This is a genomic window from Micromonospora sp. DT233 (assembly GCF_049841815.1).
Taxonomy (GTDB): domain Bacteria; phylum Actinomycetota; class Actinomycetes; order Mycobacteriales; family Micromonosporaceae; genus Micromonospora.
Genome location: NZ_JBNCLB010000022.1, coordinates 1 through 51,062 on the forward strand (window position 1 = coordinate 1; position 51,062 = coordinate 51,062).

Genomic DNA, 51,062 nt, shown 5'->3' on the forward strand with positions numbered 1-51,062 from the left:
CGGTGGCTGCTCCATGACCACGGACAAAACCACACCGCCACAGCAGGTCAGAACGGATCTCCTGCTGGAGTATTAGGCCAGGGCCACCTGCCAGCAGCAGCGGGTAGATCGATTTTGTCCGCGCTCGACTTGGCCGGATCCGTAATAGCTAGGCGACGTAATCGAGGTTGGCGAGTAGGACTATATGCACGGGAACAGTGGTCTGAATCTACGTGTCGATGACCATGCCCGAATGCAGGGCGATGGGTCGCTGAACGGGGTAGATCTGGCGCTACGGGCAGACATTACGCCACTCGCCCCATGGCCCCGACCGGCACTCCTTCGGATCCGGGCCCTACGCCCTACGCCATCGTCGAGGTCGTCGTGAGCACGACCTACCGGGGCAGCGTGGCATTGGAAGAGGTCGACCGCGCCCAGGCGGAACTTGAACGCCACCTGGCGGTCCGGCCGACCGGCGAGTGCGTGACGTGCGGTGAGGTCGAGCCGTGTTCGGGCCGTCAAGGGGCTGGCTCCACATTTACGAAGTACGGTCTTCTGCCGCACCGTCGACCAGGTGCCTCGGGGGTACGCGCGCCGCTCCAGCTCTGGAGGGTACTGCACCGGCCTCGTGGTTCGCGTCGGCCGCAGACAGCAGTGACGGCGAGCCGACCGGGACGGGTTACGTGCCCGTAGCACGCAGAGGCGTCGCCGTTGAGGCAGGTAGAACCTGATGACCACCGAGCTGACGTCAGAACGGCGGACCTTGATCCTTCGAGGCTGTCTGGTTCCGAGAGGGTATTGGTATGAACGGCGTACCGGGCGCTCAGATGAGGGCTCCACGCAGTCCAAACGACTTGTTGCGGCCTTCACGGCTGACCATGCGCTCGCCGGCGGGGTCTGGTCGAGTGGTGTCGCGCCAGAAGGTCGCCGAGGCGGTCACCGCGTGGATCTGGGCGCACATGGAGATCCTGCCTGTCAGGTCAGTCGGCTCCGACACCGCGCCCCCCGAGAACTGCGGCGGGCGGTCGCGCTTCTACGTGCTTTGCGGCGAACAAAGCGAATGATGGTGATGGATGCCATCTCGGAACCCGTCACTCCTGAACAGATTCGCGACCTGCAGAAAGCGCTGGGACGGCAGTTGGCCCAACGCCGCAATGCGGCCGGCATGACCCAGGTCACCCTTGCCAGGCGGACGGCCTACTCCCGCAGTTCGGTCGCGAACGTGGAGATCGGACGGAGCACGATCCCCCGTGGCTTTTGGGAGCGCGCCGACCGCGAACTCCGCGCGGGAGGAACGTTGGTGGACGCGTTCGACTCGCTCCATGGACTGATCACCACCCTCCGGACGCAGAAAGCGCGGGCAGCCGAACACGAGCGACTGCTTCGGCACCAGGCAGCCATGCCGTCGAGTCCACCCAACAGCCTCGCGGTCGAGCCTCCGGGCTGCGAATGCACGATCACGATCGCCCGATGGAGAGAGCAGGAGGTCCTTGCGTTGAGGGAGGCACTGCGGCTCAGCCTCGGGGCTTTCGCCGAACGGCTTCGCGTCCCTCCCTCGATCGTCGCCGCATGGGAGGACCGCAGACAGCCCGCACCGCCGAGTCTGGCGATGCAGGCAGCTCTCGACGACCTGCTCAAGCTCGCCGACCAAGACGCGCGGACTCGCTTCGCACGGATCCTTCGGATGCCGCCGATGAAGTCCAGTGCTCCTGGTGGCGCGCCCGAGGTTGGTCGTCGTGCGACGGTGACTCCGCTTCACGGGGCGAAGAACGCACGCCGTTTGGTGCAGGGACAGTGACGGGCAGGCCAGTAATAGCCGGCGGGTCTACCCCATGCAAGGTCAGGCGGATCGGCGGCTGAGCTAAGCCGCCCTTGGTTTTTGTCGCTGATCAAGTGGTGACTTGAACCCATGCTCATCTTTGACTACGTGCATGGGGGCGGGGGGAGCTCACCTGTTGGCACCGCGTCTACACCGGCACCGGAGAAAGGATCAGACGATGACCCCGCTGCTGCGCGACTACCACGGACACCCTTACGACCTGACAAACCCGGACGAGGCGGGACGCCGCTTCGACGAGTAGATCACGGCGATCATGCCCCACGGCGAATGCGGGCAGTCCCTCACCATCGGCACTGCCGAACGGGCCGTCCTGCGCATCGACATCGACGTGGACGCCGACCGGGCCGCGCTGCGGTGGCTACCCGACGGCAGCTACGCCACGGAGCTCGCCCCCGACACCTCGATCGCCGTGTACGAGTCACCCGACACCGGCCTGTGCGACATCCCGGCCGACCTGGCCCGCGTGAACACCGCAACCGCCCGCCATGCGGTCATCGAGTACGTCGCCTCAGGCCAACGACCCACCAGCGTGACCTGGGTCCACGAAGAGCCACCCACCCCGTAGAGCATGATCCCTGCACTGCGGACGCCTGTTGGCCTCCGCTGCGGCACCACCGGGCAGGAACCAGCGGCAGGCGGCGAAGCCTTCCCGGCGGCACCTCGCGACTTCACCCAACTGCGCCTCGGGCAGACACCGAGCGGCCAACGAGATTCGGGTAACCTGTGGCTCAGCGGGCCGTTAGCTCAATGGCAGAGCTGAGGACTTTTAATCCTCCGGATTGCCGTATAGCTAGCGGCCAAGGTGCCGTGTAGCTGGGAAAACTCTAGCGATCGTAGCCCATTGTAGACTCTGGATGCTCCTTGGGTGCTCGGCTGTCTTGGCCGCCGAGAGAAGTTGTCGACCAGCCGGCTCAGGCTCCGAGCCCCACCGTGACTTCGGGAGCAGCAACCAGCGAAACGTCGCCTTCCAGCTAGGCCTGGTCATACTGCTCCCAAAACGATGCCCGAAGCTGGTGTCGCACGGCTTCACTCAAATCGACTTCACCGAGGCGCTCAGAAAGGTCGGTCAGTAAAGCTTTGTCGATATCGCGTGGAATCGACGGTTTCCCGGCAGTGAGTTCCGCCAAGGCCTCCGGCGTGGCGGAACTGCGGAAAGTCGTCAGGACGTTGGTGACGACCGAGCCGATCTGTTCGGCAAGGTCAGAAGGATCCTCGTGATTCGTCGCGCTCGTCCTGCTGTCCAGGGCCCCGCTAGACGCGGGCGACAGGCGGGGTGCTCGTGAGCCTTCCTGAGCGGTGAAGCCCGCCGACGGGGCCATGGCACGCGGGTCCCCGCCCAGCGACACCGCCATCGGTGACGGCACCACCAAGGGTGTCTCCACCTTCGTCACGGCATGGTCGATGACGTCCGGAAACATGATTTTGAGCCCGTCGGCCGCGCGGATCAGATGCCGGCTGATGCCATGGGGCCGGTTCTGCCCGTTGGGGACGGCAAGCAGGACGACCTGCACCCCGTGCACCTGGGCCTCCTCCACGGCCTCGGTAAGATCATCGTCTCCCGAAACGAGGACGAAGACGTCCGCAACTGCGTTGCGTGCGTGCATCACCAGGTCGAGCCCAATGCGCAGGTCGACACCTTTCTGCTGGCCGTCCACGCCGAACCGGCCGAGCCGCAGCTTGACGTTGGGCAGTTCACCGATGAACTGCTGCGAGGCGTCGGGTACACCCTCTCTCGCAGAGTCGTACCAGTGCACGCGCAACATCGGCAGCTCCGACAGCGCCTCGGCCTGCTGAATTAGCGCGTCGATCAGTGACTCGTAGTCGACCCGAATCCCGTTCCGCAGCGACGTCCCCGTCACCCGGACCGCTGCGGCGCTGAGCAGGTAACCGACGTCCACATACAGGGAGCATTTAGGCCTCACGATCCACAGGATGTCACCCCCTGCCGCAACTATCGAGGCAGCGGCTCTCTCGGTGAACAGTCCCGGCCGCAGTTGCGCTTCCACGATCGACGCAGGGTTTCGTCGGGCTGTCGGCCCGTCGTGGCGGATTTGCTGGTTGCGATCGCGGCTGGGTCTGGTTTGAGGGGGTGTGGCGGGGTTGATCGCGGTGGCGGCCAGGGTGGGGAGGCCGCCGATGATGGCGTTGTGGGACCAGAGCGCCCACAGCACCGGGCGTGCCCCTTCGCAACCTCGCGCTCGATGTGGGTGGCGAACAGTCCGGCATGCTTGCTGCGGACCTTCCTCGAGGCGACCGGCGGCGGCTGAGGAGTGCCCATGCCACACATACTGCTGCCCACGTCTTGATATCCGCCGTTACCGGGCGGTGCCGAGACGTACGCCTGCGCGGCACAGCGCCGACCTCGGGCTGGGTGGCACCGAGGTCACCGGCGAGCCCATCACCGACCCGAACCAATAGGCGCAGACCTCACCGCCCTGACCCAAGCGGTAGCCACCACCGGCAGCCACGAACAAACTCGCACACTGGCCCCTGCCGGTATAGCTACGGCACCTTCACGAGGAGGCTGGGCATCGGACGCTCCTTGTTCCCGGCCCGAAGTTTGTGCTGCGGGTTCCTTGCTCGTCGGATCCTGCGTCAGGGCCGCGCGCCACTCCCACAGCCTTGTCGTGAGACCGGTTGAACGAATCAGCACCGCGATGCCGCCGCCGGCCGTCGCCCCCCCGATGCCGATGACTCCCGCGCTGCCCAGGATGCGGCTGTTGGTCAGATTCGCAATGCCGCCGCCGACGGTCGCCACCCCGACAGCAATGATCATGGCACTGTTCAAAAGGCGAGTGTCGGCTAAGAGCGAGATGCCGGTGCCGGTGCCGGTGCCGGTAATTATCGTCCCGACGACGGTGGTCATGGCGCTGTCCAAGAGCCGGTTGTCGGTGGCCGCCTCCGCCATACCCAAGCCGGTCGCGCGCATGTAGTGCAGGACTGACACCGGCTGGATGTGCTCACCCGGAACCTCCGGCAGACCCTGCCCGCCTGCGGTGAGCAGCTCATATCCCGTCCGCAGGCACCATCCCGGGGTGGATCATCCGCTGGGACTCGAAGGTGGGCGGTGTGCCCGGCGGGAGTTCCGCAGGCCGTCGGCCCATTCCTTCAGCCGCTCAGCAGCGGTCGGGTCCTTGTCGTCAAGCACTTTCACGTGCCGCCCGAAGGTCAACTCGCCACGGAGTGACCATCGTCGCGGTGTACGGGTCCGGCGGACAAGCCGAATACTGCCCGCGCCACGTCTATCGCTCTTTGCCTTCAACGGTCGCACGAGGAATCTGGGGTTGGTCGCTGTTGGCGGTGGGGAGGGTGGGCGCGCGGCGGGTTCGGCGTCGTCGCAGGGCTTCGCGCATCGTGGAGATGCAGGCGCCTCGGGCGGCATCGATCTGATCTCGGGGGTAGCGGACCTGCAGGTTCATGTCGGCGTCCGTGGTGAGCAGAGGCTGTTCCCACGCTTGCCGCATCTGCCCTCCAGCTTGAATTTTGGTGGCGCGGACGAGCGCGGCGTAGCTGGCGGCGACCTCGGGTGCCTCGATCTGCAGGAGTGCCTGGTGGTACGCCAGCCGGGACTGGATCTTGCTGACTTCGTCGGTGAGGTCGTAGCGGGCTTCGGGGGTGTCTCGGCGGCGGCGGATCCGGTACGGCATCTCGGCGTAGTCCTCGAGGGCGTTGAGGGCTTCGGCGAACGCCTTGGCCTGCCGTTCCCGGCGGGTCGCGCGCTGGTTGAGCGTGTAGGTGACGGAGGCGGAGACGACGCCACCCAGGATCGCGATCACTGCAACGATGACGACCGCCGTCTGGGCGGCCGTCCAGCCGCTCTGCGCGGCTTGGGCGTAGACCATGTGCTGTCACCTCCCTGGGTTCGAGGAAGTCCGTGGGGTGCGTCTTCGAGCAGCCACGCGCCGTCGTTTTGTCGCCAGTAGTTCTCGAGGAACAGGTGCTGGCGGGTCAGCTCGACGAGCTCGAGCAGCCCCTTGTCGTGTGTCCACCGCCGCTGCGGCGGGTCCAGGGGCATCCACATGCACAACGCCCCGTCGGGCATGCGGTGCTTGGAGGTCGCGCCCGGCTTGGCGAAGACCTGGGGATAATCCTGCGGGGGCAGCCCGTACGTGTCGTACGGCGGCAGCTTGTGGAAGCGGATCGTCACGTCGACCGGCTCCGGGTCGCCGACTACCTCCAGCGCCTCGACGCGGTAGACGAGGATTTCACACTCCCTGCCGTAGCAGGCCGGCTCGAAGACGTACTGGTGGGACAGGGTGGGCCCCAGCCGGCGCCGGGCGGCGGCTTCCAGCGGGACCCGCCACGACGCTCGCCGGCCGTACCAGTCGGTCATCGGGGCGACCACGCCCGCGCCGGGGTGTCCGGCCCCGGGACAAGCAGGCTGGCGGCTGACGCGCCGGTGGTCAGCAGCGCCTGCTCGGCCATCTGCGCGCCCTGGTCGCTGTCAGCGACCACGTGCGGCAGCACGCTGTGCAAGGCGTGCTGAGCGAGAGCGTGCCGGCCGGCCTGCTCGTGTTCGATGGCCGCGGTCACCTTGTCCCGCGCCAGCCCCAGCCGCCAGGCCGCACGCTCGCGGGTCATCCCGGACGGCAGCTTGATCTTCCCCGCGACACCCGCCGGGTCCTCGGTGAGCCCGGCGGCCATCTCGTCCGCGGCGTACGTGAAGAACTCCTGCAGCGCTTGCAGCAGGGGCCGCTTCTGATCCGCGATGCACCCCAGGGCCAGGGCCTTGATGTTCCACGAGCACAGCGGCTTGCCGTGGTGGGCACGCCAGTGCTTGAGCAGACGCACGGTGCGGGCGAAGACGTTGCCGGTGTCCTCGTTGGCCTGCAGGACCAGCTCGGTGTGCTTCTCCGGGTGCGCCCGGTCCCACCCGGCCGCGATCGTGGTGTTCGGGATCCACAACCCCGTCCCCGGGTGGTCCAAGGCCACGATCACGTCGGCGGTGAAGTCCGTCTCGGGGGTGACCGGGGCGCCGAACCGCACCAGCACGGACCGCTTCTGACCCTCGACGGTGACCGTCAGGTTGTCGAACTCGTCCTTCAGGTGCTCGCGGATCGCGTCGCGGGCCTGCTCCATCAGCGGCAACGGCCCTGCGGCCTCCGGCCCGTACCCGGCCACGTCGACCACGACGCCGAGGTCGACGTCGGTCAGCGGCGTGTTCGCATCGCCGTGCGCAACGGAGCCGTTGATGTAGGTGCGGGCACCGGGGAACGCGTTGAGCAACGCCGAACCCAGCAGCCCTCGCCGCCTGCGGGCCTCACGCAGTTCGTCCAGCGTGACCTCGAGGGTCTTGCGGCCCTCCTCGAGATGGTCCTCCAACAACATCGGGTCCTCCTCTCGGCCAGAGTCCGGCCGTGGCGGTACCCCGCAGGCACAGCACGAGGGAGGCGCCGGGGTGAGCAAGTTCGCCCGGCGGCGACATCATCTGCCGCCGGTAACCTTCAACCGGGTATGTTCCTGGGTGCGAATCAAGAAACGGCCCCGTAGCCCGTCGCCCCCGTGCGCCAGTGGCTGCGGGGTCTTCTGGTAACCGCCAGCCTAACCGGCACCCCCGACACTTCCCGCTGCCCTGTCTGTCAGGGTGAGTTGAGGCCGGTGGTTCATAGCAAGTCCGTTGGACGGGGCGAGTTCAGGATCGAGATTCGTTGACTACTGCTGTTGAGTTGGTCGTGGCCCAGGATGGGGTCATGAGTCGCAAGATGGGTCCGCGTGCGGGCGGGCCGCGGGTACGCCGGTCGTTCACCCCGGGGCAGAAGTTGGAGTTGCTGGCTGGCTATGAGCAGGCCGTCGCGGCTGGTGAGGGCGGGGCGTTTCTGCGGCGTGAGGGTTTGTACTCGTCGTTGATGTCGGAGTGGCGTCGGGCCCGTGACGCCGGGTTGTTGCAGGGCAAGCCGGCCGGTGAGACGGTCGGGCGGCCGTCGGCGGAGCAGGCCGAGATCGCCCGGCTGCGGCGGGAGTTGGCGCTGGCGCAGGCAAAGCTGGCGCGGACCGAGACGGCGTTGACGATCATGGGAAAAGCGCGCGAGCTCTTGGAGGACATCTCCAGGAGCGAGCCGGACGGTCCGGACGTGTTCGGGCTCGGCAAACGCTGATGGCCGCTTACCGGGAGCTGAGCAGCACCGGCGCCACGACCCGGCAGGCGGCGGCGATGACCGGGATCGCCCGGTCCAGCGCCGACCGTGCCCGCCGCCGGCCGACACCGGCGCGGCCGGTGCGGCGGGCGCCGGCGAACGCGCTCAGCCCGACCGAGCGTGGGCAGGTGCTGCGGTTGTTGCACAGCCCGCAGTTCGTCGACGCCGCCCCGGCGCAGGTCTACGCGGCGTTGCTCGACTAGGGCGTGTACGTGGGCTCGATCGCCACCATGTACCGACTCCTACGCGACAACGAGCAGGTCCGTGAGCGTCGCCGGCAGGCCCGACACCCCGTCAGGCAGCGTCCCGAGCTGATCGCCGACCGGCCGGGACAGGTCTACACCTGGGACATCACGAAACTCGCCGGACCGGTCAAGGGCGTCTACTACGACGCCTACGTGATGATCGACATCTACTCCCGGTACATCGTCGGCGCACGGGTGCACGCCCGCGAGTCCGGCCCCCTCGCCGAGTCGATGATGCGCGAGGTGTTCGGCGCCCATGGCGTCCCGCACGTCGTGCACGCCGACCGGGGCACCTCGATGACCTCGAAATCGGTCGCTGACCTCCTCGAAGACCTCCAAGTGACCCGCTCGCACTCCCGGCCGAAAACCTCCAACGACAACCCGTACAGCGAGGCCTGGTTCAAGACCTTGAAGTACGCGCCGGTCTTCCCGGACCGGTTCGCGTCCCTCGCCCACGCGCGAGCGTTCATCACCGACTTCGTGACCTGGTACAACCACGCCCACCGGCACTCCGGGATCGGCCTACACACCCCCGCCGACGTCCACCACGGCCGCCACCACACCGTCCGCGCCAACCGCACCGACACCCTCGCCGCAGCCCGCACGGCGCACCCAGAACGGTTCGGCGCCACCCGGACCCTACCCCAAAATCCTCGACCTGCCCCACCAGGTCTGGATCAACAAACCCGAACCGAAACCACAGGCCGCCTAACTCCCGCTGGCCTCAATCCCTTGACACGTTCCGCTGCGGCGACGCGAGCGACCATGGCTTACAGCCCCCCGGCATGACCACCACCATGTGTCGCCGCGCGGCCGGGTCGGGCCATGTGGCCGGGTGCGCGAGGGCCGGTCGGTGGCGAATTAGGTAGCTTCGCCTGTAACGCGTTGTCGTGCCTCGCCGATACGTTGGCTGCGTGAGTGAGGCGGACGCTTATGCCTGGTGGCAGGAAATCCTAGCTTGCCGGTACTTCGGTGAGGCGCAGGCCGGCCGGCCGGTACTCCTGATGGCTGGTGATGACGAGCTCGCGGAGTTGGGCGGGGCAGGTTCGCTTACCGATGCGGTGGCGCGCCGACTGCGGCTGGCCGACGAGGCGATGATGTTCTGGCCGGTGGAGGCTGCGGTGGCGCGGTGGCGCAGGGGCGGCCGCGCGGAGCCGCCGCCGTGCTTGCCGTTGCTTGCCGTTACCGTTCTGGCCGCGACACGGATGCACCGCGACGACCGCGCCGCGCCGCACGCCTACTACATTCGTCTCGCGGAGGCGTTGCAGCCAAGCGCCCCACTGCACGAGCTTGCTCGCTTGCGGGGCCGGCTGTCACAAGCCTTCGACGCGGTCGTCGGATTGTGGCGGGTGCTGCACGACTGGCTGGAGGGAGCACGAGGTGAACGCGGGGTAAGCACCATCCGGACCGGCGGGCATTTCCACCGCATCGGCTACCCGCTGTCGCAAGCGCTGATCCGCGCCGAGGACCGCTACCGGCTGACTGAGTTCTTCTCGGCAGTCGGTGTTGACCGTATTGGCACCTCGAACGTCGAAAGCCTGCTGTACCACCTGCGCATTTGGGCCAGCCGGCCACGCGGCCTGTCCCCCAGGCTGGTGACAGCTCTGCATGACGACGCGGACACGGAGCTGTTGGGTGGCGTACTGTCGTCGCTGGCAGGGCACTGGGACGGAGTGGTGCGGGAGCGGGCGGGCCGGCGTCGCGCTCGGCTGCGCGCGTGTGCCGACATCGACCTGTGGACGATGCGGTGGGAGGTCGAACGCGTCCCGGGTATCGACGAAGATGTGGTGCAGATGCCCGGTGGCGGAGAGCTAAAGCTGTCTGCTCGGCTCGACGGTGAGCTGTATGACCTGGACGGGTACGTGCCCAGCTTCCCCAACACCTTGCGGAACGGCCTGCACGCGTTCGGCACTCAGCTCGCGCTGCACGTTCCGGCCGCCGAGGTTGTGGTGATGCGCAGGGACCCCACGATCGGCGCTTGGGCGGCGCAGCCCGGTGTAGTTGCCTTTGCAGATCAGGTGTTGCTCGTCGCCGCAGCCGCCGAGGCTGAGGTCAGCAGGGTCCTGGAGACAGCCGCAGACGCAGGTTGGAAGAGGGCGAGGTCATCCCTGCTGCCGGGGTGGTCGACCTTCCTCAACGTGCGCATGGTGAACCCCGCGGCAGTCGAGGGGATGCTCCCGGGCCTGCGAGAAGGCGTGGCCTCGGCGATGCGCCAGGATGCAGGGGCTTTGCCAGTGCTGTGCCACGGCCTTCCGGTGGGGTCCGGGCTGGGTCGTCGCCATTACCTCGCCGGTGGTGAGCCGGACATGCTGCTGCCTGCTGGTGAGCAGCCGCGAATGGTCAGTGCCGTGCTGGATGGGGCAGAGCAGCAGTTCCGGGCGGGGGGCTTCCCGGTACCGCTGCGGATGCTGGGCCCGCTTTCTGTGGGCAGGCATCATCTCGTCGCTGACCGGACCGACCTCGGCTTCACCGTTCTCGACACGCTCGGTGCCGGGGCAGTGCCGGTCGATCCGGCGGGTGATGTCGTACAAGGCGCATGGGTAGGAGTGGGGGACCCAGGCGGGCAGCCGGTCTTGGTTCGCCGCGGCCTCGCGGAGGCATATGCGCTGCTCGATGACGGCTCTGTTGAAGGCATCGACGAGCCGACAGTTCCGGTATGGCTGGAGGCCCATGTGGGCCCGGGGCCAACCTACCGGTTCGAGTACCTTCCTCCGGCCAGGGCTGCGTGGATCGCTGAGCGGTCACGTCTCGGGTGGCGCGTCCGGCCGGTGCACGCCGCTCCTTGCGCGGTGCACCGGCTCGACTCTGCCGCCCGGACTGTCTGGGAGCGGTTGCTCGGCTCGGCAACGCAGGTCACAGGCGAGCTAGACCGCTGGCGGCTGTACGCCCGAGCCGTGGAGAGTCTCCTTGGACGCTGACCTGCTGGTCCGCTGGATGAGCGAGATCCAGCGTGGGGACCTCAATGACTTGAGTACACGGATCCGGTGGATCGCAGCCACAAGCCGGCATGGGCACCGCGACACGAGGGGACTCAGCGCCGGGCGGTGGCTTAGGAACGTCGAGGCCATGTGCCTGGTACGCGTGGACTGGGCCGCCGGCTCATGGCGCGCAGCGCCAACGGTGATCACCCGGTTGCCCCATTCAGATGGCACTGCCCTGCTGGCCGGCGCCCGCCCAGCCAGTGTGCTCGACCGGCTGGCCGGCGAAGAGGTCGCAGTAACGTTCGCGCCGCCGCAGGGCTCCGGCGAGCCGCTCCCGTCGCCGTCCGCCGTGTGGATCTCCTACGACTCGCCGAATCAGCTGCCTGGGCTGGCCCGCCGGCTCGGGGCCCGCTTCGTTCCCTGCGCCGCACTACAGATCGAGGACCGTTTGACCGCTGTCCGGCCAGGGGCTGCCGCGGCACCACCGGCCAGTCACAACGCCACTGTGGAGCGGTACATGCCGCCCGGTCGCATGTGGGAGCCGGTTTCGCCGCGTTTGGCCGAGGCGCGCGAGGGCCTGTACCGCCTGCGCCGTGACGGCCGGATGGCGTATCTGCTGCGACGCGGTGGTGCCTGGCACCAGACCACGTACGCCGAGGGGATTCACCTTGTGCTTGCCGCGTCCAGCGCACGACCCCTGCGATGGCGTGCCGAGCCCCGCAGGGCACAGGTAGGAACCTTTTTCGTAGACTACGGGGTGCCACTGCCGCCATTGCACGCCGCTGCAGCCGTCCTCTGTACGGGCCTGCCGCCCCGCCTGACCGACCGCGCCGAAACGGTCGCCTTCGACAATGTGCCCCTCACCCTGGCACGGCGGCTGGCAGGCACGCTGGGGTACCAGCTGGAGGACCAATGACGGGACCCGCAGGCCTCGACGCGCTGTCGACCTTTGACGCGTTGAAAGATGCGTTGTTTCGCTACTACGACACACCGTTCGGGCTCAGGGACGAGCGCCTTGTGCGCGAGCGCCGAGCTTTACTCGACCGCGATGGGGGCACCTGGCGGCAACCACTCATCGAGCTACGCCCCGACTACGCGACTGTCCCGCATGACATGGCGGCCTCTGCAGCCGCTGCCGGCGCCGTTCCGGAACTCGCGACGTTCGCCGGGTGCGGCCTAATCCCGCCTGGCCGGCCGCTCTACCAGCACCAAGAGCAGGCACTTCGCAGCGGACTGTCAGCCGGCCGGAACACTGTCATCACGGCGGGGACCGGCTCGGGCAAGACGGAGGCATTTGTGCTGCCGATCCTGGCCAGTCTCCTCAGCGAATCGCGCGGCTGGTCCGGCGCTCCGGCGCCACACCGGCCCTGGTGGGAAACGCCCCAAGCGCCGTTCGTGCCGCAGCGGCAGGGCGAGACCGGACGGCCCGCCGCAGTACGAGCGCTCGTGATGTACCCGATGAACGCCCTTGTCGACGACCAGCTCGTCCGGCTTCGCCGCACCCTGGACAGCGACTCCGCCCGTGCCTGGCTGGACCGCCATCGCAACGGGCACCGCTTCTACTTCGGCCGCTACACCGGCCAGACGCCGGTGACCGGCGCACCCGGCAATGATGCCGCCTTAGGAGAGCTTCGCGAGGACCTACTGCAGACGGGCCGGCGCGGTGCGGCCATCCGCCGCGAGGAGGACCGTGCCTTCCTGCCACGGCTAGACGGGGCAGAGATGCGGTCCCGGTGGGACATGCTCGACGCCCCGCCGGATATTCTGATCACCAACTATTCGATGCTCAATGTCATGCTGCTCCGCGAGCGTGAAGCGGTGTTCTTCGACAGCACCCGGCAATGGCTACAGCGTGATCCCTCGGCGCGGTTCACGCTGGTGATTGACGAGCTGCACACCTACCGCGGTACTGCCGGCACGGAGGTCGCCTACCTATTGCGGAACCTGCGCCACCGGCTAGGACTGTCCGATGCACCCGAGCGGATCCGTGTGCTCGCCGCCTCCGCATCGCTGGACCCTGCGCGGGACGCGCGCTTCCTTGAGGAGTTCTTCGCTCTTCCTCAGGACAGCTTCGATTTTGTGCCCGGCGAGCTCGTGCGCCCGGCTTCCGACCGCGTCGACTTGTCCTCCCATGCTTCCCGGCTGGCGGGGCTAACCCGACAGGAGGCGCCGGAGGAGTGCGCGGCCGTGCTGGTTGAAACCGGCGCGGGTGATGCTCTCGCCGCCGCCTGCCTCTCGAGCCCGGACGGCGCGCCCGCCACCAGCCCGGTAGCCCAGGAAACGACGCTGCTTGCGCGCCGGCTGTTCCCCGCCTGTGACTCTGGCGTGCAGGGCGAGGCCCTACGCGGTCTTCTTGTGGCGCTGCGCAATGCCGGAACGCTGCCAGGCAGCAAGTTGCCCCGTATCCGGGCGCACCTGATGTTCCGCAATGTGCCCGGCATCTGGGCCTGCACCAACGCGCGCTGCACGGCCGTCGAAAACGACGCCCGCGACGGAAGGACCATCGGCCGGCTCTACGCCAACCCGGCCACACGGTGCCAGTGCGGTAGCCGGGTGCTGGAACTGCTTTACTGCCAGACCTGCGGCGATGTCCTGCTGGGTGGCTTCGCCCCCGAGAATGAGCTGTCCGGGCCCTCCGTCGACACGTTCCTCCTTGCCGACGTGCCCGACCTCTCGAAGCTGCCAGACCAAGTTGCCCTCAACCCGACTGCCGCCAACTACATCGTGTACTGGCCCCGCACCGGCTCCCTGGAAACCGACCGCAGGTGGACCGCCGACAGCGGAGCGGTCACCTTCCAGTACCGGCCCAGCCGGCTGGACCCGGCGACCGGTCGGTTGGCCAACGGCGAGCGCGACGCCACAGGATGGAGCTTCCACGTCACGACCGCTGGGTCCGGGCGCAACGCTGCGGCGATCGGTGCCCACGCGCTGCAGCCGTTCCCAACCCGATGCCCGGCGTGCGGCGACGACTGGGAGATTCGCCGTGACCGTAACGGTGCCCTGCCGCTGTCCGACCGGCGTCGCCAGCGGTCCCCGATCCGCGCCATGCGCACTGGCTTCGAAAAGATCAACCAGGTCTTGGTCACCCAGATGGCCGGGCAGCTGCCGGTCGAGGAACGCAAGAGCATCGTCTTCTCTGACAGCCGCCAGGACGCGGCGAAGCTGGCCGCGGGTATTGGCCTACGCCACTACCAGGACCTGCTACGGCTGCTGCTCTACCAGCGCGTCGCCCGGCCGTCAGGCGGCGGCGGGGATCTCGATCTCGCCCGCAGGCACTTCCAGGAGGGGCCTCGAGACGACGGCACCTGGGCCGCCGTCGCCCGGCTACGCGCGCGTAATGCCGCCAGCTTCCAAGCCTTGTGCGACATCTGGGAAAGGGCACCTCACGCAGACCCGTCGTCAGAGCCCACGCTGCGAAGCGACCTCGCCAGCCAGCCCAGCCTCGAAGACCTGACGCGAGACCTCGCTCGCGAGCTGCTGGCCATGGGAATCAATCCCGGAGGGCCCAAGGCGTCGCTGCAAGCCGACCGGGACAAGCAACCGTGGACCGCTCTCTTCCAATGGGCTGGCGGGGTGCCAGTCCAGGCCAGCGGCTTGAGCGCCAACCAGCAGGCGCTCCTTGATGACATCCACCAGGAGCTGCGAGAGGAGATACTCGAAGGGCTGTTCTCCGGCGCTGGCCGCGACTTCGAGTCACTCGGCCTGGGCTGGCTCGCGCTGCGGGAGGACACCGACGGCATTGACCTTTCCCCGGGCGCCGCCCGCGCCGTCGCACGGGCAAGCCTTCGCGTGCTAGCCCAACTGCGCCGGTTCACCGGGCTGCGGGACGGTGCAGTCCAGCCCCCGGCGCGGCTGCGGAGGTTCTGGGAAGCCGCAGCCCTAGAGCTCGACAGCACGCCTGCCGGCGTCGAGCAACTCGTCCGGGCCCAGTGGGGTGACGCGGTTGTCGAGTACGTAATCCGGCCAGAGCGGGTCACCCTGCGGCTACCAGACAAGGGCTCGTGGCGGTGCCAGTCGTGCCGGCGGCAGCACCTGGCTCGCGGCGTCGGCATCTGCACCGGCTGCCACCGGCGGCTGCCTGCCGATCCCGAACCGGTTTCACACGAGGATGACTACTACACCTGGAAGGCGGCCCACGGGCAGGGCATGTTCCGCCTGGCGTGCGCAGAGTTGACCGGCCAGACCGGCAGGGTGGAGTCCCAGGCGCGTCAAGCCCGTTTCCAGGGCATCTTCCTCGGCGGTAGCGGCGAACCGCCGCTACCGTACGGGATCGACTTGCTGTCGGTGACCACTACCATGGAAGCCGGCGTCGACATCGGCGACCTGTCGGCCGTCGTCATGGCGAACATGCCGCCCACTCGGTTCAATTACCAGCAACGGGTCGGCCGTGCAGGCAGGCGCGGCGCACCAGTTGCTATTGCCCTCACCGTCTGCCGGGGGCGAAGCCACGACGAGTACTACTTCGACCGCCCAGACCTGATCACCAACGAGCCCACACCGGCACCGTACCTAGCCCTCGACCGAACTGAGATCTTCCGGAGGGTCCTCGCCGCCGAGATACTGCGCATGGCATTTGCCGACCTAGGCGCGGCCTTGGTCGCCAGCCGGGTCCTGTCTGGCCTCACCAACAACTCCCACGGCCAGTTCGGGCCCGCCTCCGACTGGCAGCGCGCCCGGCCGCAAGTGACAGTCTGGATCGAGCAGAACCGAGACAGCGTCGACGCTGCAGCCCGTGCCCTCGCCGCCTGCTGCCATGGTGACGTCGCCGGGTTCGATACCCGCGCCTGGATGCTGACATTGCTGGAACGCATCAGCAACGTCGCCGCCCAGGACAGCGGGCACCCCGACCTGAGCCAGCGACTGGCCGAAGCCGGCGTCCTACCGATGTTCGGATTCCCGAGCCGGGTTCGCTACCTCTACCTGGACAAGCCCACCCGCTCCTACCCGTGGCCGCCGCCCGCCGTTATCGACCGCGACGTTGCCATTGCCGTGTCCCAGTTCGCCCCGATGAGCGAGGTTGTCCGCGACGGCTGGGTCCACCCCGCCGTCGGCATCTGCGCGTTCGACCCTGTCATGCCCCGTCCCCGCGCCGTCGCGGAACCGCTCGCCACCCCGCGATTCATCGGCCTCTGCAGGACCTGCTCACACGTAGAGCAACTGGCGGGTTTACCTGACCCCGCGAACGGCCTGGACACCTGCCCGCAGTGCGGTGCCCAGCACCCCGCTTACCGTCCGACAGAACTACGGGAGCCGCTCGGCTTCCGCGCCGGACACCGCCGCAACTTCGACGGCAACTTCACCTGGTCACCCCGCACGATGGCGGCCCGCGCCCACGCCACCCTTGCAGACCTCCTGCACCATGCGGATGGCGCCATCGCCGCCTACAGCGGCCCTGGAACCCGCTACACCGTCAACGACAACGGCGGGCGCTTGTTCACCCTCACGCCGGTCAACGGCACGTGGCGTGGATACCTCTCGCCAGACGCTGTTAACAACAACCTCATCCGCAACGAGAATCCAGCCGGGGATCCAATTCACGTTGCCCTGGGCGCCGTACAGCCCACCGACTTCCTCTTCGCCGGCCTTGCCGCCGGCCCCCGGCTTCCCGGACTGCGCCTCACGCTCGAACAAGGGCTACAGCAGCCAAGTGGCGCACCCGACGAAACAGCCGGACGACGAGGCGCCTGGTACTCGCTAGCCTTCCTCCTACGCGCCGCCGCCGCCAGCTATCTCGACATCCAGCCACAAGAGCTCAGCGCAGGCATCTACACCGGTGTTGGGGGCGACGGGCAACCCGCGACGTACGCCTTCCTCGCCGACACGCTCGAGAACGGCGCCGGCTTCAGCACCCACCTCGGCGCGCCAGGGACGCTTCCCGGTTTTCTGCGGCACATCCAGGCCCGGATCGCAGAATTCGAGGGCCCTGGCCATGCGGCCGCTTGCACCGGTTCCTGCTACCGATGCCTGCGGGACTACTCCAACATGGCGTACCACACGCTGCTCGACTGGCGCCTTGCACGCGACCTCTTTGGGCTGCTCCGTGCTCGCCCGCTCACTTTCGACGATGAGACAGAACGCCGTGCCGTCACTGCTTGGGCATCGACGTATGGCGCAATGATGGTCGACGGCATGCCGGTGCCTACTGCAGTGTTCAGCCACCCCGCCCACGGCCGGGTCGCGATCATCGCCAAACACCCGCTGGAGGCCTACGACACCGAGTCCGCTAGCGGCCGGCTCGTCGATGCGGCAGGGGCTGTCCGTGACGCTGTGACCGCGCTCGACGCTGTCGTCGCCGCCGACAGCTACGCGCTCGACCGCGCGCCCGGCTACCTCATGAGTTCGCTGGCACGGCTACCGTACTAGGCCGTGTTCACTTAGCCTCGTTGACTTCAGGTGCTCGTCGACGCGGCTGACCAGGCGCGTCCGGTCCGGCTGGGTGTCGACGCTGTCGAGGTGACCTCGGGCACGGGTGGATGGCTGGGCTAGCAGACGACTTGTCGAACGGGTGTAGTAGAGGATCAAATATGTCAGGCGCGTCAACCGGCGCGGCGGTCGCTCCTCAGGGTGCGGTCAGGAGCACAATTGGGCCTGCAGTAACACCGCGTGTAGGCGGCGTGACGGGACGGGTCGAAGGGGGCTGCGTGGTCACGCAACTGGCACTGCCATTGCCTAGGTTCGAAGCCGACATGGCGTCATGCGCGCAAGACGACTTCCCGCCTGAGCGGCAGCCACGCGTACTGGACCTATTCGCCGGGGCTGGCGGCCTTTCCCAAGGATTTCAGCAGGCTGGGTTCGAAATTGCCGGCGCCAGCGACATCGACCCGGATGCCTGCGCGACATTCACCCTGAACTTTCCGGACGCCCAAGCCATTTGTGGTGATATCCGCGTGCCTGAGGTGCATGAACGCATCATCGAGGCTGGGCGTGGTGTCGACGTGGTAGTCGGCGGCCCGCCATGTCAAGCGTTTTCACAGGTCCGGAATCACTCAAGAATCATCGACGACCCGCGTAACTCGCTGTACCGTGAATTCGTCAAGACAGTTGGGGAAATCCGGCCGCTCGCGTTCGTCATGGAGAACGTGCCAGGCATGGCCCAGATGGGCGTGCTTGAGCAAGTTAAGGAAGACCTCGAGCTTGGTGGTGCATACAATGTCCAGCCGAATCTGCTCGACGCGGCCGACTTCGGTGTTCCACAGACCCGCAAGCGTCTAGTCTTCGTGGGCTTACGAAGCGACTTGGGCGCGGTTCCGCCACCGTTCAAGGGAATCGAAGCGACTCCCCATCTCGCCCTTGTTCGCCAAGGTAAGGGTAGATATGCCGTCGAGACCCGGCGAGATGAAGCATGCGCCGCGGCACTACTTAATGCTTTGGATGATCCAGATAATCTTACGGTTGTCACGGCCAGTCAGGCCATCTCAGACCTTTGGAATCTCAAGGCAGGACGGCGCGAAGAGGCGTTGCCCATCGGAGAAATGAAGGAGGCTGAATCGGCATACCAGCGTCTGATGCGGAAGCATCTAGAGGACAAGGTGTGGAATGTCAGTGTCCCTAGAATTAATTCAGACACAGTTACACGGCTGAAGGGTATTCCAGCAGGTGGCAACCATCGCGACCTCACTGAGGCCTTGACGGCCCGCTACATCAGTGGGGAGAAGTGGGGTCCGAGCACCGACAGTGGCAAGCTCGGGCGAGCCCACTTCTACGCATATCGTCGCCTACATCCTGGTATCTGGGCATGGACGCTGAACACCAAAGCTGATTCGGCCTATCACTATCGGATGCCACGCGCCCTCAGTGTCAGGGAGTTCGCGCGCCTGCAGTCTTTCCCTGACCACTTCGTGTTCACCACTGATCCCAGGCGTGGGAGCCTCCCCGGGCGCATCGACGGTGGTCAGGCGCACTCTCGCTACCGGCAGGTGGGCAACGCCGTGCCGCCGCTGCTAGCAGAGGAAATTGCACGTAGAGTTCGTGGTCTCATTCACACTCTTCGCGAAGAGGAGGGACGAGCGCTGGCTCCCACACCTTCCGGAAAGACGCCAGCCTCTCCCGCTGTAGCCGGCTCTTAGCCATCATCGTGGCGGGTCAGGCCGTCCCAGCGCCCGAAGTGCATCAGCCACAGTCCGCGTGGCGCCATCAAGGTCATCCTTGAGCTGCATGTCCCAGATCCTCAGCACGGTCCAGTCAAGGGCTACCAGGGATGCATAGTTCCTTCTATCCCTCTCCTGATTCCGCGCGATCTTCTCTCGCCAGTACGGACTGGCCAGGTCTGGGTTGAAGTGATCCGGATGGCCGTGCCAGAAGACGCCGTCGACAAATACCGCCAGGCGCCAGCGCGTATAAGCGATGTCTGGTTTCCCTGGCAGCGATGCGAGGTGGATGCGGTAGCCAGTCAGGCCTATGGTCCTCAACGCCTGCCGGAGCATCAGCTCCGGCTTGGTGTTCTTGGACCGGATCGCTGCCATCACACGCGAGCGCCCCGGCTTCGACAGGTGGTCAGGCATAGTTCCGTACGTCCTGTCGGAAATGTTGCATTCAACTCGAGGGGCGGGCGGCAAGGCCCTGCCCCGCAGTTTGATGATGCAGCAACTATGGCACAACTTGCGTTGCCTGCTCACAGCTGCTGGGACGGCTCGGCCCACCTGCGGTACACCGAGGCATGGCCATGCCTAGTACTCTCGGCTAGTGGTTGGAGACCAGGTGGCCATACCAGGGTTGAGTGATGCACCCGAGGGCTCGACAAGTGAGGCTAGTACGCGCGCCTTCGGCGAGGAGAACCGCGCCCGGCTGTTGAACCGGTATTTCCTCACCGCCGAGGCCGTGAGCCCAGAGAACGCCTGGCGACATGTCTACCGCCTGCTGCTCTGGATCGACCGCACCACTGGGCTCGCCCACTGCTACGAAAGCGACAAGTGCCAGCCCGGCCGTCCCTGGTACGCGCGAAGCCTCGCCTTCCACGTCTGGTCGGCAGAAGCTCTGGGAGTCGCGCCAGGTGAGATGGACAGGCACATCGACTACCTCTTCCGGTATGCCACCGCTGATCTTGCCCTTGTCGCCGCCCGGAATCGCGCACGCTTGCTGGACACCGTGTCCGGCCAGCGTCAGCCCTACGAGGGCATGGGCTTGCCCGAACCGGGCGAGGACCCTGAGCTGGAGTCGATCATCGCCGAGGTGCTTGATCCGTTCCTCACGCAGCGACCGTCGCCGGCCACTCTCAGGGCGCTGGCGGAGAGGATCTACGCTCACATTGGCCTTGAGAACAAGCGAAAGAACTTGGTAGGCGAAGGCTTCGAAGACACCGTGAGCGCCCTCCTGGGCCGCATACCGGCCATCGCCGAGACCCACATCATCCGTGTCCGGCCGCTGCTACACCAGGTTCCCGGGTTCCGGCAGCCTAGGGCCAACAGCAAGCCCCGGCAGGTGGACCTTACGCTCGTCCACAAAGCCACCGGCAAGCGGACACTCGTTTCCTGCAAGTGGAGCGTGAGAAGCGACCGGGAAGAGCAGTTCGTCAGCGACTTCCGGGACTACGCCGAGCTCGAGGAAGCTGGCGAAGACTTCGAGTACGTTCTCATCACCAACGAGTTCGACCCCGCTCGGCTTGCCGCGGCCTGCGAGGTTCGCCGCCAGAACAGCCCGCTGTTCACCGCCGTCGTTCACGTTAACCCGGCTGGACCGCACGCTGCATATGGAGCCCCTGTTCCTCCACGTGGTAAGGGCATCGGCCGGGCGCTAGGGCACATCGAGTCAGGACGTCTCGCCGGGCTGAGAGATTGGCTTACGGAGATAGCCGGTCGATAGATTTGTCAACTGTCGGTGGGTTGCCACACATCTTGAACGGTTAGGTTGTTTCGGGTTCGAGGGTCAGTCTGCCGTAAGCGAGGAAGCCGTCGAATAGGTCGATGCGGTCCTGGACGCTCTTGAGCCGGCTCTTGGTGATCACTGGAAGGTGATCGACGCCAGTCACACCGAGATTGCCGATGCTGCGTTTCAGGTGATACCCACACGGCCTCAATCGTCGGTCGGGGCATTCGGGACTGCTTAGTTTCCGTGTTTGGCCTGGGGGTGGTCCGTTGGACAGGACGTTGCTCCTGTCTGGGAAGGACCACTTCATGGCAGACAAGAAGAAGGCGGTTCAGCTTCCTGAACCGACGGCGGCTGAAATGGAGTTTGGGCAGCAGCTGGTCGAGCGGGCCAAGGCCGGCGGGGTGTCGTTGGTCGGGCCGGGGTGGGCTCCTCGCCGGGATCACCCGCACCATCCTCGAATCGGCCCTCGACGCCGAACTGGACGCCCGCCTCGACGAGGCCGGTGTCGGCGAGACGACCGGTCGGCGGGCCAACATCCGTCCGGGCCAGTCTGCGCTACACCAACCGGAGGGACCGGCAGAAGATCATCCCCGCCCTGAGGGACATCTACTGCGCTGACCAAGAACTTTCACCGGGTTGGTGACACGCCGGGTAGGGTGCACCGCGTGGGATCAGGTGGGTCTCAGGCTCGATGGCGATCGTGATCGCTGTCGAGAGTGAGAATTCGGGATGGCCGAGCCGGTGAGGGCGCGGCGGTTGAGCGATGAGGAAGGCCGCCGGCTGCAGCAGATCGTGCGGCGTGGCAAGCACGAGTCGATCCGGGTCCGCCGAGCTTGATCATCATGGCGTCGGCGTCGGGTACCCCGGTGCCGGCGATCGCCCGCTTGGTCGCCACGCACGAGGACACCGTCCGGGACGTGATCCACCGGTTCAACGAGATCGGACTACGCGCGTTGGACCTTCAGTGGGCGGGAGGCCGTTTCCGCCTGATAACCGACGATGACCAGCTGTTCATCGTCGCGACGGCCACGACCCGACCGAAGAGTCTGGGTCGCCCCTTCACCCATTGGAGTATCCGGGTCGCGGGACTCCTTCCAGGTGTGGGTGCGTTGGGCACCTCGAAGCCTGAATCGACCGCGCCCGCCACGCCGGCTACCCCGAACTGCGCGGCTTCGCCGCCGGCCTGGCCAGCGACTGCGACGCCGTCCTCGCCGGCCTCACCCAGCCCTGGAGCTCAGGCCCGATCGAAGGCCATGTCAACCGCATCAAAGACGATCAAACGACAGATGTACGGCCGCGCGACCCTCGACGACCTCCTCCGCAAACGCGTCCTCGCCCTGCCCTGAGCCACCCCCAAGATCACTAACAGAATGTGTGCCAGAGCCAGGGTCGACGTTGACACTGGTGGTCATCGAACAGGACACCCTCGGGGTTCGGATCCTGGGCTCCACCGCGTGCCCGACCACCGCCTGGGTAGCCGGGGCCGCCCGAAACCTCGTAATGGACCTCGCCGACGCCGGATACCGGGTGATGTGCTTGCTCGGAGCGGCTCCTGACAGCCGTGAGGGTGCATCAAGCTACGACTCGCGCTGAGGATGCGTAGCTGCTGACCGTGGTCGAGGTCATTTTGGCGCGTGACGTGAATGTGATCGTCATGTTTACTCATGTGTATGCAATCGGGGGAGGCGCGGCTATCGATCGATTGCGGCAGCGTCAGCACCGTAGCGGTGCTGGCCTGGCCGGACGGTAGATGGACCCCGTTGAGGTTCGACGGTGAGCCGCAGCTGCCCAGCTCGGTGTTCCTCGCCCCCGACGGCACAGTAGTAACAGGTCAGCGGGCCTGGCAGGGCGCGGTGGAACACCCGGATAGGTTCGTGCCCGCGCCGAGACAGCCGTCCGAGCAGCAGTTGACTGTTGCTGGCGTCGAGGTCAGCGTGGCGGACCTGGTGGCGGCCACGCTGCGTCGGGTGGCAGGTGAGGCGGAGCGGATTGCTGGTGGTCCGGTCCAGGATGTGCGGTTGGTGGTGCCTGCTGGTTGGGGGCCACGGCGGCGTACCTGGATGAGGCAGGTCGCGCACCGGGCTGGTCTACCTCAGCCTCGGCTGGTGGAAGCGCCCATCGCGGTCGCCGAGCACCTGCTCACCACCGGCACGCAACTGCCGGTGGGCGCGCTCATCGCGGTTTGTGACATCGGCGGCGAGTGTGAAACGACTGTCATGCGCCGCGGTCCGGGAGGGTTCGAGGTCCTCGCGACCCTCGCCGATCCGGCCGCTGGCGGCACCACCATCGACAGCGCCCTGACGCGGCTACTCCCAAGTGAGGCCGGTGACGGCGGCCAGCGTTGGGCGGTGGTTGCGAGCGTCCGGGTGGCGAAGGAATCCCTCGCCAGCCACGCCGCTGTCACCGTTCCTCTGCCCGCTGGCGCAGTCGTGCTCAACGCCTCGATGCTGGAGCAGGCGGCTGAGCCGGCGCTGCGACGAGCGGCCCAGCTGATCATGGAAGCCGTTGCCGCGGCGGAGGTCACTCTCAATGATCTCTCCGGTATCTACCTGGTAGGGGGCAGCGCCCAGCTTCCCTTGGCGCACACATACGTCGTGGAGCAGACGTCACGGCAGTCGGCCTTGCTTCCTGATCCTGCACTCGCTGCGGCGCGCGGCGCTGCCGACGTCGGAGGGCACGCGCCGGGCTCTGCCGTCGACGGTGTTGAGGAGGGGCCGCCGGTTCCGCCGGTGCGGCGGGCAGTGGCCATCGCGGTGCCGGGCTTCGCCTCGCTGGCCATGATCGCGCAGTTCCTGCTCTCCGCTATCTGGCACGGTAGCGAACTGACCGCCTGGGCGATGCTGAACTGGGGTGAGCTGACGATGGCTGCGGTGTTCGCGGTCCTCGCCAGCCTCAGTGCCGGCACGATCCTCGGGTCGCTGCTGGCCGCCCACGATCCCACAGCCGGCCCGCGCACTCCCGCCTCGCAGGTCGGCACCGGCATCCTCGCTGCGGTGTCTCTCGGAATGGCGATCGCCGGCATGTACGCGGTCGTCGCCAGTCTGTACTACCGCCTCGAGGTGGGCCCGTTCCTGCGGTGGGCGCTGCTGCCCATCGCGCCTACCGTCATCGTCGCTGCGGTCATGGCGTTGGTCGCCGCGCGCCAGTGGCGCACACCCCGCGGCGGCTGGTCCGACTTTCTCGCCTTCCCTCTCAGTCCCCTGATCACCGCCGCTGCGGGCATGGCCTTGATGGCTTACTTCGTCACCGCCGAACGCCCACCGGACCTGGTGTTGTGGATCGACCTCGCCGGTCGTATCGGTGGTTTCCTCATCGGCGTCGGCATCGTCACCACGGTGGTCTCCCCGATGGTGCTGCGTCTCATCTTGGGCGCACCGGTCGCGATCATCTGCGCGGTGATCGTGAATTGGCGTGCCATCGGCATTCTGGGTGTCGCCTACGCCATCGCCGTGGCCGCCTGGTGGATCGGCAGACTCTGGAACCGCGTTCTTCGCGCCAACGGGCCTGCACCTCATGGGCGCTGACAGCCGCCTCCGCAGGCTCCTACGCACAGGGCAACATGCCGGTTCGCGTACCGCTGCGGGGTGGGTGCGGTGAGGTGGGCGCGTACGACCGGGTATCTGCTGTTCCTCGCGCTGTTGCTGGCGGTTCCGCCGGTCATCCTCGTCAAGGTCATCGGGTGGCCGGTGAACGGCTGGCCAGACGCGGACGAGTTCCGGTCGTGGATCAAAGATCCGTTGACGACACAGAGCATCGTGGGCGCGCTGACGCTGCTCGCGTGGATGGTGTGGCTGCTCGTCGCCTACACCGTCGCCACCAGGGTCCTTGTTCAGCTACGGGCGGGCGGGCGGTGGCTGCGGCGCATGCCCCTGCCCACTCCCTTGCAGGCCACCGCCACTGGCATGGCCGGTGCCGCCGTGTTCGGCGTGACCACCAACTCGATCGCCACCCCAGTGCTGGAGCAGAGCTTGGTCCCGACCACCGGAGCACTCGACCATCAATCCGCAGCCAGCACGAATGGGTCGGGCTTGGCCCGTGTCGTCGGCGACCAGGCCGTCAACGGGGTGACGGTGGAAGGAGGCTGGCTGCCCCGTACGACCGCCGAACAGGTCGTCGCCGTGTCGGCGCTGGTCTGGCTCCGCCGTCGTCGCCACTACCAACCCCAATCCCCGGGTGCCAGCCGCGAGGATGCGGACTTGGCGGCGTTGCCGGCCACGGCGGCGGCGGTGCGAGCCTCCCTGGCCGATGAGTCCGACCGGGCTGACGGGACAGCACCACCCAGCGCCCCCGATGCCGTTACCAGCGGCGCTCCGGTCCTACCGCCCCCGCTGGCGGGTCTGCCGGCGGAGGGAGTCGGCCTCGCAGGGCCAGGCGCACCTGACGCGGCCAGAGGGCTCCTCGTCTCCGCCCTACTGACCGCCACCGTGAATCCGGATAGCGTCCGAGTGGTGGCTACCGGCACCGCCCTTCGGACGCTGCTGCCCTACACCGTCACGGCCACCGGTCTTGAGGCGGCGGGTTTGGCCGTCGCCGAGACCGTCGAGGAAGCGGCCGTGACCGCCGAAGCCCTCGCCCTCAGCCAACTGCCGACGGTGCTGATCACCGAGACGCCAAGCGGCCAGGACATTGCCATACGGGTCGCCGGCGCAGGCGGTGCCACCACCGTTCTTGGTTCCTGGCCGCCCGGCTCGACGTGGCACGTCGATGAGACAGGACACACCCGCGACCAGCGCGGGTCGAAGGCAACCCGCGCACGGTTGTGCGTGCTTGATTCAGTCGCCGCTGCGGATCTGCTAGCGGTGGTCATTCACGCCTGTCCCGCTGCCCCCACAACTCGGCGAAGCACGCCAGTACAACCACGGGCGCCCCGACCAGCCAGGCCCTCTGCACCGATCGAGATCGGCCACGGTTCGGCGGCTTGTCGCCTGCGCGTTCTTGGTAAGCCAGCGCTGAGCGTGGACGGAAGACCGATCACCATCCGCCGCAATGCCGCGCTGCAGGCCTTGGTCTTCCTCGCCGTCCGCCCCGAGGGGGCCAGCAGCCGGGACCTGGTTGAAGCCCTGTGGCCGGGGCTTCCCGCGCACACCGTGACCGGCCGGCTGTACACCACCTTCAGTAGCCTCCGTACGACCGTGCGCTCTGCCGGCGGGCTGGCGCTGATCACCCACGCCGACGACCGCTATCGGCTCCACTCCGGCCATGTCGATGTCGACCTGTGGCACCTGTACGACGCGGTCGCGCATGCGGCGACTGCCATCACGGACCAGACCACCGCTTGGCAGGACGTGATCGACCTGTACACCGGTGAGCTCGCCGCCGGGCACACCTGGCAGTGGCTCGACGTGCCACGGGAAACGATCCGCCGGCAGGTCATCGACGCCTACGCCGCCCTCGCGACCGCTACCCCTGACCCCGCCAGGGTGGTGTCCCTGCTGCAAGCCGCGATCCGCGTCGACCCCTTCAACGAAGACCTCCATGGCCGCGCAGTAGACGCGCTCGCGTCCGTCGGTGAGCACACTGCCGCCGACGAACTACGCGAAGCGCATATCCGACGCCTCGCCCAAGCCGGTCTCGAACCCCGCAGTCACCGCCGCACGTCGGCGTAACCACACACGTTGGCTCGACCACCTACCGCGCTGACCTGCGGCTGTGAGGTCGTGTAAGGCCGTGTGAGGTGCTGTGAGGAGGCATCTCGTCCCACTAATGCATCGACGGTCATAGCGTCGTGGCACTCGTCCATCCCTGCCCTCGGCGGTACCGCCGCCCGCCGCCCACTGGTGCGGGCAGGCGAATGAGTGGAGGCCCTATGACGTCCCGAGCGGCACGCACTTTCGCACTCGCCACGAGTGTCCTGTCCACGGCCACTGTGCCCGTCGTCCTCGCCGCGACCGGCAGGTGGAACCTTGCCCTGCCCACGCCGGACGTCGCCCGCGAGTGGCTCTCCCAGCCGGTAGGCGTCGGCTTCGTCGCCGCCCTCGTCGGCGCTGCGACGGTGGGATTGTGGTTGCTGCTTGCCACTGCCGTCCTCACCCACGTCTACACCGCGCTGGCGCGTCGGGCTCGCTGGACGGCCACCCTTCGCCTTCCCGGCCCGCTTCAAAGCCTCACCGCGGCGCTGCTCGGCGCGACGGCCGTCACTGCGGCTACCGGGGCCGCGCAGGCTGTCCCCGCCGCCAGCAGCAGCGGCGACCTGCTCGCCGCTGAACCGGTCACCGCCACCCCCACCGCCGTGACCACCGACCGCGTAGGCCCCGAGGCGGGACCCATCGCGCAGGCGCCGCCCACGTACACCGTGCGTCGCGGTGACAGCTTGTCCCGTATTGCCGCGCGGACCGTCGGCGACGCCGACCGATGGCCCGAGATCTACGCCCTGAACCGGGGCACCGACTTCCCTCGCGGCGGCACGTTGCGCGACCCGAACCTCATCTTCCCCGGCTGGGTCCTCGACCTGCCCACCGACGCCGCCACCCCGCCTGCCAAGCCGCGCCCGCCAACCGACACCGCACCCTCCGACGACGATGAGCAGGGGAAGCGCGCGGCGCCGAAGAGCCCGACGCCGACGAGCAGCCCGGATCCTGCTACCGCGCATCCCTCCTCCCGCGTCGTTCCTCCCTCCACCACCGCCGTGCCGGACACGTCGGCGGGAGAGACCGCACGCGGGGGCACGACCGGCCCTGACCGTCCAGACGAGCTGGCCTCGCGTGGGATACGGCTGCCCGGCGGTAGCTGGGTCGCACTCGGCCTGGCCTGCGCGATCGCCGCAGCGGTCGCCTTGGTCTGGGCCCACCGGCACCGCCGCTACGTGCCGCGTACACCGTCGGCCCGGCCTCGCGTCGACGACTCGACGCTGGCCCCGATGCCCCGCCTGGTGGGTCATATCCGACGAGGCCTGCGCCGTCCCGCTACCGGTCTCTCCGACCCTGATGAACCCGTGCCGCCTCGTACGCGCAGGAATCATCGCAGTGCCGCCGACCGTGCCACGGCCGCACCAGATGACGCGCCCGACATCGTCTCTGCGGACGTACCGGAGCCGTTCACTCCCGCGCTGGCCAGCCCGGTGATCGAGGTGTGGCCTTCCGCCGGACTGGGGTTGACCGGACCAGGCGCCGAGGCGGCGGCCCGAGGCTTTCTGGTGTCTGCCCTCGCCGCCGGCGGCTTGGACCAGCCGGATAGGCGCAGCTGGGTCGTCATCCCCGCCGGCACTCTCGTCAACCTGCTCGGGGATGCCGCAGCCGCCGTGCCGGACACCCCCCGACTGACCATCACCGACGGGATCGCCGACGCCGTCACCGTGTTGGAGGAGCAGGCCCTGCACCGCAGCCGGGTGTGCGCCGACTACGAGGTCGACACCCTCGTCGGCCTGCGTGACGCCGATCCGATGGCCGAGTTCCTGCCACCGATGATGCTCATCGCCGACACCACCGCCGCCGGTGAGCGCGCCCGCATCGCCGCGCTACTCACTCAAGGCAGGCGCCTCGATATCCACGGCGTTCTGGTCGGCGCCTGGCCCGACGGTGACACCGTCGACGTCGCCGGAGACGGAACGACGACTCCCGCTGACGGCGATGTCGCCCGTCAGGGCCGGCATCCCGCCGATGTCGGTCGTCTGACCGTCATCGACCCGGTCGAGGCTGCCGACCTGCTTCGGGTCTTGGCCGAGTCCCATACCGGCGACCCTCAACCCTCGGCGCCCGTCGAACCCGCACCTATGCCGCGCCCCCACGACCAAGCAGGGCTGGCCGACAGCAGCGGGCTGGTGCTCAACGACGAAAAGGCCACCCTTGTGCGCGAATCGGCCGGGCCCCGCCGCGAACCAACAGCCGTCACGACCTCCTCACCGAAGGATGGACGCGCCGAGGAACAAGCGGCAACCGCGCCACCCGGCCACGAAGACGGCGAGGGATCCGGGGATGAGACGGCCGCACGACCAGACGGCGACGACGCCCCCGGTGCGTCCGGGCGGGTCGGCGTGCAGGTGCTCGGGGACGCTCGCATCATCGACGTCGACACGACGCAGCCCTTGCGCGGCAAGTCCCTGGAACTGTTGGTCTACCTGGCGGCTCGCGGCGGGACCGCGAGCCAGGAGGCGATCCTGGAAGACCTCCTGCCGGAGGCCGCGAGCAGCAAAGCCCCGCACCGCCTGCACACGTACGTCTACAACCTGCGCCGGGTCCTCAAAAGCACCGGTGGGCCCGCTACCTACCTGTCCCACCCAGGTCGCCGGTACATCCTGCACCGCGAAGCCGTGGCCGTGGACCTGTGGCGGATGAGCAACGCCATCGACGAGGCCAACCGCGCCACCACCCCGGCAGCCCGCGTCGCCGCTCTCCGCCGCGCCGTCGACGCCTACCAGGGCCCTCTCGCCAGCGGCAAGGGCTACGAGTGGGTGGAGCCGTACCGGGAGGCCGTGCAGCGGCAAGCCTCCGATGCCGCCCTCGCGTTGGCTGACGCCCTAGATGAGCAACCCGGCGCGGCGCTCGCCGTCCTCACCACGGCCATCCGCCATCACCCGCACGCCGAGGCGCTGTACCAGGCGGCCATGCGGGCGCACGCTGCGCTCGGCGACGCCCCCGCGATCCGCGACCTGCACCGCCAGCTCGCCCGATCCCTCGACGAGATCGACACCGAGGTCAGCGACGAGACGACCGCCCTGGCCGGCGCGTTGATCGGCCGGGCGCAGCGCGGCCAGCCGACCGGTGGGAAAGGCAAGGCAGCGGCATGATCAACGCCTACGCAGGCCCAGGTCGCGCCAACGGACCCCTCTGGCCCCCGCCGACCTCGGACGAAGCTGCTCCGTGCAGCGCGTCACCCCGTCAGAGCCCACCACGAGCAGAAGGACACCTCGACACAGGGTTGGAGCAGGCAGTCCGCCGCGCCACGCAGATGCGAATGGCCTTCTACGTCGTCGTACTCCTCGTGGCACTCACCGGGCAGGTGACCGGTGCGACGCAGAAGCTCGGCACCCCCGCCCTCGTCGCGATTCCCGCCGTCGGAGCCCTCGAGTTGGGCGGCGTGGTGGTGATGGCGAACGCCGACGTACGACGCCGACTGGGCGAGCGCGCGATCGCCTCCCGGATCCTGTCGGCCGCCATCGCGGCCGGCGCGGTCACGTTCAACTGGCTGGCCCACGACAACCACCTGCTCGGCGGCTTCTTCGCCGGTATGTCCGCGCTGGGATACCTCGTCTGGCTGATGCACACCGAGAACGTGCGACGAGACCGACTGAGGGCCATCAGCGCACTCGCGGCGACCACACCGGCGTACGAACTCATCGGCCACTGGCTGCGCCACCCGCTGGTCACCCGCCGCGCCCGTTCGATGGCCAAGGCCGATCCCAGGCTCGGCCTCTACGGGTCACTCGACCTCGCGCACGCGCAGCTGCGCCGGCAACAGCGCGACGCGGCGATCTCGAAGGTCCTACGGCGCAAGATCCGAGCAGCGGTCGATCCGGCCACCGCCACGATCGCCGTACACGTCTACGACCTCGACGAGATCGCCGCTCGCCTGGCCGACACCGCCGACTACGACGGCCTCACCGCCCTCATCGCTGCGGACCTCACCCCCACCCGCATCGCCGCCGGGGCCGGACGACAGCAGCGACGCCTCGGCCGCAGGCGTGCCTCGGCCGGACGCCCCAGCACCCCGACGGAGCACCTCACAGCTCACGAAGACACCCTCCATGACAGGACCGCCGATACCACCGTCGCCGAACCCTCACAGCCCGCTGACGTTCGTGACGACGAACCTGGGACCGCTGACCAGCCAGCCGTCGAGCGGCCAGAGGGACCCGCCGCCGAGCTGCTGCGCCCCGCTGCGCCTCGGCGCGTGCAGCGGCCTGAGGGCCGGGCACCCACCGCTACCGCCCTGCCAGAGGTTCCCCGGCTCGACAGCACGGGCGACGACACCATTGGTGAAGCGCCAGGGCCAGGTGATCCCGAGGAGCAGCAGGAGATTCCGGACGGGACAGCCGCCGCCGTCGCATACCTGCTCGGCGTCGATCCGCAGATGGGATACGACGAGATCGCGAAGAGGATCGGACGGACGGAGCGCACCGTTCGCCGCAACCTCCCCTCAGGCTTCCGTCGGCCTAGACGAGCAAGGCCGAAGTCGGCTCAGTGGTCGTAGGCGATCAGGCTGGGCGGTGGCTCGGTTCTGTCAGATCGAGGCGATCATCACGAGGAATCGCTGCGCGACTCGGGCAGCTACTCCTTCGATACTGTGGCCGCTGTGCAACCCGACACCGTGATTAGTTTGACTGCGGCAACGGCGAGACCAACATCGCCAGAGCCACCCACCGCCCCCATGACCTCATCACCACCATGACCTGCAGTTGCCTCACTACGCAACGCCCCTGGAGGACAAGCGAGGCTAGGAGAAGCATGGACGAAGTGAACATGTTCGCTGATTTGGCGCAGGCAGACGAGCGTGCGTTGCACTTCGGTCCGTTCGGGCTCGGCGGCGTGATGGATCGTGACGACGCCCTCGCGTTTCAGCGTTCTTTGATCGCCGAGGTGGCACTGACCGATGCGGTACCGCCGAGTCTGCGGAGCAGCTTCGAGCGACTCCGCCAGAAGCACGCCCTCGGCGTGATCGACTACGAACAGTTCACCGAGGTCGCCGACGACGCCATCGGCCTCTACGAACCGGCCCTGCGCGCACGGTTCGCCGAATTCTATAACGGCCGACCGATTCCCTTCACGGACGAGGAAGGCAACCCGCAGTCACTAATCAGCGAGACCTACGAAGACATCTTCGAGTGTCTCCGCAACCGAACCCTGTTCCTGCCCGTACGTGCCGGCCGACGATTGCGCTTCAACGGGATGCTCACCGACTTGCTGCGATGGGCGCGCGACCAGCACCTTCTGCGCGGTCAGCGGGCCCGCCGGCACGAAGACCTGATCATCAAGATGCGTAATGTGCTTAGCCACTCCCGACCGCACCACATCCACACGCCGGTCGACGCGACCATGGGGTTTCGGGACCTCGCGGAGTTCATCAACCAGTTGTGGGGCTTCGCCACTCCTGGCGGCAAGCGCTACCCCGCGCCTGTACGTCGTGAGGTCATGACGGTCGGCTGGAATCCGACAACTGGCACCCGGGCGATCGGAAGGGCCGAGGGCCTCACTCCAGATGAAGACCCATCATGGCTCTGGGTTCTGCTTCGGGCGGTGCCGGACGACCGAGACGTCGGGCGATTCGACTCCCGGTTCGCCACGACCCGCTGGCCAGCCGAATACCTGTGGGGACCCGGCCGGGCCACCGACGCGGTCGCTTGGCTCTCTAGCAAGGGACCAGTGGCGGACGAGGTGGACACACTCGACCGTCTTTACCTGCTGCGTCAGGACGGAAATGTGCTGTATTTGCCGCAGACCCCGGAGGTGTTCGCCGCGACGCCATGGCAGGAGCGACGAGGCTCGTGGCGCCTGCTGCGCGCCGACCACCCCGATGATGCCTTCGTTTGCGTCCGTGGCCTGCTCGCCCCAGGCGACGATCACAGCAACTGTGGGTGTCCGGTGCAGCGGTTGGCGCGCGGCTCTTGGAGCCACGTGCGCGAACAGTTGCGTCTTCTGCATCCGAACCTCATGCCCGACCTGCCCGCCGACGTCAGGGTGCCGGTGCCCTGGTCCCGCGCGATCGAGATCCCGATTGCCTGACCGACGCCGACGGGATGCAATTTCCGGCAATATCAAATCACTCGGATCGTCCGATGGGCCGACCGACCCACGCTAGGTGACTCTTGGCCACCAGGGATCCTTCGCGACAGCGGCCTTTGAGAATGCCGACCCGGGTTCGGCCTTCTACGACCTGCAGTCCCGTGGCTGAGGAACTCAAGAGTGATCGGTCTATCAAGATCGGCCAACGCTTCCACGTGCCATGTGCCTCCCAGCACAGGGAGACGCCGATGTGGACTCCATGCTGACGCACACTGATCCAGTGGCTGGGGTTTTTCGCGAACTCATCGATGCAGTCGCCGTCGGAAAGGCCAGTCGGCATCCCGATGAGTTCAGTCGTGGAGATGACCTCAACGTTCCATTTTATCCGCGAAAGGTCAACATTGACGTAGTCATGGAGGAACGGGCCGTAATCTGAATGCTCGTACAGCCATTGCTCCAGCACATCGTCCGGCCACCGAAGTCTGAGTACTGTGGGATGCTGCCGGAAGGCTCCGAACCCGGAATCACTTTCGCGGTAATATTCCGCTATTGGGGCGAAGTCGTCCAGGCGCATGGCTAATTATGGAGGGCTGGGGCTCGTCCTTCAAGCCGCCGACCCACCGAACCGACGACAGCGCCCAAGTTGGAATGAGGGCGCGCCAACAGGCCCAGAACGAAGTCGCGCACCCCTCCTTCTCAGCCCCGGCCCGCGAAAACGTTGTCCGACCGTCAGCACCCGGCCTTCGAACGACGCCCGTCGCCGTTGGACGTCTCCCCTGCATCCCGCAGCCACCGCCCCGCCAGGGCCAGTTCACATAGCCAAACCATGATCAACCACCGCTGCCCTCGCCACCAATCACCAGCCGGCCCTCTGCGGGGTTCAAGCAGGAGCAGAGGGCCGGCCAGTGCGTCGATACCGATGTCGGTCAGGTGTTGCGCAGGGCTGCGGTGGCGGCACGGGCGATTAGGCGTCCGGCGTCGGCGGGGTTGCCGAGGACTGTGGTCGCCGCGCCGCCCAGCGGGCGGGAGTCCGGCGGGCCGAGCCAGAGCATTCCGCAGCCGGCGCGGACGAGCCGGTCCAGGCGGGCCCGCCCTTCGGCGATCTCGGTGGCGGTGAACTCGCCGTCGCTGACGATGACGAGCAGCCGTGCGCCGCCGCGCGGGTCGGCTAGGTCGAGGGCAGCGTCGAGCGAGTCCACCGCCAAGGGGAAGCCCTGTGTGTCTTCTTCCTTGGCGAACAGGCGGACCTTCTCCGGCGGCTGACCCGGACGGGTCACCGCGGTGACGTATCGGCCGAAGGTGACCGTTGCGCTGGTGCCGCCAGCCCAGGCGGTAGCTTGCGCGGTGATCCAGGCGGCCGAGGCGATGGGTCTGGCGAAGGCACTCACCGAGGGGGAGACGTCGGCGACGATACCGACGTGGATGGGCGGCTGGGGTGCGCGGCGGCGCTCGGTACGCCGCCACGGTTCGGAGGTGGGGATCTGCCCGGCGGCGCGTTGGGCGTCGGCGGCCAGCGCGGCGCGGGTGACCAGTCGCCCGGGTGGGGTCACCGAGGTGGTGACCGTGGGGGTCGGTTCTCGGTAGGCGGCTTGTCGCAGTGCTCGGGCGAGTTGCCGGGCGGCGGCGCGTTCGTCGTCGGTCGGCGGTCGGGTCTGGTGCGTGGGCGGTCGCTTGCGCACCAGCGGTGAGCCGCTGGTGCTCGCCCCACCACCACCACCACCACCGCTGCTGCCTCCGCCGAAGACCGTGGCGGCCGCGTCCTGGGAGCGTTTCTGCTGGTCGACTTCGGCCTTGCGCTGCTGGGCGCGCTGTGCGCTACGGGCGGCGGCAGCCGCGGCGGCCCGAGCGGCTTCGGCGTCGTGGCTGGCCACGGCGCCGACGACGCCGGTCGCCGCGCGGCGCAGCGCACCCCCACCCGCAGCGCTGCCTGCGCCGCTCTGCCCCGTGCTGCCATCCCCGGCCTGGCCGGGGGCGGGTGGTGTGGCGTCCGGGTCGACGCCCAGGGCGCGGCACCAGCGTCGGCCCAGGTCGAGCATGGCGTCGGTGTCGTCGTCGGGCACCTGGTGAGCGTCGCACCAGATCTGGGTGAGGTGGTCGAGCAGGGGTGGGCGCAGGATCCGGGTGACCGCCTTGCGGAGTTGTTCGGCCTCGTCGGGGTCGATGACTCCTGCGTCGACGCGGCCGAGTACGAGCGCGGCGCTGGCGGCGGCGGCCCATGGGTCATCGGTCGTGGGGATGTCGTCGAGCAGGATCGTGGTGACGGTGGCGCGGAGCCACCGGCGGTCGCCGGGCCTGCGGCGTAGTTGGGCGGCCTCGATGCGGGACTCCTCCAGCAGCATGGCCGCCTCGGCCGCCCGGGCGGGGCCGGTGCCGAACTGCCACCGGCTGTGCCGGGAGTGCGCGGCCTCGTGGACCAGCAGCCCCCAGGCCACGGGGTATTCCTCCCGCGCGTCGGGGTCGTACGGGTCGACGGTGCGGGGGTCGACGCTGAGGTATGCGCCGTTGATCTCGATGGTGGCGCGTTCGCGGATGAAGCAGGCTGGCGCGCCGCCGCCTGCGCCGGGTTCGATGACGACGAGCAGGTCCTCGCGGCCGGCGATCGGGGGGATGTGGGCGCTGAGGGCTGCGGACATGCGCAGCCACGCGTGGTCGGCCGGTAGGGCGGAGGGTGCGGCGTCCGGGTCCGGGTTGAGGTGTTGCGACAGCGACATGGTGGTGCCTCCTTTCTCGGGTCAGATCTGGTTGCCGAGGGCGAGGGGCAGGATCTTGGGCCTGCCGAAGGCCTGGCAGACGGCCTTGTGTACGACCTCGCGGTCCTCGACCGGGGCGAGGCCGATGAGGTTGGACATGGCGGTGTCGATGCCGAGGACGGTGGTAATCCGCCGGAAGGCGAGCAGCTCCCGCAGCTGGGGCGCCCAGCCGATCTCCCCGCTGTCGTACTGGGTGGCGAGGTTGCGGGCGGCGCGGACCATGCGGGAGTCGACGCCGAGGGCGGCGGCCAGGTCGTAGTCGGAGGACACCTTGACCTGGGTGGAGAAGCGGGATGCCAGGGCCTCGGTCAGCACGGCTCCGTGGACGCCCGGGTTGTGGCCGGCGACGACGTAGAAGCCGGGCGCGGCGGTGACAACCCTGCCGGCGGCGGCTTTGAGGATGATCTGCCGGCGACCGTCCATGGCCGGGTAGACCACGGCGAGGACCTTCGGCTGGATCAGGGTGGCGTCGTCGATGAACAGCACACCGCCGGCTTCCATTGCCCGTGGCAGCGAGCCGGGGACGAACTCGTAGCCACCGCTGTCGGTGGGCACGTAGTCCCCGACGATGTCGCCGACGGTGGTGTCGCCGTCGCCGGGCACGGTGTGCAGGTCTGCGCCGAAGGCGGCCTCGATCAGCGAGGTCTTGCCGGTGCCGGGCGGCCCGTAGAGCAGCACGGGCACGTCGGCGGTGCGCAGGTCCCGCAACACGTCGACGTCCGGGCGCTTGGCCAGCAACCGCGGGTAGTACAGCTGGCCGTTCGGGCGCCGTACCGGTCCGGTCGTGGGCTTCTTCGGATCGGGCTGTGTGGGAGTGCCCGGTCGCGGCGTCGAGGCAGCGGGGCGGGTGGAACCGCTGGCGGATGCCGCTGAATGCGGAGCGGGGGCCGCCGCTCGGGTGGCAGTCGCGGGCCGGATGGCGGGTTGGGGTGTGGGCGGCACCGGCGTGGGGTTCGCGTGGTGCTCGGACGTGCCGGCGGCGGTGATGCGGTAGCGCCTGGGCGAGCCGGGCAGGAGCTCGGCGTGGCCTCGGTCGGCGAGCCGCTCGCAGGCCTGGCCGATGGCACCGGAGGACCGACCGACCAGGATCGCGGAGATGTCGCCGACGTCCATGGCGGCGCCTGCGCGGGCCAGGACGGCGAGGACCTGGTTTTGCAGTTCACCGGCGCGCAACCTCGGCAGTCCGCTGACCGCGTTGATTGCGCTGCTGGTCGTGGCGGGCGTGCCCGCTGTGGGTGTCGTCATCGCCGGTCCCCTGACACCGTCGGTTGATGCGGGGACAGGACTACCGTCGCCCGCTGCGGCGATCAAGTCGCGGTCAGGGCTGGTGGTTTCCGGTGTGAGGTGAGGGTGCATGCGGTGTTCCTCCTGTCGATGGGCAGGAGGTGGCCACGCCCTTGGCGCGGCCACCTCCTGGTTGCAGTGGGGTGGTGCCGCGCCGAGCTGCCACGAGAGGGCGGGCGCTGGCGGCGATCGCCGCGATCGTGGGGACTCGCTGCGCTAGGGATGGCGGCTCTTGGCAGGCGGAGCTGATGCCCTATCGCGCTGCCTGGCGTGTTCTGGAGCGCTGTCGCAGGTGGCCGCCGGCAAGCTGATGGGTGTGGGCCGGTGGGTGGCTAGTCCGGCCACTCCTGCCAGGTCCAGGTGCCGGCGCCGACGGCGAACATGTCGTCGTCGTCCGGTGTGATGAGTTCCCGGACGCCCTCGTCGTGCAGGAGGAGCACGTCGCCGCTGGCGAGTAGCTGTCCAGGTATGGTGCCGAGCTGCCTGCCGTCGCGGCGCCACTCCTCGTGCAGGTCGGCCATCAGCCGTGCGGTCACGTCACGGGTGAAGCGGAGCGCGGCCCAGCCGTTCCAGTGCTCTGGCCGCACCTGGCAGGGGTACGGTCCGCCGTGCGCCCCGGCGACCCTGACCACCGCGGGACGCCAAGGTGAGAAGTCGACGGCGCGTGTTCCCCCGGGGACGAGCTGCCGGACGGCACCGGTGGTGACGGCTGCGGCCAGCAACGCGGCGATGGCACGGTAGGCGTGCTCGATCGCCGTGACGGTGTCGGCGACGACGCCATGGAGGCGGTCAGGGTCTCGGCTGATGGTGAAGCGCAGGTCGGTGTCCATGATGGTGCTGAGGTGTTCGATGAGGACCGCGCACAGCCGGGCGGACCGCGTGTCGGTCGTGATGACGCGCGGATCGGCCAGGAGGGCGGCTTCGTCGAGGTCGTAGCCGAACTGTGCGGCAACGCGCACCAGCGGGCTTCGCGACGGAGGCATGGGTTTCTCCATTACAGGTCGCGGCGTGCGCGAAGGCCGGCCCGGTGCCGCTGGATCGCGACGGACCGGGCCGGCCTTTGGGCCTCGCCTGGTGATCAAGAGGGCTCGTCTGACGCGGGCGTCGCGGCGGGGCGGTGCCGCGGTTGCCGGTCGCGACTCGGTTGCCGGAGGTGGGTGGCGTGACCGGTCAGGGGGATGACGGCCGGCGGGCTGTGGTTACTCGGCGGTCGGGATGTGGGCGATGTGGCTCGGGTCGACGACGGTGCAGAAGCGACGGTGGACTCCCCGCCAGTAGCGGCCGTTGTTGCCGCCGAGCGCGACGAGGGAGACCTTGTCGCCGGTGACGCGCAGCACGACGTGCAGTTGCGCGGCGGGCCCGGTCCAGCCGGGTCCGGCGACGGTGACGACGCTGCCCGGCCACAGGGCGGTGTGGGCTGCCTGGACGGGGTCCGGCTGGCCGGCGTCGGGTGCTGGCTGGAACATGTCCTTGGGCGCGCGAAGGGGGCGCCCTCCGGTCACGGGTTCGGCGACGAGGTTGACCCGGTGCACCTCGCGCACGCGGTAGACGACAGCCTGCTCGCCTGGTCGGGCGAAGGCCGGGTCGATGACGACGAGGTCGTCCCTGCTAAATGTGTGGCTGGGCATGAGACGCGCTCCTGGGGGGTCTGTCGGGCATGACAAAGCCCCACGGGCGGGGCCGCGTGGGGCTGGTGGGTTCGTGGTGTCGGTGGCGGCGCTCGTAGGTCCTCGCGAGGCCGGAGGGCGGTTCGTGGAAGCGTCCGCTGGCGTCGCTAGTGCGGCTGTGGGCGGGTGAGTAGCGGCTGGACGTGGGCGGGGTACTCGTAGCCGTCGTCCCAGGGGAACCGGCCCTGCTTGTCCGGCCATACGACCTGCTGCAGACGCACGTGGTCCTTGCCGTAGCGGGCGTAGGCGGCCCCGGGGTGCAGCGCCTCGGTGGCCTGCCCCTCGATGATCACCGCGTCGTAGCCGAGGAGCAGGTCCTCGACCCGGTGGTCGGCGGTGAGGGGTTGGGCCCGCTGGTACACGCGGTGGGCCATGTCGTTGAGTAGCGTCTGCGCGGTGAGGGGGTCCAGTCCGGCGATGACCAGCTCGGGAAGACCGCGCTCTGTCAGGCCGATGGTGTAGGCGAAGGGGGCGTGGGCCTCGTCGTGGTCGGGGAGGACGGCGGTCACCGACCAGCCGATGTCGTCGATGTGCTTTTGCTGTTGCCGGAAGAACTCGTCGAGGGATGGCATGTCGTGCTCCTTGGGGATGGTCGGTTAGCGGGCGAGGATGGACGCGGCGTCGCCGAGGAGCAACGAAGCGCCCTCTGGCCCTTTGATGTGTCGGTGGAACCAGACCTTGTAGGGCTGGCCGTCGGCGTTGACGAGGTGCCGCCAGTGGCCTTTCGAGGCGACAGGTCAGCAGCACGCCGTCGCTGACAGGTTCGGGTGTGGGGTTGCTGGGCTGTCAGACCGCGAGGCGGAGTGCGGCCATGGGCTGCCGGCGGGGCAGCGGCATCGGTGCCGGTGGCGGTGGCGTCGCCGGTGTGGTGTGGATGGGGCGGAGCCAGCCGACGAACTTCTTGGCAGCAGCGGCGACGGCGGATACGCGGGCCCGGCCCGGCGTGAATCGCCGCGGGCGGATGGCGGCGTGCTGTGCCCGTTGCGCGTCGCGCAGCGGCGGACAGGGGTACGCCTCGTGGGCGCAGCGCAGGTTGGCGCACCGCTCCGGGTGGTGCCGGTCGGGTTGGTGTGCGGCGGCGACGCGTGCGGCCATGCGCCAGAGCAGGACGTCGGTGACGTCCTCGGGCACGTCGGAGCGGGTGGTGGGCAGCATCCGGGAGGTCCTCTCGAGGGTCGGGGTCAGTGCGGTCACCGCCTGCGGCCGGGGTCGGCTCGGGGCCTGGGGCCCTGTTCGCCGTCCTGGTCCGTTCGGCGGTGACCGCACTGATCGACGCTCGACTCTGCGATCGGATCAAGTCGTCCACACCCCGCCATGCCTGTCCACAGGTTGTCCACAGGCCGCTGGAGTCCGGGACCTCGCGTGCGGGCCGGCGACTGGCCTGGGCTTCGGTGTCCGACGATGTCTATGCGGATGAGGCAGCAGCCGGGCACTTGCGATAAGGCCGTGCTGCCCTTGGCCGGTCGCGCCGAGGTGGGGTGCCTTACCGCCGCGCGGGGCTGGTCGTGGGCGGGGTGGCGTGGTGCGTCGCCCAGAGCCGGGTCATGGCCCGCAGGTGTTCGATCTGCGCGGATCGCCTGCCGAGCAGTGCGTCCAGGCGCGGTCCTCGCGCCTGAACGACGCCGGTGGAGTCGATGGGCGGGGTGCGGTCGCCAGGGCTGGCGGTGAGGACGCGCTCGACGTCGCGCAGCGACTGGCTGATGGTCGGCAGGAGCGCGGCGATCTGCGCTTCGGTGCTGATGAGCGCGGCGAGCACGCCACGCAGTTCCGACGCTACGGTCGGTCGGCTGGTGTCGGCGTAGAGGACGTTGTCGAGCGCCTGGTCATCGATCTTGACGCCGCAGTACTTCAGGACGAGTTGGTTCGCGGTCACGGTCTGCTTCCTTCCTCGGCGGGGTGATGAGAGGTGCCGGGTGCTGGTGCCGGGCTTCGGGGCGGCTGCGCGCTACCGGTTGGTGCTCCGGGGCGGCGGGGGGTTGGCGATGAGGGCGGCCCGGTGGAGGTCGGCGTCGGTCTGGGGTGTTCCGGTGCCGTTGATGAGCTGGTAGATGGTGGCTTCGTCCGCGACGGTGTCGACCCGGGCCCGGACGCAGGGCAGGTCCATCAGCCGGGTGATGCGGCGGGGCGTGCGCAGGCCGGTGACGCGGACGTAGGGGCCGTCGTCGCTGTCCTCGGCGAGGCGGATCCAGTCGGCGGGCAACCAGGAGGCGGGAATGGCCAGGTCGCCGTCCTGCCAGGCGAGGGCGGTCTCGAGGCGCTGCCGGCCGTCGATGACCGCGTAGGTGGTGTGGGCGTCGGGGTCGCTGGCGTGCCAGGCGGCTGCGGTGCGGTCGTTGAGGACGACGGCGGGGATGGGGACTCCCTGCAGCCAGGACCGCATGAGAGCGATGCGCTGGTCGTCGGTCCAGCGGCGGCCACGCTGGTAGGGCGCGTCGAGGATCATCTCGCCGCGACGGATCCGCTCGGTGTATTCGTAGATGGACCAGATGCTGAAGCCGATGGGCAGGGTCGCCAGTGGGGATGTTGTTTGCCGTGTCATGCCGCTCCTTTGCTGAGGATGAATGAGTTGCGCAGGTGGTTATGTCTTTCGAAGGCGGGTTTACTCGACGTCTTCGAGGCGCAGGACGTGCGCGTCCAGCTCGGCCGGCCAGAACTCGCCGCCGACCCGGGACCAGTCCCTCCCGCATGTGGTGCAGGTCCAGGCCTGTCCAATCCCCGGCGCACCGTAGGTCGCCACGAACTCGAGGGTCCCGGCGGCTTGGCAGTCATGCTCGGGGCGGTGCTGGGAGGAGGAATTGCAGTCACTGGCGAGGTTCATCTCTTTCCCCACTTTCAAAATTTCCTTGGTTGTGGCGTGGCTTTCCGGAACGCTCCGCGGAGAACGCCCGTCGCCTTCTGAAATTGGTGCTTTCAGTGGAGTGCTGGTCGATTACCGTGTTCTTTCGCCGAGGGATGCCCCTCGTGCTGCCATGAAGGGCACCGGGTCGGTTGGGTCGCCGTGGAGGTGCGCTTCGAAGTGCAGGTGAGGGCCGCTGGAGTGGCCGGTGGAGCCGACGACGCCGATGGGTTGTCCGACGGTGACGTGTTGTCCGACCGCCACCTGCGGTCGCTGCCCCAGGTGGCAGTAGCGCGTCAGGAGCCCACCGGTGTGGGCGATGTCGACGTACCAGCCGCAGCCGCGGGTGAGCAGGGGGTCCCCGTCGCGGTCGCAGCCCCACCGCGCGCCCGTGCCGGCGTGCACCGCGTCGCAGCGGGCGGTGCGGACGGTGCCGGCGGAGGCGGCGCGGATGATGGTGTCTCGTGGTGCGATGAGGTCTACGCCGTCGTGGTGGGGACGGTCGCTGCTGCGGAAGCCGGACCCGACCGAGGCGGGGAGCGGCCGGGTCCAGGGGCCGGTGGCCCGGCAGCCGGGCGGGGTAGCCGCCGGTGGGCCGGCAGCCCCAGCGATGGCCGCGACGAGGTCGGTAGCGGGGCGCTCCCACTTGGCGTAGGCGTTGGGATAGGCGCTGTTCTGCACGGCCTGCGCCGCCTCGGTCAGCGGCATGGTCTCCCAGCCGCTGACCGTGACCAGTCTGGCGTAGAACGTGCTCGCCGCGTAGACGGGTTCCTGGAGTTGGGCTGCGGTGCCCCAGCCCTGGCTGGGACGTTGCTGGAACAGCCCGACGGAGTCCCGGTCGCCGTCGGGCAGGTTCCGCAGAGTGCTTTCCTGCATGGCAGTGGCGACCGCGATGACCCGCCCACGGGCCGGTATCCCCTGCTCGGTGCCGGTGGTGACGATCGCCGCCGCGTTGGCGACCTGCTCGCCGTCCCACGGGCCTGTCGGTGGCCACGTGCGGGGCGTGCCGGGTGGCGTGGCGGTAGAGGCGCTGGCTGGTGAGACGTTGGCGGGCAGGCACTGCCCGGTGCCGGTGCCGCCCGCGAGAGCACCGCCCAGCCCACCCGCGCACAACACGACCACGGTGACAACGGCAATGACGGCCGAGACCACGGTGCGAATATTCATGGCTGACTCCAGTGCGCGCTGATACGGCAGCGCCGTGTGTGCGGGTAGGGGTGGTGTCGGCAACGGCGACGGCTCTGGCCGCCGGATCGATGAAAGGCTGTGCGCTCGGAGCTCCCGGCCGTGGCGGGTTGTTAACCGCGCCAGACGTCAGCGCCGGTGGACCGCACAAGGACGTGGAGCCGGGTGGATCCCGTCAGTGGGCCTTGTGCGGGGTGCCGGCTTCGAGGCTTCCGCTGATGAGCGCGCCGTCGTGCCGCAGAGCCTTGCAGGCCTCGTGGAAGCGCACGCGTGTGGCCTCGCGATGCTCTCGGACGTGGGCGAGCGTGAGGCTGACAACCTGCAGACGCTGTGCGGCGGTGACGAGATCGTGGCTGGTGGTGCCGTCGTAGACGCTCAGGAGCACCTCGGCGGCGTCGATGAGCAACGCCTCTTGGACGTTGGCGGCGGCGAGGGCGCAGCCGGCGGTGACGAATTCCGAGAGCGCGGCGGTGTTTTGCGCGGCGGTGACGGCGATCTGCTCGGCGTCGAGTGCCGCGCCGCCGAGGCGGGCGAGATGGCGCAGGACGACGGTGACGTCAGTCATGAATTGCTCCAGAAATTGGGGGTTGGTGGCATCCGCCGAGCGAGGCTCGCCGCTGGTCGACGAACACCGCCGGGGGACAGCTGAAAGGCGGGAATGTGGCTGGCAGGCGCCAACCTGACCTGGCCTGGTGGTGGTCAGCGGTCGCGGCGCGGCGGCCAGTCGCGGGGACGGCCACCAGCGGGGATGTCGCCCATCTGCTCGGTGTAGCCGTACACCACGCCGCCGTAGGACTTGGACCAGTACATGGCGATGTCGGCTCGGTGCAGCAGCGCTTCAGGGCCGTGGTCGCCCTGCACGGTGGTGGCGTAGCCGACGCTGGCGACGACGCTGATCTGCCGTCCGTCGAGGGCGAACGGAACGTGGCTGACGTCCTTCCATGCCCGCTCGGCCACCGTCGCGGTTCTTTCGATATCCGCGTCGGCGACGATCAGGGCGAACTCGTCGCCGGAGAGGCGGGCGGCGAACACGCCGGCGCGGCTCAACCGCCGCAGGCGGTCGGCGACCTGGGACAGCAGGGTGTTGCCGGCCCGATGCCCGAGCCGGTCGTTGATCAGTTTGAAGCCGACGAGGTCGAGCACGATGACGCCGACGTGGTCGTGGGCGTGGGTCGCGCGCGTCAGCTGGCGCATCGCCGCGCGACGGTTCGGCAGGCCCGTCGTGTCGTCCTCGATGGCCTGCCGGTGGTAGGTGTCGCGTTCGGCCCGCAGCGTTTCCACGAGGGCCTGCGCGTCGCGGATGACCCGGTCCTGCCGGCCCAGGCGGGCGCGGGCGTGCGCCAGTAGGGTCCGCAGGCGCAGCGCCCACAGGCCGGCGGTGGCGAGTCCCGCGAGGAGCCCGCCCGCAGCGGTGAGAAGGGAGTTCGCTGTCTGAGACACTGGTGTCGCTCCTTGTCTGTGAAGGAGCACCGGGGGTGGGCGTGGCCGCGCCAACGTCGACGCCCGCCCCCGGGCTGCCAAAGGTGGACGGGCGGCTACTCGGCCCGGTAGGTGGCGACCTTGGTGTCGAGTCGCGTGACGGTGCCGGCGATGACGAGCTTGTCCAAGGCGTTGGCCACGGCACCCGCGCTGGCCTTGTTGACCGCGTCGCCGTCGTGGGCCTGGTTGAGCAGCTTGCAGATCTCCCCGACCTTGTAGGCGGTGTCCGGGTTGCGGCGCAGCAGCGCCAGCACCTCGTCGCGCAGTTCTCCCTTGCGGCGTCGGGGCTGCGCCGGCTTCCGCCGCCCGTCGCTGTCCCGCACCCTGGCCTCGGGCTCCGTGGCCTGCGGCGGGGTCTGTTCCTTCGTGTCGACCGCCGGGTCGGCCTGCGGCTCGTCGGTGTGGCTGCCGTCCGGTGCCTGCGGGGCAGGCTGGTTGTGGGCGGCTTCGCTGCCGGTTTCCGGTTGCGGGTCGAGGACGGGCTCGGCCTTCGACGCCGGTCGCGGCACGGCGACGTGGTCCGTCGCAGCGGGGCTGGCCGCTTCCGCCTCTGCGGGGGCGGCGAGGCGGGTTTCCGCCGCCGCCGAGTCGGTCTGCGGCTCGCCGCTGGGGTCCACGGCTGGCGTGCCCTGCGGCTGTTCCTGCGGCGGGGCGTCACCGCGCGGCTCCGGCTCCGGCTCCGGGCTGGGGTGAATGTGTGGCTCGGGCTGGGCGGGCCCCTTGGTGTCCGTCGTCGGCGCGGCGGAGGCTTCCACGCCGCCGGTGGTGGGGGTGAGCGCTGCGGCGGCGGCCTTGCCCGTGTCGGTCAGCTGCCACAGGGTCGTGCGCTGGTCGGTCCGGACTCGCTCGGCGTGGCCGGCGCTCTCCAGTTCCCGTAGCTTCGGGGTGGTCGTCGGGTAGGCGATTCCGATGGACTCGCCGAGCTTCGCGGCGGTGGTGGGACCGTGCTCGGCGAGGGCGGTCAGTACCCGCTGCAGGGTCGACAGGGTCGTGCTGCTGTCGGTCATGCGCCGTTCCTTTCTAGTAGTTCGGGTTGCTAGGCGTGGATGTGGGTGAGGCGCGCACTCATGGACGCTTCGAAGCTCGGCGAGATCAAGTCGGCTGGGTGAAACTCCGACGACATCTGCGGGCCACGAGGTGGGTGTCGCTCGGTGTCGAGGGGCGCGTCCGGATGCGCGGCCGGTTCAGTGGGCGGCGTGGTAGGCGTCGCGGACGGCCGGAGGAATCGCTCCTCGGGTCCTGGCCTCGGGCAGGTTCTGCTCCTGCCAGTGCGTGGCCCACCAGTGGCGCACCTGGGCGTTGGCCTCCCGCTTCTCGGCGTTGGTGCTGCCCTTGGACTGCTTGGGCGTCGCCGCGGTCGGCAGTCGGCGGGCGGCGGCGATGAAGGGCTGGAAGGCGGCCGCCATCTGGTCGAAGTGGGGGCGGGACAAGTCGATCTCGTACCGGACGCCGTTGAAGGCGAACCGGTAGGTGTCGACGCCGTCGGTGGTGCCGTCGAGGTCGTCGTAGACGACGGTCAGGGTTCTGATGGCCATCTGGGGTGTGTCCTTTCCAGGAGGGATACGCAGAAGCCCCGCGCCAGGTGGCGACGGGGCAGGAGTTGGTCGGGTGGTTCCTGCGCGATGGCAGGGGTCGGTCGGTGGTGCTTCGGCCATGGCTGGCGGCGTCGAGCCGAGGGGGGTGTGGGCAGCGGCGAGGTGTGGGGTCGGCCTGGCCCGTCAGCTTCTTCGGTCAGGAAGAGGTACAGGGCGGCCGCTGCTCGGGCCGGGCGGGTGAGGAAGCCCCGGCCCGGGGCGCCCGGCGGGATCGTCGAGGGCGGGGTCGGCGTCGGGCGACCGCCGGTCGGAAACCGGCGTCGACGTCGACGGTGAACATGTCGAATCCGGCGGCGTGGCCGGCGCGGAGCAGGTCGAGCAGTCGGGTGTCGTCGAGGAGCCCGATCTGGGCCTGGCTCGGTCGACGGGGGCGGGGTGGGCTACCGAGCCACTCGTTCCAGGTGATGCCGTGGTCGTAGCGGCGACCGCGACAGCTGCTGCGGAACGGTTCCGCTCTGGCGTCGTCCGCCGGCAGGCGTGGTGCGGAGTTCCCGTCGATGTAGAGGCGGTCGTCGAGGTAGCCGCCGTGGTGGCGCATGAGGTGCAGGGCGGGTGGGGTGTCAGTGGCGACGTGGTCGTCGAGGTCGACCCGTTGGTGGGCAGCGGCGGCGGTTTCGGCCAGGTGCAGCACCGTAGCCAGGTCGAACCAGAGTCGCAGGGGCATCCGAGGCCAACCTTTCCAGAGCTGGGGTGTGGGGTGGAGCCGGTCGGGCGGCACACGGGACCCTTTGGGTGCGAGGGGATGTCCATGTGCTGGCCCGACCGGTCTCCGGTCACTGGTGGTGCAGGTTCACGGCGAAGAGCCGTTGGGCGTCGTCGAGCGTGTCCAGGTAGCGGGCGGCCTGCTCGAGGTAGGTGATCCGGTCAGCGAAGTACGCGCTGGCCGGTCGCAGCCGGTCGCCGGCCTCGGTGAGGAAGGCGTCGGTGCACACCGCCCAGAGGGCGTGGTAGTTGGCGTAGGCGCTCGCACCGGCCTGAAACATCTCCAGGTCGCCCAGGCCGAGGTGCCCCGCCCCGTAGGCCGCAGCGTTGTACATGCGCATGGCCTGCACCCTCGGCTGCCGGTTGAACTCGGCGATCGCGGTGTCCATCGGATAGGCCGACGGGTCGGACAGGTGCTTTTGAAGGAACACCGGCCACGCGGCGGCGGCCTTCGTGCCGGCGACCACGTGGGCCCACTGCGCGTGGCGCACGCTGGCCCCGACGTAAGCGCCGTGGCGCATACCGGCCAGGTCGAGCAGGTGGATCGGTCCGCCGGCGCAGTACCGGGGGCCGGTCTTGGCCTTGCGCAGGTCGATGAGCTGACGGCGCTGCCAGGGGTAGAGGGCCGGGGAGGCCCAGTACCGGGGGCAGCTGGTGCCCGCCACGCCGAGGTGACGTTCGAGGTGCCGGGCGCTGTCGAGCACCGGGGACAGCTGGTCGGGGATGCAGACGGTCATGGTGCGAACGACTGCCCCGGGAATGACCACGGGGGCCGGGGTGGCCACGGGGGCCGTCTTCTTGGCCATGTGGGTCTCCTTGGGGTTGGGCGTGCGGTGGGCACGCGGAGGTAGCCGGTCCACTGGGTGCGTGGGTGCCGGCTGCGGGATGGGTGGGTTGGTGCGAGGTGGCGGGTGCGACCGTCGGGGTTCGTCGCGGGCTGCTGGGCCGACCGGCCGTGAGGCGGGTGGGCGTCAGGTGCCGGGGTGCGGCGAAGAGGCCGAGGGTGGGGCCTGCCGGGTGGGGATATGTGAAGGTGCTGTGGTGCCGAGAACCGTAGCGGCCCGATCTGTCAGCGCGGGACGTGCCGCAGATCGCGAAGAGGGCCTATGACCTGCGCTGTCAGAGGCGGACGGTGGTCAGGGCGGCAGGACCGCTGCTGACTGACAGATCTCCGTGGTCTGACAGCGGGGGATCGTGCTGCGACAGCGGCGGTGGGTGTCCCGTTACGGGGTGGTGTGGTGGGGCTGGTCGGTGGGTGGCTCGGGGTCGCGGCGGACGAACCGGTTCGGGTTCATCGCCGTGTACGGGCCATGATCGCTGGGCAGTTCGTGCAGGTGACGGGGCCAGCCGGGCTCGCTGGCCAGGGTCCAGACGGGTCCGGCGGGGTCAGTGCCGTGCACGGCGGTGGCCATCGGCAGCGTGGCGGGCGCGTCGGTGAGCGCGTGGAGGAGGTTGCGCTCGCGGCCTGGGCTGGGCACCCGGAACAGGATCGGGTAGCGGGGGCCGAAGTGGGTTACCCGCTCGTAGGCGCGCAGCTTGGCCAGGAGCCGCCCGAGCGGTTCGGTGCCGTTGTCGTACTCGAGGAAGAACCCGACCGTGGTGTCGCCGACGGTCCAGACTCCGTGGCCGTCGGGCTGGACGCCGGCGGCGCCGTAGGCGGCGGTGGCGTGCTGTTCGGACCACCACCGCTCAAGCCGGGCGTGTGGGTGGGTGCGGGTGTGGGCGTACAGGTCGGTGAAGAACTCGTTGACGCCGAGCAGGTGGCGCAGTTTGCGGCTGCCGACGATGCGGTTGGCGCGGTCGCGGCTGCTGCGCGGTGGCTTCGCCGCCGGGGTGTCGGGGTCGTGGTAGGCGTCGCGGTGCAGCAGCAGACCGAGCGGGCCGAGGGCGTACAGGTACTGGTTGGAGGCGGCGGCGGTGGTGTCGACGAACCGGTCGAGGGCCTGGATGCGGTGCAGCGTGGTCAGGCGTAGGCGGGCGCTGCGGCCGGAGGGGAACAGGGCCTTGGTGACCTGGTGGGTGGACAGCAGGTAGTGCTCGGCGAGCCAGGACAGCAGCAGCCGGTCACGGGAGGTGAGACGACGGGTGTGCAGGTACGGGTCGGAGGCGGCGGAACGGGGCGGAAGGCGGCTGGACACGACGGGTGCTCCAGAGGGAAGAGAGCCCTCCATACGGAGGGTGTCTGAGTGAGCGGCAGCTGCGGCGGCGGGTCGGCAGGCCACAGTGCGGCGGGAAGATCCCGCCACCGGTGATCTGTCAGCCGGCGCGGGCGAGCGGGTTGGAAGGGGTGCCGGATCCCCTCGGGGATCCCGCTGCGGAAGCCGGTGTCTGACGCGGTGACAGTTCGGTCAGGATCGCGGCTTGCCGGCTCTGCGGCGCCGGTCGTCCGACCGTTGGCTGTGCTGCTTGACCAGGCTGTCGAGGACCGACGGATCCTGGACGGGCAGCGCTTGGGCGACCTGGTGGCGGATCGCGGTGGCCTCGCCCACCACCGGCAGCGGCGGGCGGGTCCGCATGGTGAACGCGGGTGTCTGCCGGCCGTCGGCGACCAGGCGGGCGGCGGCGGTGTAGGCGTCGAGGTGGGCGAGGTCGTGCTCATCGAGTTCCGGCAGGGTGTGCCGGGCCAGGACGCGCGCGTCCTCCGGCGCCACACTGAAGTAGATCTTGTTGCGGGCGTTCGCTGACACGGCCGCGAGGAGTTCCCGGGGGAACTGGGCGAGGTCCTGGTGCGCGAGGGTCATCGCGAGGCGGTACTTACGGGCCTCCGCCAGCATGGTGTCCAGACTTGAGGCGAGGGTCAAGAAGTTCTGGCACTCATCGAGATAGATCGAGCAGTCCTTGCGGCGGTCGGCGGGAACGCGGGCACGGGCGGTCGCGGCCTGCCACACCCGGGCCAGGATCAGCGAGCCGAGCAGGCGGCTGGTGTCCTCGCCCAGCTCCCCCTTGGGAATCCGGACCAGCAGCACCCCGCCGTCGAGGACCTTCGACATGTCGAAGCTCGACCGGGGGTAACGCATCGTCTTACGGACGAAGTCGCGCAGCAGGAACGCGCGGAGCCGGGCCAGCACGGGGCCGATGATCTGCGACCGTAGCGCTGGGGACAGGTCGTCGTACCACTGCCAGAAGCCGTGCAGCCCGTCCGGGTCGTCGAGGTCCACGGTCATCGCCGATCGGAACTGCGCGCTGTTGAGCAGCGGTGGGATGTGCTGCAGGGTGACGTTGGCGTGCCTGAGCAGGGTCAGGCAGGACACCCGCATCACGTCGTCCATCCGAGGCCCCCAGGCCTTGGAGAAGATAGACCCGAAGATGCTCACGAGGTTGTCGACGACCAGGTCGTGGTCGTCGCCTTCGAGGGGGTTCATCGCGGGCGGGTTCGGCTGCGCGGGGTCGAACAGCACGACCCTGTCGGCGACCGTGGCGGGGAGCCGGTCGAGCACGTCGAGGACGAGGTCGCCGTGCGGGTCGAGCACGATGGTGCCCCGGCCGGCCTTGATGTCGTCGATGATCAGGTTCGCGAGCAGTGTGGTCTTGCCGGAGCCGGTCTGGCCGACCATGTGCGTGTGGTAGCGGGCGTCTGGCACGGACAGGGCGACGGCGTGGCCGCCGACCTCGGCGTCGCCGAGGACCTTGCGGCCCCGCCCACCGGAGGGCACGGCGACCGGGACGGGCATGGACTTCGCGCGGGCCCGGTCCAGCCCAGGCACCGCGAGATCGCGGGGAAGCCCCGCCATCGCCGCGAGCTCCGGGGAACTGGTCAGGAAACCCGCACCGAGCCGCCGCGCCGCCAGGACCGCGATGGGGCGCCGCATCCGGGCCCGGTGAGCGAGTTGGTTACGGCTGGCGTAGACGGCGAAGGACGAGGCGATCGCGTCGGCGACACCACGGAGCCGGTGGTAGGGCAGGGTGCCGTCACGGTGGGCGCGGGAGGCGACCGCATACCGGATCCCGGTCTCCCACAACTGGTGGGAGGTCTTGTCGAGGATCGCCCGCACGTCCCGCTCGACGGTCGGGTCCGGGCGGCGGCCGGACGCGCCGCTGGTCGGCCTGCGGGAGTAACCGGGAAGGAAGATGCCGACCAGGTCGGTCAGCACCCCGGCGAGGCTGACCAACGGGACAGCGGTCGCGCCCTGGCGCAGCTGCCCTGCGGCGCGACGCGCCCGCGCGGCCCGTGGGGGCGCGGCGGGTCGGGCGAGGACCTGCACACAGGCGTATTCGCCCTCGTGAAGTTGTGAGCCGGCGGACATCAGGGCGCGCAGCGGGTCGGCGTCGTGGTCGGCGTTCAGCGGCAGCCAATCGGCGGCGACGGGCAGCAGGTGTCCGCCCACCGCGGCAGCCGTTGCCGCGGGGATCGGGGCGTCGGCAGGGCTGCTGGTGGTGGCAGCACCGGGCCATGCCGCGCGGACAGCAGCCTCGACCGCCCCGTTGGGCACCGTGCCGGGCACCCACAGGGAGATCAGCAGCTGCCGGCCGGTCCAGACGTACTGCAGCGCCACGTGCGGTGTGCCGTAAAGCAGCCGCCGGCGACGGGATGGGGTGAGGATGCCGGCCAGGTTCGCCCACAGCGCGGCGGCGCTGTGCTCGTCGACCTCGGGTGGTGGGGCGATGGTGACGAGCCGGGCACCTGCGGCGTGATACCGGTGCTGCCAGAGCGAGACGAGGTTGCGGGCGGCAATCCAGACAAGGAAGAGGCCGGTGGCGACGCCGAGCAACCACGGCCGGTCAGCGGCCCAATCCACTGCCTGGAGGGTCACACGGACAGCCGGAGATGAGGGAACGGTGGAGCTGGGTGCGGTGCCGACGGGGGCAGGTGACGGGGGAGGAAGGAGAGCGGTCATGAGGTGCGCCCTTCGCAGTCACGCGGACGGGGGGGGGGGGGGGGGGGGGGGGGGGGGGGGGGGGGGGGGGGGGGGGGCGGCGTATGACGGGTTGATCGGTCCGGGGACGGGGACGTTTCTGGTGGTGGTGTTCACGGTGGTGGTGGGGGCGG

Annotated in this window: 38 protein-coding genes and 3 pseudogenes; 16 read left to right on the plus strand and 25 right to left on the minus strand. The window is 69.0% G+C overall.

Annotation, left to right across the window (positions count from 1 at the left end; genetic code table 11):
- The first annotated feature begins 887 nt into the window (after window positions 1-887).
- The 3 genes from ACLQ2V_RS27230 to ACLQ2V_RS27240 all read left to right on the plus strand — a co-directional run bounded on the left by ACLQ2V_RS27230 (window position 888) and on the right by ACLQ2V_RS27240 (window position 2,384).
- Window positions 888-1,043, plus strand: coding sequence for a hypothetical protein (locus ACLQ2V_RS27230; protein WP_425721442.1), 156 nt, complete (start codon window positions 888-890; stop codon window positions 1,041-1,043).
- Window positions 1,043-1,777, plus strand: a complete 735-nt coding sequence (locus tag ACLQ2V_RS27235) for a helix-turn-helix domain-containing protein (RefSeq protein ID WP_425721443.1) — start codon at window positions 1,043-1,045, stop codon at window positions 1,775-1,777. The genes ACLQ2V_RS27230 and ACLQ2V_RS27235 overlap by 1 nt, the downstream gene beginning before the upstream one ends.
- A gap of 295 nt (window positions 1,778-2,072) precedes the next feature.
- Window positions 2,073-2,384 (plus strand): Imm1 family immunity protein, encoded by a 312-nt coding sequence (locus tag ACLQ2V_RS27240; RefSeq protein ID WP_425721444.1) that lies wholly within the window; start codon window positions 2,073-2,075, stop codon window positions 2,382-2,384.
- Window positions 2,385-2,790: 406 nt separating this feature from the next.
- Here ACLQ2V_RS27240 and ACLQ2V_RS27245 read toward each other — a convergent pair whose 3' ends face one another.
- From ACLQ2V_RS27245 to ACLQ2V_RS27265, 5 genes are all read right to left on the minus strand, one after another.
- Window positions 2,791-3,990, minus strand: a complete 1,200-nt coding sequence (locus tag ACLQ2V_RS27245) for an NYN domain-containing protein (protein ID WP_425721445.1) — start codon at window positions 3,988-3,990, stop codon at window positions 2,791-2,793.
- Window positions 3,991-4,217: 227 nt separating this feature from the next.
- Window positions 4,218-4,766 carry a hypothetical protein gene (locus ACLQ2V_RS27250; protein ID WP_425721446.1) on the minus strand — a complete coding sequence of 183 codons (549 nt, stop codon included), beginning with the start codon at window positions 4,764-4,766 and terminating at the stop codon, window positions 4,218-4,220.
- A gap of 295 nt (window positions 4,767-5,061) precedes the next feature.
- Window positions 5,062-5,661: a hypothetical protein gene (locus ACLQ2V_RS27255; protein ID WP_425721447.1), complete on the minus strand. Its 600-nt coding sequence runs from the start codon at window positions 5,659-5,661 to the stop codon at window positions 5,062-5,064.
- Window positions 5,592-6,152: a hypothetical protein gene (locus tag ACLQ2V_RS27260; RefSeq protein WP_425721448.1), complete on the minus strand. Its 561-nt coding sequence runs from the start codon at window positions 6,150-6,152 to the stop codon at window positions 5,592-5,594. The genes ACLQ2V_RS27255 and ACLQ2V_RS27260 overlap by 70 nt, the downstream gene beginning before the upstream one ends.
- Window positions 6,149-7,147 (minus strand): hypothetical protein, encoded by a 999-nt coding sequence (locus tag ACLQ2V_RS27265; protein WP_425721449.1) that lies wholly within the window; start codon window positions 7,145-7,147, stop codon window positions 6,149-6,151. Before ACLQ2V_RS27265 ends, ACLQ2V_RS27260 begins: the two co-directional genes overlap by 4 nt.
- Window positions 7,148-7,509: 362 nt before the next feature.
- Between ACLQ2V_RS27265 and ACLQ2V_RS27270 the strand changes: the two are divergent.
- The 5 genes and pseudogenes from ACLQ2V_RS27270 to ACLQ2V_RS27290 all read left to right on the plus strand — a co-directional run bounded on the left by ACLQ2V_RS27270 (window position 7,510) and on the right by ACLQ2V_RS27290 (window position 19,185).
- Window positions 7,510-8,910, plus strand: a pseudogene (locus tag ACLQ2V_RS27270) (IS3 family transposase).
- Window positions 8,911-9,112: 202 nt separating this feature from the next.
- A complete protein-coding gene (locus ACLQ2V_RS27275; RefSeq protein ID WP_425721450.1) occupies window positions 9,113-11,116 on the plus strand; it encodes a hypothetical protein in 2,004 nt (667 codons plus the stop codon).
- Window positions 11,106-12,035: a hypothetical protein gene (locus ACLQ2V_RS27280; protein ID WP_425721451.1), complete on the plus strand. Its 930-nt coding sequence runs from the start codon at window positions 11,106-11,108 to the stop codon at window positions 12,033-12,035. Before ACLQ2V_RS27275 ends, ACLQ2V_RS27280 begins: the two co-directional genes overlap by 11 nt.
- On the plus strand, window positions 12,032-17,482 hold the full coding sequence (locus ACLQ2V_RS27285; protein ID WP_425721452.1) for a DEAD/DEAH box helicase: 5,451 nt from the start codon (window positions 12,032-12,034) through the stop codon (window positions 17,480-17,482). The genes ACLQ2V_RS27280 and ACLQ2V_RS27285 overlap by 4 nt, the downstream gene beginning before the upstream one ends.
- A gap of 278 nt (window positions 17,483-17,760) precedes the next feature.
- A complete protein-coding gene (locus ACLQ2V_RS27290) occupies window positions 17,761-19,185 on the plus strand; it encodes a DNA cytosine methyltransferase (RefSeq protein WP_425721453.1) in 1,425 nt (474 codons plus the stop codon).
- Between the two features lie 3 nt (window positions 19,186-19,188).
- On the opposite strand, the gene ACLQ2V_RS27295 is transcribed toward ACLQ2V_RS27290, so the two are convergent.
- Complete coding sequence (locus ACLQ2V_RS27295; protein ID WP_425721454.1) at window positions 19,189-19,620, minus strand: very short patch repair endonuclease; 432 nt, start codon at window positions 19,618-19,620, stop codon at window positions 19,189-19,191.
- Between the two features lie 196 nt (window positions 19,621-19,816).
- Between ACLQ2V_RS27295 and ACLQ2V_RS27300 the strand changes: the two genes are divergently transcribed.
- The 8 genes and pseudogenes from ACLQ2V_RS27300 (at window position 19,817) to ACLQ2V_RS27335 (ending at window position 32,577) form a co-directional block, all read left to right on the plus strand.
- The gene (locus tag ACLQ2V_RS27300) at window positions 19,817-20,917 is read left to right on the plus strand and encodes a hypothetical protein (RefSeq protein WP_425721455.1); all 1,101 of its coding nucleotides are present in this window, start codon (window positions 19,817-19,819) and stop codon (window positions 20,915-20,917) included.
- A gap of 735 nt (window positions 20,918-21,652) precedes the next feature.
- Window positions 21,653-22,002, plus strand: a pseudogene (locus tag ACLQ2V_RS27305) (helix-turn-helix domain-containing protein); the annotation flags it as partial.
- A gap of 92 nt (window positions 22,003-22,094) precedes the next feature.
- Window positions 22,095-22,269 (plus strand): annotated as a pseudogene (locus ACLQ2V_RS27310) (ISL3 family transposase); the annotation flags it as partial.
- Between the two features lie 324 nt (window positions 22,270-22,593).
- The gene (locus ACLQ2V_RS27315) at window positions 22,594-24,447 is read left to right on the plus strand and encodes an Hsp70 family protein (protein ID WP_425721456.1); all 1,854 of its coding nucleotides are present in this window, start codon (window positions 22,594-22,596) and stop codon (window positions 24,445-24,447) included.
- 69 nt (window positions 24,448-24,516) lie between these two features.
- On the plus strand, window positions 24,517-26,529 hold the full coding sequence (locus ACLQ2V_RS27320; protein ID WP_425721457.1) for an AfsR/SARP family transcriptional regulator: 2,013 nt from the start codon (window positions 24,517-24,519) through the stop codon (window positions 26,527-26,529).
- Window positions 26,530-26,789: 260 nt separating this feature from the next.
- Window positions 26,790-29,645, plus strand: coding sequence for a BTAD domain-containing putative transcriptional regulator (locus ACLQ2V_RS27325; RefSeq protein WP_425721458.1), 2,856 nt, complete (start codon window positions 26,790-26,792; stop codon window positions 29,643-29,645).
- Between the two features lie 167 nt (window positions 29,646-29,812).
- Entirely contained in the window at window positions 29,813-31,048 is a 1,236-nt protein-coding gene (locus ACLQ2V_RS27330) for a hypothetical protein (RefSeq protein WP_425721459.1), read from the plus strand.
- A gap of 254 nt (window positions 31,049-31,302) precedes the next feature.
- Window positions 31,303-32,577, plus strand: a complete 1,275-nt coding sequence (locus ACLQ2V_RS27335; protein WP_425721460.1) for a hypothetical protein — start codon at window positions 31,303-31,305, stop codon at window positions 32,575-32,577.
- Between the two features lie 37 nt (window positions 32,578-32,614).
- Here the strand turns inward: ACLQ2V_RS27335 and ACLQ2V_RS27340 are convergent, their stop codons facing one another.
- From ACLQ2V_RS27340 to ACLQ2V_RS27430, 19 genes are all read right to left on the minus strand, one after another.
- Window positions 32,615-33,151, minus strand: coding sequence for a hypothetical protein (locus ACLQ2V_RS27340; RefSeq protein WP_425721461.1), 537 nt, complete (start codon window positions 33,149-33,151; stop codon window positions 32,615-32,617).
- A gap of 352 nt (window positions 33,152-33,503) precedes the next feature.
- Window positions 33,504-35,288, minus strand: a complete 1,785-nt coding sequence (locus tag ACLQ2V_RS27345; protein WP_425721462.1) for a VWA domain-containing protein — start codon at window positions 35,286-35,288, stop codon at window positions 33,504-33,506.
- A 21-nt stretch (window positions 35,289-35,309) separates the two neighbouring features.
- Window positions 35,310-36,572: an AAA family ATPase gene (locus tag ACLQ2V_RS27350; protein WP_425721463.1), complete on the minus strand. Its 1,263-nt coding sequence runs from the start codon at window positions 36,570-36,572 to the stop codon at window positions 35,310-35,312.
- A 371-nt stretch (window positions 36,573-36,943) separates the two neighbouring features.
- Window positions 36,944-37,594, minus strand: coding sequence for a hypothetical protein (locus ACLQ2V_RS27355; protein WP_425721464.1), 651 nt, complete (start codon window positions 37,592-37,594; stop codon window positions 36,944-36,946).
- A gap of 216 nt (window positions 37,595-37,810) precedes the next feature.
- The gene (locus ACLQ2V_RS27360) at window positions 37,811-38,239 is read right to left on the minus strand and encodes a hypothetical protein (RefSeq protein WP_425721465.1); all 429 of its coding nucleotides are present in this window, start codon (window positions 38,237-38,239) and stop codon (window positions 37,811-37,813) included.
- A gap of 146 nt (window positions 38,240-38,385) precedes the next feature.
- Window positions 38,386-38,850, minus strand: coding sequence for a DUF4262 domain-containing protein (locus tag ACLQ2V_RS27365; RefSeq protein WP_425721466.1), 465 nt, complete (start codon window positions 38,848-38,850; stop codon window positions 38,386-38,388).
- 214 nt (window positions 38,851-39,064) lie between these two features.
- The gene (locus ACLQ2V_RS27370) at window positions 39,065-39,433 is read right to left on the minus strand and encodes a hypothetical protein (protein ID WP_425721467.1); all 369 of its coding nucleotides are present in this window, start codon (window positions 39,431-39,433) and stop codon (window positions 39,065-39,067) included.
- A gap of 328 nt (window positions 39,434-39,761) precedes the next feature.
- A complete protein-coding gene (locus ACLQ2V_RS27375) occupies window positions 39,762-40,151 on the minus strand; it encodes a hypothetical protein (RefSeq protein WP_425721468.1) in 390 nt (129 codons plus the stop codon).
- A 72-nt stretch (window positions 40,152-40,223) separates the two neighbouring features.
- Window positions 40,224-40,817 (minus strand): DUF262 domain-containing protein, encoded by a 594-nt coding sequence (locus ACLQ2V_RS27380; protein ID WP_425721469.1) that lies wholly within the window; start codon window positions 40,815-40,817, stop codon window positions 40,224-40,226.
- 60 nt (window positions 40,818-40,877) lie between these two features.
- The gene (locus ACLQ2V_RS27385; protein WP_425721470.1) at window positions 40,878-41,015 is read right to left on the minus strand and encodes a hypothetical protein; all 138 of its coding nucleotides are present in this window, start codon (window positions 41,013-41,015) and stop codon (window positions 40,878-40,880) included.
- Between the two features lie 192 nt (window positions 41,016-41,207).
- Window positions 41,208-42,281: a M23 family metallopeptidase gene (locus ACLQ2V_RS27390; RefSeq protein WP_425721471.1), complete on the minus strand. Its 1,074-nt coding sequence runs from the start codon at window positions 42,279-42,281 to the stop codon at window positions 41,208-41,210.
- A 193-nt stretch (window positions 42,282-42,474) separates the two neighbouring features.
- Window positions 42,475-42,864 carry a hypothetical protein gene (locus ACLQ2V_RS27395; protein WP_425721472.1) on the minus strand — a complete coding sequence of 130 codons (390 nt, stop codon included), beginning with the start codon at window positions 42,862-42,864 and terminating at the stop codon, window positions 42,475-42,477.
- A gap of 134 nt (window positions 42,865-42,998) precedes the next feature.
- On the minus strand, window positions 42,999-43,739 hold the full coding sequence (locus ACLQ2V_RS27400; RefSeq protein ID WP_425721473.1) for a GGDEF domain-containing protein: 741 nt from the start codon (window positions 43,737-43,739) through the stop codon (window positions 42,999-43,001).
- A 95-nt stretch (window positions 43,740-43,834) separates the two neighbouring features.
- A complete protein-coding gene (locus ACLQ2V_RS27405) occupies window positions 43,835-44,785 on the minus strand; it encodes a MarR family transcriptional regulator (protein ID WP_425721474.1) in 951 nt (316 codons plus the stop codon).
- 177 nt (window positions 44,786-44,962) lie between these two features.
- On the minus strand, window positions 44,963-45,313 hold the full coding sequence (locus ACLQ2V_RS27410; RefSeq protein WP_425721475.1) for a histone-like nucleoid-structuring protein Lsr2: 351 nt from the start codon (window positions 45,311-45,313) through the stop codon (window positions 44,963-44,965).
- Window positions 45,314-45,509: 196 nt separating this feature from the next.
- A complete protein-coding gene (locus ACLQ2V_RS27415; protein ID WP_425721476.1) occupies window positions 45,510-46,037 on the minus strand; it encodes a hypothetical protein in 528 nt (175 codons plus the stop codon).
- Between the two features lie 109 nt (window positions 46,038-46,146).
- Complete coding sequence (locus tag ACLQ2V_RS27420) at window positions 46,147-46,881, minus strand: hypothetical protein (RefSeq protein ID WP_425721477.1); 735 nt, start codon at window positions 46,879-46,881, stop codon at window positions 46,147-46,149.
- Between the two features lie 417 nt (window positions 46,882-47,298).
- Window positions 47,299-48,213, minus strand: coding sequence for a replication-relaxation family protein (locus ACLQ2V_RS27425; protein WP_425721478.1), 915 nt, complete (start codon window positions 48,211-48,213; stop codon window positions 47,299-47,301).
- 210 nt (window positions 48,214-48,423) lie between these two features.
- The gene (locus ACLQ2V_RS27430; RefSeq protein WP_425721479.1) at window positions 48,424-50,910 is read right to left on the minus strand and encodes a type IV secretory system conjugative DNA transfer family protein; all 2,487 of its coding nucleotides are present in this window, start codon (window positions 50,908-50,910) and stop codon (window positions 48,424-48,426) included.
- Between the last annotated feature and the right edge of the window lie 152 nt (window positions 50,911-51,062).

What these genes read in the sequence shown, in the direction of transcription:
- ACLQ2V_RS27315 (WP_425721456.1), top strand. Translation starts at nt 22,594, where the DNA reads ATGCAATCGGGGGAGGCGCGGCTATCGATCGATTGCGGCAGCGTCAGC.
- ACLQ2V_RS27340 (WP_425721461.1), bottom strand. Translation starts at nt 33,151, where the DNA reads ATGCGCCTGGACGACTTCGCCCCAATAGCGGAATATTACCGCGAAAGT.
- ACLQ2V_RS27255 (WP_425721447.1), bottom strand. Translation starts at nt 5,661, where the DNA reads ATGGTCTACGCCCAAGCCGCGCAGAGCGGCTGGACGGCCGCCCAGACG.
- ACLQ2V_RS27345 (WP_425721462.1), bottom strand. Translation starts at nt 35,288, where the DNA reads ATGTCGCTGTCGCAACACCTCAACCCGGACCCGGACGCCGCACCCTCC.
- ACLQ2V_RS27355 (WP_425721464.1), bottom strand. Translation starts at nt 37,594, where the DNA reads ATGCCTCCGTCGCGAAGCCCGCTGGTGCGCGTTGCCGCACAGTTCGGC.
- ACLQ2V_RS27430 (WP_425721479.1), bottom strand. Translation starts at nt 50,910, where the DNA reads ATGACCGCTCTCCTTCCTCCCCCGTCACCTGCCCCCGTCGGCACCGCA.
- ACLQ2V_RS27350 (WP_425721463.1), bottom strand. Translation starts at nt 36,572, where the DNA reads ATGACGACACCCACAGCGGGCACGCCCGCCACGACCAGCAGCGCAATC.
- ACLQ2V_RS27370 (WP_425721467.1), bottom strand. Translation starts at nt 39,433, where the DNA reads ATGCTGCCCACCACCCGCTCCGACGTGCCCGAGGACGTCACCGACGTC.
- ACLQ2V_RS27410 (WP_425721475.1), bottom strand. Translation starts at nt 45,313, where the DNA reads ATGGCCATCAGAACCCTGACCGTCGTCTACGACGACCTCGACGGCACC.
- ACLQ2V_RS27295 (WP_425721454.1), bottom strand. Translation starts at nt 19,620, where the DNA reads ATGCCTGACCACCTGTCGAAGCCGGGGCGCTCGCGTGTGATGGCAGCG.
- ACLQ2V_RS27265 (WP_425721449.1), bottom strand. Translation starts at nt 7,147, where the DNA reads ATGTTGTTGGAGGACCATCTCGAGGAGGGCCGCAAGACCCTCGAGGTC.
- ACLQ2V_RS27380 (WP_425721469.1), bottom strand. Translation starts at nt 40,817, where the DNA reads ATGACACGGCAAACAACATCCCCACTGGCGACCCTGCCCATCGGCTTC.
- ACLQ2V_RS27395 (WP_425721472.1), bottom strand. Translation starts at nt 42,864, where the DNA reads ATGACTGACGTCACCGTCGTCCTGCGCCATCTCGCCCGCCTCGGCGGC.
- ACLQ2V_RS27235 (WP_425721443.1), top strand. Translation starts at nt 1,043, where the DNA reads ATGGTGATGGATGCCATCTCGGAACCCGTCACTCCTGAACAGATTCGC.
- ACLQ2V_RS27330 (WP_425721459.1), top strand. Translation starts at nt 29,813, where the DNA reads ATGGCCTTCTACGTCGTCGTACTCCTCGTGGCACTCACCGGGCAGGTG.
- ACLQ2V_RS27420 (WP_425721477.1), bottom strand. Translation starts at nt 46,881, where the DNA reads ATGGCCAAGAAGACGGCCCCCGTGGCCACCCCGGCCCCCGTGGTCATT.
- ACLQ2V_RS27365 (WP_425721466.1), bottom strand. Translation starts at nt 38,850, where the DNA reads ATGCCATCCCTCGACGAGTTCTTCCGGCAACAGCAAAAGCACATCGAC.
- ACLQ2V_RS27415 (WP_425721476.1), bottom strand. Translation starts at nt 46,037, where the DNA reads ATGCCCCTGCGACTCTGGTTCGACCTGGCTACGGTGCTGCACCTGGCC.
- ACLQ2V_RS27360 (WP_425721465.1), bottom strand. Translation starts at nt 38,239, where the DNA reads ATGCCCAGCCACACATTTAGCAGGGACGACCTCGTCGTCATCGACCCG.
- ACLQ2V_RS27260 (WP_425721448.1), bottom strand. Translation starts at nt 6,152, where the DNA reads ATGACCGACTGGTACGGCCGGCGAGCGTCGTGGCGGGTCCCGCTGGAA.
- ACLQ2V_RS27335 (WP_425721460.1), top strand. Translation starts at nt 31,303, where the DNA reads ATGGACGAAGTGAACATGTTCGCTGATTTGGCGCAGGCAGACGAGCGT.
- ACLQ2V_RS27390 (WP_425721471.1), bottom strand. Translation starts at nt 42,281, where the DNA reads ATGAATATTCGCACCGTGGTCTCGGCCGTCATTGCCGTTGTCACCGTG.
- ACLQ2V_RS27405 (WP_425721474.1), bottom strand. Translation starts at nt 44,785, where the DNA reads ATGACCGACAGCAGCACGACCCTGTCGACCCTGCAGCGGGTACTGACC.
- ACLQ2V_RS27240 (WP_425721444.1), top strand. Translation starts at nt 2,073, where the DNA reads ATGCCCCACGGCGAATGCGGGCAGTCCCTCACCATCGGCACTGCCGAA.
- ACLQ2V_RS27285 (WP_425721452.1), top strand. Translation starts at nt 12,032, where the DNA reads ATGACGGGACCCGCAGGCCTCGACGCGCTGTCGACCTTTGACGCGTTG.